Origin of the sequence: Waltera sp. (assembly GCF_046969025.1) — a bacterium.
GTDB lineage: Bacteria > Bacillota > Clostridia > Lachnospirales > Lachnospiraceae > Acetatifactor > Acetatifactor acetigignens.
The window spans coordinates 115,343-173,013 of sequence record NZ_JBKVQF010000004.1; the positions used below are offsets into that span (position 1 = coordinate 115,343).

At 48.3% G+C, this 57,671-nt stretch carries 44 protein-coding genes (2 of these 44 running past the window's edge); 41 read left to right on the forward strand and 3 right to left on the reverse strand.

Annotated elements, in window-relative coordinates:
- The 8 genes in view from ACLTOH_RS03225 to ACLTOH_RS03260 are tightly spaced (at most 38 nt apart) and all read left to right on the forward strand, a layout consistent with a single transcriptional unit that may run on beyond the window.
- On the forward strand, positions 1-1,414 hold the 3' portion of the coding sequence (locus ACLTOH_RS03225; protein WP_412223362.1) for a glucosyltransferase domain-containing protein. The gene continues 143 nt to the left of window position 1, outside the view; only the last 1,414 of its 1,557 coding nucleotides appear in the window; the start codon falls outside the window, past its left edge; the stop codon is at positions 1,412-1,414.
- Positions 1,415-1,417: 3 nt separating this feature from the next.
- Positions 1,418-2,386 carry a glycosyltransferase family 2 protein gene (locus ACLTOH_RS03230; protein ID WP_118502353.1) on the forward strand — a complete coding sequence of 323 codons (969 nt, stop codon included), beginning with the start codon at positions 1,418-1,420 and terminating at the stop codon, positions 2,384-2,386.
- Between the two features lie 25 nt (positions 2,387-2,411).
- Entirely contained in the window at positions 2,412-3,563 is a 1,152-nt protein-coding gene (rffA, locus tag ACLTOH_RS03235) for a dTDP-4-amino-4,6-dideoxygalactose transaminase (RefSeq protein ID WP_117466148.1), read from the forward strand.
- A gap of 1 nt (position 3,564) precedes the next feature.
- A complete protein-coding gene (locus ACLTOH_RS03240) occupies positions 3,565-5,034 on the forward strand; it encodes a hypothetical protein (RefSeq protein WP_227731950.1) in 1,470 nt (489 codons plus the stop codon).
- Positions 5,035-5,071: 37 nt separating this feature from the next.
- Positions 5,072-6,943, forward strand: coding sequence for a DUF6044 family protein (locus tag ACLTOH_RS03245; protein WP_412223364.1), 1,872 nt, complete (start codon positions 5,072-5,074; stop codon positions 6,941-6,943).
- Positions 6,944-6,965: 22 nt separating this feature from the next.
- Positions 6,966-8,738 (forward strand): hypothetical protein, encoded by a 1,773-nt coding sequence (locus tag ACLTOH_RS03250; protein ID WP_412223365.1) that lies wholly within the window; start codon positions 6,966-6,968, stop codon positions 8,736-8,738.
- A gap of 38 nt (positions 8,739-8,776) precedes the next feature.
- The gene (locus ACLTOH_RS03255) at positions 8,777-9,844 is read left to right on the forward strand and encodes a DUF6077 domain-containing protein (protein WP_412223366.1); all 1,068 of its coding nucleotides are present in this window, start codon (positions 8,777-8,779) and stop codon (positions 9,842-9,844) included.
- Between the two features lie 18 nt (positions 9,845-9,862).
- Positions 9,863-10,630, forward strand: a complete 768-nt coding sequence (locus tag ACLTOH_RS03260) for a hypothetical protein (RefSeq protein ID WP_022312211.1) — start codon at positions 9,863-9,865, stop codon at positions 10,628-10,630.
- 74 nt (positions 10,631-10,704) lie between these two features.
- On the opposite strand, the gene ACLTOH_RS03265 is transcribed toward ACLTOH_RS03260, so the two are convergent.
- The gene (locus ACLTOH_RS03265; protein ID WP_022312210.1) at positions 10,705-11,931 is read right to left on the reverse strand and encodes an SGNH/GDSL hydrolase family protein; all 1,227 of its coding nucleotides are present in this window, start codon (positions 11,929-11,931) and stop codon (positions 10,705-10,707) included.
- Between the two features lie 207 nt (positions 11,932-12,138).
- Between ACLTOH_RS03265 and ACLTOH_RS03270 the strand changes: the two genes are divergently transcribed.
- The 24 genes from ACLTOH_RS03270 to ACLTOH_RS03385 all read left to right on the forward strand — a co-directional run bounded on the left by ACLTOH_RS03270 (position 12,139) and on the right by ACLTOH_RS03385 (position 47,213).
- The gene (locus ACLTOH_RS03270; protein ID WP_412223368.1) at positions 12,139-14,901 is read left to right on the forward strand and encodes a GH25 family lysozyme; all 2,763 of its coding nucleotides are present in this window, start codon (positions 12,139-12,141) and stop codon (positions 14,899-14,901) included.
- Positions 14,902-15,294: 393 nt separating this feature from the next.
- The gene (gene rfbB / locus ACLTOH_RS03275) at positions 15,295-16,380 is read left to right on the forward strand and encodes a dTDP-glucose 4,6-dehydratase (RefSeq protein WP_412223370.1); all 1,086 of its coding nucleotides are present in this window, start codon (positions 15,295-15,297) and stop codon (positions 16,378-16,380) included.
- Positions 16,381-16,477: 97 nt separating this feature from the next.
- Positions 16,478-17,347 (forward strand): glucose-1-phosphate thymidylyltransferase RfbA, encoded by an 870-nt coding sequence (rfbA, locus tag ACLTOH_RS03280; protein WP_118502335.1) that lies wholly within the window; start codon positions 16,478-16,480, stop codon positions 17,345-17,347.
- Positions 17,337-18,629, forward strand: coding sequence for a glycoside hydrolase family 25 protein (locus ACLTOH_RS03285; RefSeq protein ID WP_412223371.1), 1,293 nt, complete (start codon positions 17,337-17,339; stop codon positions 18,627-18,629). Before rfbA ends, ACLTOH_RS03285 begins: the two co-directional genes overlap by 11 nt.
- 31 nt (positions 18,630-18,660) lie before the next feature.
- Positions 18,661-19,233 carry a dTDP-4-dehydrorhamnose 3,5-epimerase gene (gene rfbC, locus ACLTOH_RS03290; RefSeq protein WP_117467090.1) on the forward strand — a complete coding sequence of 191 codons (573 nt, stop codon included), beginning with the start codon at positions 18,661-18,663 and terminating at the stop codon, positions 19,231-19,233.
- Entirely contained in the window at positions 19,220-20,212 is a 993-nt protein-coding gene (locus ACLTOH_RS03295; protein ID WP_022313583.1) for an ABC transporter permease, read from the forward strand. Before rfbC ends, ACLTOH_RS03295 begins: the two co-directional genes overlap by 14 nt.
- Positions 20,213-20,364: 152 nt before the next feature.
- A complete protein-coding gene (locus tag ACLTOH_RS03300; protein WP_412223373.1) occupies positions 20,365-21,891 on the forward strand; it encodes a hypothetical protein in 1,527 nt (508 codons plus the stop codon).
- Between the two features lie 5 nt (positions 21,892-21,896).
- A complete protein-coding gene (locus ACLTOH_RS03305) occupies positions 21,897-23,237 on the forward strand; it encodes an ABC transporter ATP-binding protein (RefSeq protein ID WP_227063620.1) in 1,341 nt (446 codons plus the stop codon).
- A gap of 3 nt (positions 23,238-23,240) precedes the next feature.
- Positions 23,241-25,313, forward strand: coding sequence for a methyltransferase (locus ACLTOH_RS03310; RefSeq protein ID WP_412223375.1), 2,073 nt, complete (start codon positions 23,241-23,243; stop codon positions 25,311-25,313).
- 13 nt (positions 25,314-25,326) lie between these two features.
- Positions 25,327-27,360 (forward strand): glycosyltransferase family 2 protein, encoded by a 2,034-nt coding sequence (locus ACLTOH_RS03315; RefSeq protein WP_412223376.1) that lies wholly within the window; start codon positions 25,327-25,329, stop codon positions 27,358-27,360.
- 51 nt (positions 27,361-27,411) lie between these two features.
- On the forward strand, positions 27,412-29,478 hold the full coding sequence (locus tag ACLTOH_RS03320) for a glycosyltransferase family 2 protein (RefSeq protein ID WP_412223377.1): 2,067 nt from the start codon (positions 27,412-27,414) through the stop codon (positions 29,476-29,478).
- Between the two features lie 97 nt (positions 29,479-29,575).
- Positions 29,576-31,297 (forward strand): phospho-sugar mutase, encoded by a 1,722-nt coding sequence (locus tag ACLTOH_RS03325; RefSeq protein ID WP_118502324.1) that lies wholly within the window; start codon positions 29,576-29,578, stop codon positions 31,295-31,297.
- 149 nt (positions 31,298-31,446) lie between these two features.
- The gene (locus ACLTOH_RS03330; RefSeq protein WP_191835412.1) at positions 31,447-32,871 is read left to right on the forward strand and encodes a glycosyltransferase; all 1,425 of its coding nucleotides are present in this window, start codon (positions 31,447-31,449) and stop codon (positions 32,869-32,871) included.
- A complete protein-coding gene (locus ACLTOH_RS03335; protein WP_022313595.1) occupies positions 32,868-33,884 on the forward strand; it encodes a glycosyltransferase family 2 protein in 1,017 nt (338 codons plus the stop codon). The genes ACLTOH_RS03330 and ACLTOH_RS03335 overlap by 4 nt, the downstream gene beginning before the upstream one ends.
- A gap of 101 nt (positions 33,885-33,985) precedes the next feature.
- Complete coding sequence (locus ACLTOH_RS03340; RefSeq protein WP_022313596.1) at positions 33,986-35,392, forward strand: undecaprenyl-phosphate glucose phosphotransferase; 1,407 nt, start codon at positions 33,986-33,988, stop codon at positions 35,390-35,392.
- Between the two features lie 17 nt (positions 35,393-35,409).
- Complete coding sequence (locus ACLTOH_RS03345) at positions 35,410-36,642, forward strand: LCP family protein (RefSeq protein WP_412223378.1); 1,233 nt, start codon at positions 35,410-35,412, stop codon at positions 36,640-36,642.
- 178 nt (positions 36,643-36,820) lie between these two features.
- Positions 36,821-37,759, forward strand: a complete 939-nt coding sequence (locus ACLTOH_RS03350) for a glycosyltransferase family 2 protein (RefSeq protein WP_412223380.1) — start codon at positions 36,821-36,823, stop codon at positions 37,757-37,759.
- Between the two features lie 2 nt (positions 37,760-37,761).
- Positions 37,762-39,588: a glutamine--fructose-6-phosphate transaminase (isomerizing) gene (gene glmS / locus ACLTOH_RS03355; protein ID WP_022313599.1), complete on the forward strand. Its 1,827-nt coding sequence runs from the start codon at positions 37,762-37,764 to the stop codon at positions 39,586-39,588.
- A 207-nt stretch (positions 39,589-39,795) separates the two neighbouring features.
- Entirely contained in the window at positions 39,796-41,244 is a 1,449-nt protein-coding gene (locus tag ACLTOH_RS03360; RefSeq protein WP_412223382.1) for a S1C family serine protease, read from the forward strand.
- A gap of 319 nt (positions 41,245-41,563) precedes the next feature.
- Entirely contained in the window at positions 41,564-43,147 is a 1,584-nt protein-coding gene (clpX, locus tag ACLTOH_RS03365; protein ID WP_337418027.1) for an ATP-dependent Clp protease ATP-binding subunit ClpX, read from the forward strand.
- A gap of 656 nt (positions 43,148-43,803) precedes the next feature.
- The gene (locus ACLTOH_RS03370) at positions 43,804-44,022 is read left to right on the forward strand and encodes a cation transporter (RefSeq protein WP_412223383.1); all 219 of its coding nucleotides are present in this window, start codon (positions 43,804-43,806) and stop codon (positions 44,020-44,022) included.
- A gap of 24 nt (positions 44,023-44,046) precedes the next feature.
- Positions 44,047-45,918, forward strand: coding sequence for a heavy metal translocating P-type ATPase (locus tag ACLTOH_RS03375; RefSeq protein WP_412223384.1), 1,872 nt, complete (start codon positions 44,047-44,049; stop codon positions 45,916-45,918).
- A 63-nt stretch (positions 45,919-45,981) separates the two neighbouring features.
- Positions 45,982-46,701, forward strand: coding sequence for a hypothetical protein (locus ACLTOH_RS03380; RefSeq protein WP_337763538.1), 720 nt, complete (start codon positions 45,982-45,984; stop codon positions 46,699-46,701).
- 275 nt (positions 46,702-46,976) lie between these two features.
- On the forward strand, positions 46,977-47,213 hold the full coding sequence (locus ACLTOH_RS03385) for an Lrp/AsnC family transcriptional regulator (RefSeq protein WP_412223385.1): 237 nt from the start codon (positions 46,977-46,979) through the stop codon (positions 47,211-47,213).
- Here the strand turns inward: ACLTOH_RS03385 and ACLTOH_RS03390 are convergent, their stop codons facing one another.
- Positions 47,214-49,025 carry a S8 family peptidase gene (locus tag ACLTOH_RS03390; protein WP_412223386.1) on the reverse strand — a complete coding sequence of 604 codons (1,812 nt, stop codon included), beginning with the start codon at positions 49,023-49,025 and terminating at the stop codon, positions 47,214-47,216.
- A gap of 77 nt (positions 49,026-49,102) precedes the next feature.
- Between ACLTOH_RS03390 and ACLTOH_RS03395 the strand changes: the two genes are divergently transcribed.
- Both ACLTOH_RS03395 and guaA read left to right on the forward strand, forming a co-directional pair.
- On the forward strand, positions 49,103-50,014 hold the full coding sequence (locus ACLTOH_RS03395; protein WP_412123258.1) for a polysaccharide deacetylase family protein: 912 nt from the start codon (positions 49,103-49,105) through the stop codon (positions 50,012-50,014).
- Between the two features lie 63 nt (positions 50,015-50,077).
- Positions 50,078-51,622 carry a glutamine-hydrolyzing GMP synthase gene (gene guaA / locus ACLTOH_RS03400; RefSeq protein WP_412123259.1) on the forward strand — a complete coding sequence of 515 codons (1,545 nt, stop codon included), beginning with the start codon at positions 50,078-50,080 and terminating at the stop codon, positions 51,620-51,622.
- 225 nt (positions 51,623-51,847) lie between these two features.
- On the opposite strand, the gene ACLTOH_RS03405 is transcribed toward guaA, so the two are convergent.
- Positions 51,848-52,384 carry a helix-turn-helix domain-containing protein gene (locus tag ACLTOH_RS03405; protein ID WP_015540712.1) on the reverse strand — a complete coding sequence of 179 codons (537 nt, stop codon included), beginning with the start codon at positions 52,382-52,384 and terminating at the stop codon, positions 51,848-51,850.
- Positions 52,385-52,717: 333 nt separating this feature from the next.
- On the opposite strand from ACLTOH_RS03405, the gene ACLTOH_RS03410 reads away from it, so the two are divergent.
- From ACLTOH_RS03410 to ACLTOH_RS03440, 7 genes are all read left to right on the forward strand, one after another.
- Entirely contained in the window at positions 52,718-52,906 is a 189-nt protein-coding gene (locus ACLTOH_RS03410; protein WP_015540713.1) for a hypothetical protein, read from the forward strand.
- Positions 52,906-53,997, forward strand: a complete 1,092-nt coding sequence (locus ACLTOH_RS03415) for a site-specific integrase (RefSeq protein ID WP_118003593.1) — start codon at positions 52,906-52,908, stop codon at positions 53,995-53,997. Before ACLTOH_RS03410 ends, ACLTOH_RS03415 begins: the two co-directional genes overlap by 1 nt.
- A complete protein-coding gene (locus ACLTOH_RS03420) occupies positions 53,987-54,322 on the forward strand; it encodes a plasmid mobilization protein (protein WP_015540715.1) in 336 nt (111 codons plus the stop codon). The genes ACLTOH_RS03415 and ACLTOH_RS03420 overlap by 11 nt, the downstream gene beginning before the upstream one ends.
- Positions 54,312-55,454 carry a helicase RepA family protein gene (locus ACLTOH_RS03425; RefSeq protein ID WP_117845757.1) on the forward strand — a complete coding sequence of 381 codons (1,143 nt, stop codon included), beginning with the start codon at positions 54,312-54,314 and terminating at the stop codon, positions 55,452-55,454. Before ACLTOH_RS03420 ends, ACLTOH_RS03425 begins: the two co-directional genes overlap by 11 nt.
- Before the next feature lie 95 nt (positions 55,455-55,549).
- Complete coding sequence (locus tag ACLTOH_RS03430; RefSeq protein WP_015540717.1) at positions 55,550-55,783, forward strand: hypothetical protein; 234 nt, start codon at positions 55,550-55,552, stop codon at positions 55,781-55,783.
- Positions 55,784-55,866: 83 nt separating this feature from the next.
- The gene (locus tag ACLTOH_RS03435; RefSeq protein WP_015540718.1) at positions 55,867-56,094 is read left to right on the forward strand and encodes a DUF5348 domain-containing protein; all 228 of its coding nucleotides are present in this window, start codon (positions 55,867-55,869) and stop codon (positions 56,092-56,094) included.
- 303 nt (positions 56,095-56,397) lie between these two features.
- Positions 56,398-57,671, forward strand: the 5' portion of a protein-coding gene (locus tag ACLTOH_RS03440) for a MobA/MobL family protein (protein WP_118587866.1). 157 nt of this gene lie beyond the right edge of the window; only the first 1,274 of its 1,431 coding nucleotides appear in the window; the start codon lies at positions 56,398-56,400; its stop codon lies beyond the right edge, outside the window.

Genomic DNA, 57,671 nt, shown 5'->3' on the forward strand with positions numbered 1-57,671 from the left:
GAGCAGTATGTATTTTGATCAGAATATGATCACTTCCGGACGATGGTTTCTGTCTGTGGCATGCGGCTTTTCTTCGTATTTTACCATTCCATGGATCATTGGTCTGATCGGTCTGCTCTGGCTGGCGCTGGCGGCGGTGGCATTGACGGAACTGCTGGAACTTGCAGACCCGTTGGTAATCATGGCAGTGAGCGGATTGCTGGTTTCTTTTCCGGCACTGGCATCCACTTTTGCCTATGTGTTTACCATGGATGGTTATATGATGGCACTGTTTCTCGCAATTCTGGCAGTGCTTTTTACGAAAAAACAGAAAAAAGGCTGGCTGGCCGGGGCGGTATGTCTTGCGTTCAGTATGGGGATCTATCAGGCATATCTGCCCTTTGCCATTCTGCTGTGCGTATATGTGATCCTGCTCTTTTTTATGGAAGAGAAGGGCTGGAAGACGAAAGCGTTCTATGTACTTCGTTACCTGGGCATGGGAGTTGCCGGAGCCGCATTGTATTACGTAATCCTGCAGATTCTGTTGAAATTACAGGGAAAGGTGCTGGATACCTATCAGGGGATCAATTCCATGGAGCAGGGAGGTTCCGGTCTGGGGCTGTTTGCAACGATCCGGGGAATGTATGTTGATTTTCTGGCATTTACGGTGCATGGAAATGTGCTGGTGAACAATATTTTCTCTTTTACGGCCTGTGCGGCACTGGTGCTTCTGGTGGCTTATCTGCTGGTGAGAAGCATGCTGCAAAGAAAATGGTGGAAGAATCCGGCATTTTTCGTTATAATAATTCTGTTGGCGGCGGGACTTCCGCTTTTGACCAATGTGATTCTGGTGATTTCTCCGAATCTGACCTATCATTTGCTGATGCGGTATCAGTGGGTATTATATCTGATCCTGATGCTGGCATTTGTGGACAGATATGCGTCGGAGGACGGGAAAACAGATATCGGGATCCAGTGGGTGGCATTACTGGCGGCCGGAATCCTGGTATTCAATTATGGAGTATCGGATAATATCGGATATTCCAATCTGGAGAAAAAATACGAGAAGACCTATGCGTACTGTGTACGTCTGTTGGACAGGATCGAGCAGACGGAAGGGTACTATCAGGGAATTCCCATTGCATTGGTGGGTGTCATCGGGTATGATGAATTCCCCACTACGGATATTACCGGAAAAGTCACGGACGGTATGATCGGTCTCAGCGGAGACTATCTGATCTATAAGGGAGCGGATTATCAGGCATTTATGCAGAACTATCTGGGCGCAACCCTGAATTTTCTGGATCCGGATACTGTGGGTGAGATTTATATGACGCAGGAATACATTGACATGGATACTTTTCCGGGAGCGAATTCCACCAGGGTTGTGGATGGAATCCTGTATGTCAAGACCGAGAACTGCGGAAGGGATTAGAGGATGTCATTATTATCGATTGTTTTACCGGCATATAACGAAGAACAGAATATTGCCAATACCGCAAAAGTACTGGGGGAACTGCTGGAACAGCACGGGATCGATTATGAGCTGGTATTTATCAGTGATGGTTCGAAGGACGGAACCTTTGAACGTATTAAGGAAGAATCGGCCAGGAATCCGAGAGTACGGGGAGCGGAGTTTTCCCGGAATTTCGGAAAGGAAGCGGGAATTTTTGCAGGCCTGGAGCTGACTACGGGGGATGCGGTGATCGTTATGGACTGTGATCTGCAGCATCCGCCTGAGGTGATTCCACAGATGTGGGAAAAATGGCAGCAGGGTGCCGAGATCGTGGAAGGTATCAAGGCCGACCGCGGTAAGGAGAGTCTGGGATATAAGTTGTCTGCCGGACTTTTTTACAAGATCATGAGCAAACTGATCAAGATGGACATGAATGCTTCTTCCGATTTCAAGCTTTTAGACAGAAAAGTAGTACAGGTCCTGTTGGAACTGCCGGAACGCAATACCTTTTTCCGGGCGTTGACCTTCTGGGCAGGGTTCCGTACGGAGACTGTGGAATATGAAGTACAGGAGCGGAAATACGGACAGAGCAAGTGGTCCTTCTGGAGTCTGATGAAATATGCCATTACCAATGCCACTTCTTTCAGCACACTGCCATTGCAGCTGGTGACGATCATGGGCGGGGTATCCATCCTGTTCAGTGTGATCCTGGCGATTCAGACCCTGGTGCGCTATCTGATGGGAACGGCGGTGGAAGGTTTTACCACGGTGATCCTGCTGATCCTCATTATTGGCGGATTTATTATGTTAAGCCTTGGTGTGATTGGCCATTATATTGCCAGAATCTATGAAGAAGTCAAGGGAAGACCGAAATATATTATCAGTCATGTGACGGAAAATGTGCCTGGGACAGCCGTAGGAAGTTGGAAGCGGGAACATAGAGAAAGCTAAAAGACAGTAGAAAAGAGGATGTGTTATGAGAGAGATTGATATTAAGTTTAACGTACCGCCTTATGTGGATAAAGCAGCAGATTACATTCAGGAATGTGTAAAAAATCAGAAGATCTGCGGAGATGGAGAATATACGAAAAAATGTAATGCCTGGATCGAGGAGAGGACCGGAGCCGGAAAATGTCTGTTGACGACCTCCTGTACCCATGCGACAGAACTGGCAGCACTTTTGTGTAACATTCGGCCCGGGGACGAAGTGATCATGCCTGCTTACACCTTCGTATCCACCGCAGATGCCTTTGTACTGCGCGGTGCGGTTCCTGTGTTCGTGGATATCCGCCCGGATACCATGAACATTGACGAGACACTGATCGAGGATGCCATCACGGAGAAGACGAAAGCCATCGTTCCGGTGCATTATGCCGGTGTGGCCTGCGAGATGGACACCATTATGGACATCGCAAAAAGACATAACTTAAAGGTAGTAGAGGATGCCGCACAGGGTGTACTGGCATCTTACAAGGGAAAAGCACTGGGAACCATCGGTGACTTCGGTGCCTACAGCTTCCATGAGACCAAGAACTACAGCATGGGTGAGGGCGGAGCACTGCTGATCCGTGATAAGAAGGATGTGGAAGAAGCGGAGATCATTAGGGAGAAGGGAACCAACCGCAGCAAGTTCTTCCGGGGCCAGATCGATAAATATACCTGGGTAAATTACGGATCGTCCTATCTTCCCAGTGATATGAATGCGGCTTATCTCTATGCACAGCTGGAGATCGCTGATGAGATCAATGAGGCAAGACTTGCCTGTTGGAACCGCTATTATGAGCAGCTGCTTCCCTTAAAGAAAGCGGGGAAGATCGACCTGCCCACCGTACCGGAAGGCTGTGTGCATAATGCGCATATGTTCTACATCAAGGCAAGAGATCTGGAACAGAGAACAAGATTTATCAGCTATATGAAGGAGAACGGTGTGCTTACGGTATTCCATTATATCCCGTTGCATACTTCTCCCGCAGGACAGAAGTTCGGCCGGTTCCACGGCGAGGACCGTTATACTACCAGAGAGAGCGAGCGCCTGGTAAGACTTCCCATGTACTATGGGCTGACACTGGATCAGGTGGATTTCATCTGTGGACTGGTGAAAAACTTTTTTGAATTAGAGGAGCAGTAACATGCAAAAAATTGGCAGAGCGTCTGCACAGGTTGCAGGCAGATTTCTGTTCCTGGGTGTCTCCGTGCAGATTCTTCTGGGAATCTGCTGGGGCGTCAGATCCTTTGGAATTTTTCCGGAATTCGGCGATAGCTACACATGGCTGAAAGCGTCAGAGACACTTGTGTGTGATGACTACATGGGGATCGGCTACCCTCTTTTTCTGATGCTTGTAAAAGGGATAGAATCCATAAGTTCTATCCCTTATACTTTTTTTGTATATACGGTACAGATCCTGATTGCATTTTATGCCGGTGTAGTATTTTTACGGGCATGCGGAGTGACAGGGAAAAAGATATTTTTGTGCTGGGGAAGCCTGGCGCTTCTGACCTTTCCCTGTGCCATGCAAAGTCATCTGGCCGTATTGCCGAATTCCCCGGGATATTCCCTTTTACTGCTGGAACTGTCGGCGGTGATCCGGACCCTGCGGCAGGATGCTGTGGCGGAGGATGGTGAGACGACAGCGCCGGCCAGACCGTTACATGGTCTGTTCGAAGCCGGAATCTGGTGGGCGCTCAGTACACTGTGTGTGGTGGAGAATCTGTATCTGGGGCTGGTACCGCTTATTGTTCTGTGGCTGATACATCTGTGGCAGCTACGGAGCAGAAAGACGGAGAAAAAGAGAGTAGGCCGGGAACTTTTGCTCCTTCTGGCAATGGCGGGAATTTTATTCACGCTGGTGCCCATGTGGCAGACACCGGGCAGCTATGGGAAGGCGGAGAATACGGTGAGCGCCGCCATGATGCGCCGGTTCAGCTGGACGCATATGAGAGAGGAAGAAGAATACGATGAATGGCCGGAACAGCTACGTACCTGGATGACCTGGAAAGAGATGAGGAATGCCGGGTATTATGCGGGAACCATGGAGTCCGGCATACAAAAGACGCTGGAGGATCGTTTCGGCAAGGCGGAAGCACAGAAGATATTCAGAGAGTATGCCGAGTATCACCTGAAGACGTATACTTCAGACAATATCCATCAGATCGCCTGGGATTGCCTCGGATATGCCATGCCTACGGTACTGTTGCAGCTGCTGTTGGACGGCAGGGGATATGACTCCTTCTCTGGCAGAAATGTAGACATTATGATGACGGGAGATCCAAGGCTGACAGAGCTTTTGCTAAAATACAGCAGCTGGTGGTTCCTGTCGGGAATCGCTGTTGTGGTCGTGAGCTGCATGATATGCGGGATCATTGCCATGCGCCGACAGAAAAAAGAAAAAACAGTACCGGACAGAAGTCTGTTCTGGAAGATCTCAGGAGTCTGTGTGATCACTGCGGCAGGCATGATCCTGTGGTATACCATGCGGGATGCCGGATGCCTGGATTACAAGAACGGATTGCTGCCGGGTTCTCTGTGGCTTGTGGGAATGATCCTCTGGACCGATAGGACCATAAGCGCCGGAGATACAGAAGACAACCCGGAGAAATAATAGAATTGTGACAGCAGAAACGCGGGAAGGAGGAACCATGACGAAGATGACAACAAAAGTGAAAACGCAGAAATCAGAAAAAGCCTGGTTCTTTCTGGGAGCGTTGGCAGTATTTTTTATGGGAGTTCCGTATCTTGTATTAGGGAAGGACTCTGTGTTCGTGTATCACGATCAGCTGGACGGTGAGGTGATCGCCTATCTTCTGCAGGCAAGACATCTGTGGGATGGCAGCGGTGTATTGCCGGAATTCATGAACGGTGCAGCAAAAACAGCGCTTACCATGCCGGCCCCCGCCTGTGTGCTGTTATACCGGTGGCTGCCTGCGGAACTGGCACTGGCCTGTATGCAGGTGGCTGGCAGCTTTGCCGGATATCTGGGAATGTTCTGCCTGCTTGGATGGGCCGGAGAAACATCGGAAACACTGCGGAGAAGAAAAGGACTTGTCGGTTTCATAGCCATGCTGACCGGATGTATGTATGCGTATCTGCCGTTTTTGCCGGTGTACGGGCTGTCCCAGTATGGATTGCCGCTGTTAATGTATTGTGTACTGCGACTGGGGGAAAAGGACAGACCGAAGAATTTCCGGATTCTCTGTTATTTTTATGTACTGCTTTTCGGATGTAATTCTTCCCTGGTGTTATCCGGTTTTGCTGTGCTGGGAATCTGGGCGGTATGGGAGATCGTCACACTGGTGGACAAAAGGAAACAGTTCTCCGCCGGACAGGCTGCAGCCTGGGGGATTTTGCTGCTTACGTATATCGTTGAGAACGGTTCGTTATTGCTTCAGCTGTCCGGGGGACGGGGAGAAGAGATTTCTCACAAATCGGAATATCTGCTCAGCCCGGTGGACTTTTTCAGTCAGTTGAAAACAAACCTCCTGCAGGGAGGACAGCACAGTGTGGATTATCATGGACTGATCCTCGTGGTGCTGTTGATGACAACAGTTGTTTTATTTTTCCTAAATCGGGCAACGAAGAAGGACATAGCGGATAAAAAGAATGTACCTGAGGGCGGAGAAAAACGGTTATGGAAAGCCGTGGGCCTGTCACTGGCCGTTATTGCAGGCTTTGCGGCAGTGGCCGCACTGTGGGACAGCAGTATCGGAATCGCTATCCGTTCCAGTCTGGGTGCTCTGAAGGGCTTTCAGGCCAACAGAGTCCTGTGGCTGAGTCCCTGCCTGTGGTATTTTATTCTGGGGTGCAGCCTGTTATTGCTGACGGAACAGCTCCCGGAAAGAGACACAGGAGCGGAGAAAACAGGGAACGGACGCAGGAACGGTGTGATCCCGGGGATCATCGTAATGGCCGCAATGCTTCTTACCGTGGCAACAGCCGGGAAGATTTTGCTGGAGAGCAATCTGAAGCCCAATCTGCAAAAACTGGTGAACCGGAATTATGCAGCCATGAGCTTCCGGGATTATTATGCCGTGGATGTGCTGGATCAGGTACAGGAGTACCTGCGGGAGAATACCGGGGAAGAACCACAGGATTACCGGGTCGTAAGTCTGGGGATCGATCCCGCTGCGGCATTGTATCATGGATTTTACTGTCTGGACGGCTATTCAAATAACTACTCTCTGGAGTACAAGCACCGTTTCCGGGAGATCATTGCACCGGAGCTGGACAAGAGTGAATATCTGGAAGACAGCTTTGACCATTGGGGGAATCGTTGCTATTTGTTCAGCGCGGAATGCCCCGGCTATTATACGATCGAAAAAGGTGGCTTTTATTTTCAGGACTATACGATCGATGCGGAAAGTCTGAGGCAGCTGGGCGGAAGCTATCTGTTGTCGGCAGCCTATATCGATCACAGTGAGGATACCGGTCTGGAACTGATGAGGCCGGAGGCCTTTGAGACAGAGAACAGCTATTACCGCATTTATCTCTATCGGGTAATGGATAATGAATAATAACGGAGATGGGAAGATTCCTATGATTGGACAGGAAAAACGGGATAAATGGAAAAAAATCCTGCCGGAACTGCTGGCAGTTATATTGTGCCTGGTATTGATGGGCGCGGGAGTCAGCCGGAAGGAAGGCTATCACATGGACGAACTTCTGAGCTTTGAACTGGCAAATGCCAGGTATAATCCCTGGATCGTACCTACCCAGCCGGAAGGGCGTCTGGCCAAATTCGTGAACGAAGAGATCGAGGGGGACAGTGCGGGAGAGGCTCTGGAGAATCTGAAAAATACAGTAACAGATGTGCTTAGGAACCGGGGAAACAGCAAACTGTTGTCTTATAAAGCAGATGTCTATGAGGAACCGGTCTGGATCACGGACCGGCAGTTTCAGGATTATGTCACGGTGGATCAGAAAGATGCCTTTGATTACCTGTCGGTTTATTTTAATGTAAAAGATGACAATCATCCGCCGGTACATTTTATGCTGTTGCATACCATGAGTTCTGTCTTTCGGGGAACATTGTCACCGTGGCTTGGATGCAGCATCAATCTGGTCTGCCTGGGAATTACATTGTGGCTTTTACTGCGGCTTGGGAGACAGCTGGCAGATGTTTTTTCCCTGGAAGGAAAGGGAAGACAGCTGGGGATCCTGGCGGTGCTTCTCTATGGAATGAGTACCGGAGCACTGGGTACGGTGCTGCTGATCCGTATGTATGGGCTGCTTTCCTGTCTGTGTGTCGCCCTGTTTTCCGTCCATGTGGAAAAATGGAAGAATAACGGGTTTGACAAGAAAAACAAGGGTCTTATCGCTATTACGGTGCTGGGTTTCCTGACACAGTATTTTTTCCTGTTTTACTGCCTTCTGCTGGCGGCGGTTACCGCAGTGATCCTGCTGTACCGGCACAGGAACGAAGAATTATGGTGCTATATCCGGTCCATGGTGATCGCTGCAGTGATCGGACTGGTATTGTTCCCTTTTGCAATTTCGGATGTGTTCTCCAGCGGAAGAGGGACGGAAGCTCTCGGCAATCTGGCCTCCGGATTTGCCGGTTACGGACAGAGACTGGCTGCATTTGGCAGAATTCTGGCGGATCGGACAGTGGGAGCACCTCTTCTGATCGGCGGATGTGCCGCCGGCGCAATCCTGCTTCTGGGAAAGCTGTATCTGAGCTTCCGGGCCGGGAAACAGGAACAGAAAGGTGAAAATTCCGGAAGAGATGCGGCCTGGATGCTGATGGTGCCGGTGGCCGGATATTTTCTGCTGGCATCCCGCATGTCACCGTATCTGGTGGACCGCTATATTATGCCTTTGTTTCCGTTTGTGGCATTGCTGCTTGCTTTGCTATTGTGTCTCCTTGGAAAAAAACTGACAGAGATCTCCGGATGGAAAGAACAGATCGTGGGAGGCATGCTGGTGCTGTTGCTCGTGGTGGTACAGGGGCTGCGGCTTGCTGCCTATGATGGGGAATACCTCTATCAGGGATATGCCAGACAGGAAGCATTGGCGGAAGAATATGAGGAGTTCCCATGCATCTGCGTTTATGCGGGAGTGGGCTATTATGAGAACCTGCCGGAATTTATGCATTACACCAAAACTTTGCTGGTAACGGCAGAGGAACTGAAGGAACGTAAGGATACGGAATCCGTGGAGGCACTGGACCGGGTGATCGTATTGATCAAACCGGGTGTGGATAAAGAAGCAACAGTGTCTGTGCTCCGGGATAAGTATGGTTATACGTCGGAGGAACTTCTGCTTTCGGAAGGCGTGCACGGAGATATGATATATATGTTTTCCAGATAAGGAATGAAATGATAAGAAGACAGAAATGAGGTTGAAACATGATCGCAGTTCGTTTGCTGTGGCTTGCCGTTCTGCTGGTAGCGATACCGGCATGGGTGGGAAATTGTTTTTTAAATGTGGATAAACCCTGTAGAAATCCGGTATTTCTGTGGATTAGCGGTCAGATGCTGCTATGGGCGGGATTTCAGGTGATCTGTGTGCCGGTGATCCTGTTGGAAGGCCGTATGTGGATGGTGACCGTAGCTTATTGCGGCTTCATCCTGGTGCTGCTGGCAGCGGCAACGGTCCGGTATTTCCGGCAGTCCCGTACTCTGCGGGCAGTCCGGGAAGCAAAGCCGGAGAAAGCAGAGATTATTTTGTGGGTGCTGGCTGGTGTGCTTTTGCTGGTGCAGTTGGTATTGGCAGTGCTGATGGTCTACGGTGATGGTGACGATGCCTATTATGTGGCAATCTCCGCAGCGGCAGAGGAATCCGGCAGGATGTATCAGAAGATCCCTTATACGGGAATGCATACGGAACTGGATGTGAGACACGGGCTGGCACCTTTTCCCATCTGGATCGCATGGCTGGCCCAGATGACCGGCATCACTACGGTGATCGTGGCGAAGACTCTGGTGCCGGTCGCTCTGATCTCCATGACTTACGGAGTATTTTATCTTCTGGGAAGCAGGGTATTATTCGCAGGAGAGGGCGCATACCGGAAGAAATGGGCGTTGCCTGCATTTTTACTCTGTACGGAAGTGCTGGTGCTTTTCGGAGATTATTCTTATTATACTGTAGAGAATTTTATGATTGCCAGGAGCAGACAGGGGAAGGCTGCATTGGGAAGTATCCTGATCCCCATGATTTTTTTCCTGCTGCTGACACTGCTTCGAAAAATACAGGAAGAACAGAAGATCCCCGTCGGTTTCTGGGTGCTGTTGGGATCTGTGATGACGGCCTGCTGTCTGGCCAGTACCATGGGAGCATTGCTGGCATGCATGCTGGTGGGAACGGCCGGGCTCTGTGGTGCGGTCAGTTACAGAAAATGGAAACTCATACTGCCATTGATCGGCTGTTGTATTCCCTGCATTGTGTATGCCGGAATGTATTTGCTGTTGGGATGATAGGACCGGAGGAGAAGAATGGATGCTTTAAAGCTGTTTCAGGAGTATATGGGGACCGGACTGATCGTTCTGTGGTTCCTGGTGAGTCTGCTGTATCTGTGGCTCACAGAGAAAAGAAAATATATCCGGGTGATGTTTCTTTATGTGCCGTTAGTATTGCTGCTTGTCTTTTTTAATCCGCTGGTGGCGAAGATCGTCTCTCAGATGGCGGATGGGGAAATCTATTACCGGATCCTGTGGTTGTTGCCTGTGACACCGGTGATTGCTTTCGGTACGGTGCAGCTTTGTGGAAAACTCGCCGGTAGAAAAAGATATGTGGGGATAACGTTGGCTATTGTGCTGTTTACGATATCCGGCAGTCTGATCTACAGGAATCCCAATTTTCAGAAGGCGGAAAATGCGTATCATGTACCCCAGAGCGTTGTGGATATCTGTGATACCATTGAGGTTCCGGGCAGAGAAGTCATGGCGGCATTCCCGGGAGAACTGCTGCAGTATGTGAGACAGTATTCCAATGTGATTTGTATGCCCTACGGCAGGGACATTATGGTGAGCAAGTGGACGGTGCAGAATGATCTTTATGATGTTATGGAGCAGGAGGTCATTGATGCACAGGAGCTGGCAGAACTGGCCAGAGAAGAGGCCTGTGCCTATGTGATCCTGTCGGAAGATAAAAAACTGGTGGGGAAGATGCAGGATCAGGAATTTGAAGAATTCGGAAGAATGCACGGATATGTGATCTACAAAGATTCCACAGTGGATCTGTATTACTTTATGAAGGAATGAGATTTCAGGAAAAAACAAGTGGCTCCCGGAGCAGCAAAGTAACTGGCTGCTTCGGGAGCCTTTTTTGACCGGAATTATTTTTCCTGGGATGCATAATCCTTGGAATAGTAATTCAGGAAGTATTCAAAACGTTTGGCAATGAGCTTACGTCCTTTTACATTCAGGTGCAGATTGTCGACAAGATATTCATCGGCATTGTCTTCGGTAATGCTGCCGTACAGGTTATCCATGAAGGATACGCTGTGGATATTGGCGGAGTAACATTCCTTGATCACATAAGTGGATAAGACATCACGGCCGTTGTAAATATACATATCGGAGCTTACATAGTCGCCGTTCTCATCCACAGCATATGCATAGGTCGGAGACATAACGATAATGCGGATCTGGGGGTAATAGTTCTGCAATACTTCAATGCTGGCCTCCAGATTGCCGGTAAACTGCGTGGGATCCGTGGGATTCTCATCACTGTACATGGCATTGCCGGACAGATAATCGGTAGCATCATACATAATGGCAACGGTGTCGATCGTGTTGAAATCCAGAGTTTTCAGTGTGTTGATTACTTCCTCTGCTTCGGCCGGTGTCTTGTCGCCCAGAGCATTGGCTGCATCGGTGTAGTAGCCATCCAGAGGAACCCCAACGGCCAGGTTCACCAGCCAGTAGAGACAGTAAGCATCCATGGGGGCAACGGTGGGGTCGTAGTTTAACTGCTGTGCAGCAAGGTAACTTCCGCTGATGGAACAGTTATAAACGGTGGTATCGGTCTCTTTGGCGATCAGATTGGCCAGATTGTCGGAAGAGTCCCTGTCATCTGCGAAGGGAGCATTTCCGAAGACAACGATATTGGAAGCATCATTAATGATCATCTGACCGTTTTCGTCGGTCAGGGGAAGGATGGAATCCCAACTGTCGTCGTAGGAACCCTGTCCGTCCTTGAAGATGTCGGACTGGCTGATCCTCTGTCCCCAGTGTGTGACGCGGTATCCTACCACGCCGACAACAATAAGAAGCACGAGAGCAAACAGTACGTGAAAATTCAGAAAGCGCCGGATACCGGCAGGGGCCGCAGACTCTTCGCCCTCAGGGATTTCTTCATCGGCATCTACGTAAAGGTCTTCTATGTCGTCATCGGAATCGGTATGGAAATTGTGCACAGAACCGGAACGAGTATTCCCGGAATGGAAATTACCAGAATCTGTGTCTTGCATTGTGTCGTTTTCCAGATCTACAATCTCAATATCCGGCATGTCATTCACAGAAGATGCGTGGATATTATGGTTGTTATTGTTTCGTTTCATGTATTCTCTCCGTTTCAGGTAATTCAATAATGTAGTGGTAAAAAGAGTTATATTGATTTTACTATTATACGAAAAGAAAGTCCATAATATTAGAAAGATTTAAGAAATTCTGAAGAAATGGGTGAATGCCTTGATGTGGGGAAAATACAATGCTATAATGTTACGGAATTGTTACACCGAGAATTATGAGCAGAAGGGATAGATCAGATGAAAAAATTATTTAACCATACAAAACGTCCGGACCGTAACTGGGAAGAAGACGTACAGGATGGTTACGATTGGGATGAGGAAGAATATACCGGAGAAGACGACGGCGAGGAATACTATGCCGATGAGGAAGAGTACACCGGAGAAGAAGACGGCGAAGAGTACTATGCTGATGAGGAAGAGTACACCGGAGAAGAAGACGGCGAAGAGTACTATGCTGATGAGGAAGAGTACACCGGAGAAGAAGACGGTGAGGAGTACTACGCCGATGAGGAAGAGCACACCGGAGAAGAAGACGGTGAGGAGTACTATGCTGATGAGGAAGAGTACACCGGAGAAGAAGACGGTGAGGAGTACTACGCCGATGAGGAAGAGCACACCGGAGAAGAAGACGGTGAGGAGTACTATGCCGATGAGGAAGAGTACACCGGAGAAGAAGACGGTGAGGAGTACTATGCCGATGACGTGGAGTACATCGAAGAGAGTGACGATGAAGAGTATTATGCCGACGAGGATTACGAGGAAGAGCCGGCTCCCACGGGCAGGAGAAAGACCGGGGGCAAAAAGCAGGGCGGAATTGCTGTAATCTGGGCAAAATTCCTGAACCTGAGTACCATGGACCGGATCATGGCAGCTACCGGAGTGGCGGTACTGATTCTGGCTATCGTGACCGGAAGTGTCTATGCCAGTGCCCGGGCAGTGGATGGACAGGTATCGGAGTTCGTCAGCGTGGGAACACAGCTGGACGGCATCCAGATGATCGGTGAGCAGGGACTTCTGGCAGTGGCAGACGCACAGATGGCAAAGATCGCGGCAGCCAATGCGGTAGAAGAAGATCCGGAAGAACAGAAGGAATATGAAGAGGCAGAGTACACCAACGGCGGTACGGTAGAACTGGAGCTGGTCTCTGTACAGAAGGATCTGAAGATCAAATTCAACAATAAAAAGACCGGCAAGCTGATCTCCAACGTACCCTTCAGCGTAACCATCACAGATCCCAACGGCAAGACCGAGACCTGGACTGATGACGATATGGACGGTATTATCTATAAAAAGGGTATTACGCCGGGGAATTATTCCGTAGCGGTAAACGCACTGACGGATGATAAATACAAGGACTATGTTCTGCCGACAGCAGCACAGAAAGTAGAAGTAAAGAAAGATATCGCCTATAAAAAGGTCGATGTCTCCAATGAGATCAAGAAAGAATCTGAGATCAATGCTGCAAAAGAGGATACACAGATCAAGGATACTACTGTAGAGTCCACACTGCAGGATACTGTGCAGTGGGTGGCAAGTACCGCGACTGCCAATACTTATAAAGAAGTATCCAAGGATACCATTACCGATCCGGAGACCGTAACGGTGGCTTACAGCGGTAAGTTCCTGCGGATGGCAGAAGTGTCTCCTACAGCAGAACCAACAGCGGAACCTACAGCAGAACCTACAACAGAGCCCACAGCAGAACCTACAAAAGAACCGACAGTAACCCCGACTGCAGAGCCCACAGCGACTCCGACAGTAACCCCGACGGCAACAGCAACCCCGACGGCAACAGCAACCCCGGCGGCAACAGCAACCCCGACAGCGGCCCCTACGGCAACTCCTACAGCGACTCCTACGGCAACCCCTACAGCGACTCCGGCGGCGACAATTACTCTGGATAAAACGGCAGTGACGACTTATCAGAAGGCAACGGATACAGTTACCGCAAATGTCAGCGGAAGTGGAACCGTAAGTGCGGCTTCCAGCGATACCGGTATAGCAACTGTGGCTGTAAGCGGCAAGACCATTACTATCACCGGTGTGAAAGCGGGAAGTGCTACGGTAACGGTAACGTATACAGAAGGCAGCAACAAGGTGGAAGCCAAGTGCACAGTAACAGTAAAGGCTTCCAATGCGAGAGAAGATAAAACTACCAGGCTGAAAGACAAGAGCGGTGTACAGCTGTATGTACAGGATGGTGACAGCTATCGTGAAGCAGTCAATGCGGATTACTTTACTGCCTCTAAGTTCTTTATCAAAGGTGATGTGAAATACACCGGATGGCAGACACTGGACGGAAAGCTTTATTTCTTTACAGCGGATGGCAACAAGGTTACCGGAGAACAGGTCATTCAGGGCGCAAAATACAATTTTGCCAGTGACGGATCTCTGGTAGTTGGTTCCGGCACCATGGGAATCGATGTGTCCAAGTGGAATGGAAAAATTGACTGGAACGCCGTGAAGAATTCCGGTGTCAGCTACGTGATCATCCGTGTGGGTTATCGCGGTTCCTCTCAGGGAGCACTGATCGATGACCCTACCTTCAAGACCAACATCAAGGGAGCTACGGCAGCAGGGCTGAAAGTGGGTGTATACTTCTTTACCCAGGCAGTGGATGAGGTCGAGGCAGTACAGGAAGCCTCCATGGTACTGGACCGTATCAGCGGTTACAAGATTTCCTATCCGGTATTCCTGGATGTGGAAGGAAGCGGCGGAAGAGGTGATAAGATCGATTCCGCTACCAGAACGGCAGTATGTAAGGCATTCTGCAATACCATTCAGAATGCAGGATACACCGCAGGTGTGTATGCCAACAAGACCTGGCTCAGCCAGAAGATGGATGCAAGTGCACTGAGTGGTTACAAGATCTGGCTGGCCCAGTATGCAGCAGCACCCACCTACACCGGACGCTATGATCTGTGGCAATACAAATCCACAGGAAAAGTCAGCGGCATCAGCGGCAATGTGGATCTGAACCTCAGCTACCTGGGATATTAAGATTTGCAATAAAGCCCAGACCGACTGCTTGCAGGCGAGGCTGGGACTTTATTAGCAAATCAAACACACATGAGCATGTAGGACGATAGTCCGGAATGCGAATGGGTGTCACGGGTCCGAGAGCACGAAGTGCGGAGGAGCCGTGTTAATACCCGGCGCTAAGAATGACGATAGTCCGGAATGCGAATGTGTGTCACGGGTCCGAGAGCACGAAGTGGGGAGGAGCCGTGTTAATACCCAGCGCTAAGAATGCCGATAGTCCGGAATGCGAATGTGTGTCACGGATCCGAGAGCACGAAGTGCGGAGGAGCCGTGTTGATATCCTGCTTGTTTTATGGTAAAATATCCCTATCTATAACAAAAAATGTGCGCTGAACGCAGAACGGAGAAAAAATGAGAACTTATCTGGTAACAGGAGGGGCCGGTTTTATCGGTTCCAACTATATTCATTACATGTTTAAAAAATACGATAATAAAATCCGTATCATCAACGTGGATGCACTGACCTATGCAGGCAATCTTGAGAATCTCAAGGACGTGGAGAAGCGTGAGAACTACACCTTTGTAAAGGCTAATATCTGTGACAAGGATGCCATCAGCAAAATTTTCACAGAGAATGATATCGACCGTGTGGTACATTTTGCGGCAGAAAGCCATGTAGACAGAAGTATCCGCAACCCGGAGATCTTCGTACAGACCAATGTCCTGGGTACTGCAGTGATGCTGAACTGTGCCAAGGCAGCCTGGGAGCTTCCCGATGGCAGCTTCAAAGAAGGCAAGAAGTTCCTGCATGTATCTACAGATGAGGTCTACGGATCTCTTCCCGATGATGACAATGCATTCTTCTATGAGACCACTCCGTATGATCCCCACAGCCCTTACTCCGCAAGTAAGGCAAGCTCGGACATGTTGGTGAAGGCATATATGGATACCTATCATTTCCCTGCCAACATTACCAACTGCTCCAACAATTACGGCCCTTTCCAGTTCCCTGAGAAGCTGATCCCTCTGATCATCAATAATGCATTGCATGGCAAAAAGCTTCCGGTCTACGGTGACGGTAAGAACGTCCGTGACTGGCTGTATGTGGAAGACCATGCTAAGGCTATCGATATGGTACAGGAACAGGGAAGACTGTTCGAAACCTACAATGTGGGCGGACATAATGAGAAGCAGAATATCGAGATCATCCACATTATCATTGAGACTCTGCAGGAGATGCTTCCGGATTCCGATCCCCGCAAGGCACATATTAACAACGACCTGATCACTTACGTGGAGGATCGTAAGGGACATGACAGAAGATATGCCATTGCACCGGACAAGATCAAGGCAGAGATCGGCTGGTATCCCGAGACCATGTTCAAGGAAGGCATCCGCAAGACCATCGCCTGGTACTTCGAGCATGAAGACTGGATGAATAATGTGACCAGCGGTGATTACCAGAAGTACTACAATGAGATGTACGAAGAAAAGTAAAGAATACCTGTTAAATGGGAACGATGAACGTCGTTCCCATTCGGTGTGTTAAAAAACAAGTAAAAAGAAGCCCGAAAAGGGCGGATCGGAGGACGAAATGAAAGGAATTATACTGGCGGGAGGTTCCGGAACCAGACTGTATCCCCTGACAAAAGCGATTTCCAAGCAGATCATGCCGGTGTACGATAAACCCATGATCTATTATCCCCTGTCAACACTGATGCTGGCAGATATCAGAGAGGTATTGATCATCTCCACCCCAAGAGACCTTCCGGTATTTCAGGAATTGCTGGGAGACGGCAGCCAGCTGGGCATGCGCCTGGAATATGCGGTGCAGGATCAGCCCCGCGGGCTGGCAGATGCCTTTATCATCGGTGCGGATTTCATCGGTAATGACAGAGTGGCACTGGTACTGGGAGATAATATTTTCTACGGACAGAGCTTTTCCGCAGTATTGCGCAGAGTAGCTGCCAGAGAAAAGGGCGCAACTATTTTCGGCTATTATGTGCGTGATCCCAGAGAATACGGTGTGGTGGAATTTGATGAGAACGGCAAGGCACTTTCCATCGAGGAGAAGCCGGAGCATCCCAAGAGCAATTATGCGGTTCCCGGACTGTATTTCTATGACAATGCTGTAGTGGAGATCGCAAAGAATGTAAAACCCTCTGCAAGAGGAGAGATAGAGATCACCAGCATCAACAACGAGTACCTGAACAGAGGCAGTTTACAGGTAGAGACACTGGGAAGAGGCTTTGCATGGCTGGATACCGGCAATCATGATGCCCTTCTGGATGCGGCAGATTTTGTGGCGGCTTTCCAGAAGAGACAGGGTCTGTACATTTCCTGTATTGAAGAGATCGCTTTCAAGCGAGGATTCATTGACAAAGAGCAGCTGCTTGCTCTGGCAGAGCCGCTGCTTAAGACGAACTACGGAAAATATCTGGTAGAGGTAGCAAATGGACTCTAAGCTGCGGAAAATGGCGATTCTGGCCTCCATGGCGGTGATCCTGCTGGTGGCACTACTGGTCATGTATGTCAACAGGGAGCAGTTTACGGCAGCTTCCGGACCGCCGGCATCCGGCACTCAGAATGCCGGAGCGGGTGACAGTGCATCTCTGGCGGAAAATGGCGATCAGGCAGAAGAGACGGTCTCACCGGATGGTCAGATCGGCAATGATCTGAAGGCATTTTTAAAAGATAATACGTTTTTTGATCAGGAAGTAAATCCAATTCTGGAAGCTGCAAAGGATAACAGCAACCGTCTGTCTCTGGTAGCCACCTCCATAGAAAAGGATCTGCGGATCCAGATCGTGGACAACGAAGGAAGTCCGGTGACCGGGGAGAGCTTCTACGTACGGCTGGATGGCCTGGGTGATTACAAGGATCTGGATCAGGACGGTATCATTTACATTGGAGATCTGGATTCCGGAGACTATTATATTGAGCTCCTTCCCATTGAGGGATATAAGGTTCCGGTCAGTGAGACAAGAGTTCACGTCAAGGATAAAGTGGAGTATCTGGCCATTGACGATATTTCCCTGTTGATCAAGACGGAGGATGAAGTGGATGCAGAAGCCGAGGACAGCGCCGTGGCAGATGCTCTGGCAGATGCGGACAAGACAGAGATCCAGAAGCTGCAGACCACGTCCGGTAATGCAAAGGTCGGTATCGATGTCTCCAAATGGAACCAGGAGATCGACTGGGATAAGGTGGAAAATGCAGGAGTGCAGTTTGCCATTATCCGTGCCGGATACCGCGGTTCGGTAACCGGAAGCCTGGTGGAAGATCCCATGTTCGTGACGAACATGAAGGGTGCACAGGCCGCAGGAATTCCGGTGGGCGTATACTTTTTCACCCAGGCTGTGGATGAGAAGGAAGCTGTGGAAGAGGCTTCCGCGGTGATCGAACTGATCCGGGATTACCGGCTGAACTATCCGGTATTTATCGATACCGAAGGTGCGGGCGGTAACGGCCGTGCGGACAGTCTGGATGCGGAGACCAGAACACTGGTATGTGAAGCGTTCTGCAGGACCATAGAAAATGCCGGATACACGGCGGGTGTCTATGCCAGCCGTAACTGGTACAACAATAATCTGCAGACAGCAAGACTGGAAAACTATCATATCTGGCTGGCAGAGTATCGCAGTGTTCCGTTATATCAGGGATATTATAAGACCTGGCAGTATACCTCCAAGGGAAAAGTGGACGGCATCGAAGGTCGTGTGGACATGAATATCACCTACGAATAGTCAATAAAAATAAAGAGTGAGGACGAAATAAATGGGTAAAATAACAGTAGAAACCTGTGAAATTGAAGGATTAAAGATCATTACTCCTACGGTATTCGGAGATGCCAGAGGATATTTTATGGAGACTTACAATTATAACGATTTCAAGGCTGCGGGAATTCCTGAGGTGTTCGTACAGGACAATCAGTCCGCTTCCAAGAAGGGTGTATTGCGTGGACTGCATTTCCAGAAACATTTTCCTCAGGACAAGCTGGTGCGCGTGATCCGCGGAGAAGTCTATGACGTGGCAGTGGATCTGCGGGAAGGTTCCAGGACTTTCGGCCAGTGGTACGGAGTGCTTTTGTCTGAAGAGAACAAGAAGCAGTTCTTTATCCCGAAGAATTTTGCACATGGTTTTCTGGTACTGTCGGATTATGCGGAATTCTGCTATAAATGTACGGATTTCTATCATCCCGATGATGAGGGCGGTATCGCTTACAACACACCGGATATCGGTGTGAAATGGCCGATTCCAGAAGGCATGGAACTGACGCTTTCCGAGAAGGATACCAAGTGGGGCACATTGGAACAGTACGTGAAGGAAAAAGAGAATGAAGGTAAGTAAAAAAGCGGGCATTGCCCTGTTTGTGACAACGGCAGTGATCATGGCAGTACTTATTGTATTCCATAAGAATCCGGGACCTGCGGCGGATCCGGGACAGGAACTGGCCAAGAAGATCATTTCCTGCGTAGTGATCGCGGCGGCATGCGTTGCTTTTATTCACTGGTATGATAAATTCACCGGACTGCCGGTGGAACTGTTCCAGAACCGTCATCTGATCTGGAAACTGGCCAAAAATGATTTCAAAAAAAGATATGCGGGATCTTATCTGGGTGCGGTATGGGCTATGGCACAGCCGGTGGTCACGGTGGCTATGTATTACATTGTTTTTGATAAGATCATGGGTAATACGAGTACTCCCCTGCGGGAGGGTGTGGAAGTACCCTTTGTATTGTTCCTGACGGCTGGGCTTGTACCCTGGTTCTATTTTAGTGAGGCATTAAACAATGGAACCAATGCGCTGCTGGAATATAACTATCTGGTGAAAAAAGTAGTATTTAAGATCAGTATCCTGCCTATCATCAAGATTATTGCAGCCACCTTTATTCATGTATTTTTTGTGTGTCTGCTGTTGATTGTGGCAGCAATTTACGGGTATTATCCTACCATATATACGATACAGATCGTATACTATAGCTTCTGCCTGTTCATTTTTGTACTGGCACTCAGCTATACGACTTGTGCAGTAGTAGTATTTTTCCGGGATCTGTCTCAGATCATCAGTATCGGATTGCAGATCGGCATGTGGGCCACTCCTATTTTGTGGAATCTGGATTCCCTGTCCGGCAATTGGATCACGATTCTGAAGCTGAATCCGCTGGTGTATATTGTAAACGGTTATCGAAGTGCTATTTATGAGAAGGAATGGTTTTTCCAGGATTTCTTTTCCACCATGTATTTCTGGATCGTAACGGTAGTACTGTTCGGGTTGGGAGCCGTTATTTTCAAACGATTGAAGGTACATTTCGCAGACGTGCTATAATACGAATGATTGTTACGATTTCGAGAGTTCGAAGAACGGAGAAATCGTATTATAAAAAACAGAGCATAGCAAAACTTTTATAGATGAAGAACCTTGTGGGGAGGAGCTGCATTACAAAACTGTTGTGGGGAAAACAGAAAGGGTGAAAGTAATTGAAGGGTGCTCGTGAAAAATTTAGAAAATTTTGGTTATGGAAGCCGGGAAAGATCCTGCTGGCCGTGGGATGCTGCGGACTGCTGCTGTTGACGCTGATTCCATTGTTTCGTCTGACAGTCTATGCGGTTCCGTATTATGATGATTACAATTTCGGAAGATTTGCCAGAGCTGCCATGGAGCAGGAACAGTCAAAATGGGCTGCCATCTCCGGTGCACTGGATTGCTCCAGAACGCAGTGGTATGCGTGGCAGGGAACCTATTCTTCTATTTTCTTTATGGCATTGATGCCGGCAATCTGGGGAGAACAGTATTATTTCCTCGGTCCAGTGTTCATCCTGCTGCTATTGCTGGCGGGTACCATGATATTTACCCATGTGATCCTGCGGAAAGTACTGGGCATGGAAAAGTGGACCGGCCTGGCAGCACAGGCAGTGATTACAGTGGCAGTCTTTATGTTTATTTATTCCGCACAGAGTGGCTTCTACTGGTATAACGGCGGAGTTCATTACGTGGGAATGCACGGCTTTGGATTGTTGATGTTGTCTGTGGCAATCTGCCTGGAGAGAGCAGAAGGAAGAACTGCTGCCGGGCTGCTATTTACGGCCTCGGTGCTGCTTTCCATGATCACGGCCGGAAGCAATTTTGTCACGGCATTGCAGGGACTTTTATCGCTGTTGACGATTCTGTTTATAAGTGTGGTAGTGGAACACCGGAAAAAGGGACTGTGGCTGTTGCCTGCTACGCTGGTATACATTATAGGATTTGGGCTGAATGTAGCGGCACCGGGCAATTCCGTGCGGGCCCGCAGCTATGTCGGCTGGGGATACAGTCCCCTGGAGTCCATCGGCAGATCTTTTCTGGAAGGAGTAAAACATCTTCCAGAGTTTACGGGATCTATTGTTCTGATGGTAATGGTGATGCTGTTACCCCTGATCTGGCAGGCACTTAAGGAGACGGAGTATCGTTTCCGGTATCCGGGAGTCGTACTTCTGTGGTCCTTCTGCCTGTATGCCACCGGTTACACCCCAAGCCTGTATTCCCTCGGACATGCCGGATTATCCAGAACTCTGAATGCGGTGAAGATCACATATTTATTGCTGTTGTTCCTGAACGAAATATACTGGTGTGGCTGGCTGCAGCAAAGACTGCAGAAGAAGGCATCAGGCAGCGCGGCAAGATGGCTGGCGAACTGGAACGGAGCCGCAGTGTGGTGGTTTTATGCGATTATGGGTCTGGAATTTATCATGATCTTTCAGGTGTCACCCAATCAGGCAGGACATTATTCGGCTTATGGGGCCTATTACTATGTGCATACCGGAGAAGCGTATAATTTCCATCAGGAATATCTGGAACGGGTGGAGAAGCTATTGGGAGATGAGGATGATGTACAGCTGCAACCTTATCACTACAAGCCCTGGTTTTTGTGCATGGGAGACCTCTCGGAGGATGAAAATAACGAGGCCAACCGTTCTCTGGCCATATGGTATGACAAAGACAGTGTAACGCTGATAAGCGAGGATTAAAATTGATGCAGGAAAAGAAAAAGCTGGCCATTGAAGTCGATAATGTCCAGAAGATCTATAAACTATATGATAAGCCCTCAGATCGGATGAAGGAGGCTTTCGGCTTCGGAAAAAAGACGAAGCATAAGCTTCACTATGCCCTGAAGGGTGTGGACATGAAGATCTATCAGGGAGAAACGGTGGGTATTATCGGTACCAACGGTTCCGGTAAATCCACGATCCTGAAGATCATCACCGGTGTATTGAATCCCACTTCGGGAAGAGTGCTGGTAAATGGCCGTATTTCCGCTCTGCTGGAGCTGGGTGCCGGATTCAATATGGAATATAACGGCATTGAAAATGTGTATCTGAACGGGACGATGATGGGATTTTCCGAGAAGGAGATCGAGGCAAAGCTTCCGGAGATCTTAAGTTTTGCGGATATCGGAGATTACGTCTATCAGCCGGTGAAGACTTATTCCAGCGGTATGTTCGTCCGGCTGGCCTTTGCGGTGGCCATCAATATCGAGCCGGAGATCCTGATCGTGGATGAGGCTCTGAGTGTCGGTGACGTATTTTTCCAGGCAAAATGTTATCATAAATTCGAAGAATTCAAGAAGATGGGCAAGACCATTGTGTTCGTCAGTCATGATTTGAGCAGTATCAGCAAATATTGTGACCGTGTATATCTGCTGAATCAGGGAAATATCCTGGGCGAAGGCAGTCCCAAGGCTATGATCGACACCTACAAGAGGGTATTGGTGGGACAGTATGACGGCCAGGAGAGTGTGGGAGAAGAGACTGCCAGTCTGCTGGATGATGAAGACCTGCAGAGAGCAGCTGCCCAAAAAGCAGATGAGAAGGGGACCGATGCTTCCCAGGCTTCCATGGAGGCCAAGGGGCAGAATCCCAATGCCCTGGAATACGGTACGAAGCAGGCACAGATTGAGGAATTTTACATTACGGATGACAGAGGGGTTCCCACCAATGCGATCCTGAAGGGCAGTATGTTTACCATCCATATGCGGGTTCGTTTTATGGATCATATTCCGGCCCCCATTTTTGCATTTTCTGTAAAAAACGTCATCGGTGTGGAGATCACCGGTACAAATACCATGATTGAAAAGGCTTTTCTGGACAGCGTGGAGCCGGGAGAGGTGAAAAATGTGACTTTTACCCAGAAGATGAACTTACAGGGTGGTGAGTATCTGCTGTCTCTGGGAGTGACCGGCTACAATCAGGATACCTTCGAGGTATATCACAGACTGTATGATGCCTTGAATATTACGGTGGTATCGGACAAGAATACCGTAGGATATTATGATATGGATTCCGAAACAAAAGTATGGGATGCGGAGGAGAAGTAAGGAATGACAGAGACCATCGGGAAGATCACACTGAATCTGGATAAATATCCCGGCGAGGATTATTATTGCGACGGCAGTGTGGAGGACGAGATCTTAGACATTGTAAAAAAATACAGTACGGTGGAATATGACAGGATCATTGCGGAGCGAAAGAGCTGGCCGATCCTGTATCATTTGTCTGCTCTCCGGGAAAATATCGTGGATTTCCTTCCCATACAGAAAACAGAGAAAGTGCTGGAAGTGGGCAGTGGATGCGGAGCCATCACGGGTGCACTGGCAAGAAAAGCCGGGGAAGTGACCTGTGTGGATCTCTCGAAGAAGCGCAGCCTGATCAACGCCTGCCGCCACAGCGAATGTGAAAATGTGACGATCCATGTGGGCAATTTCACGGATGTGGAACCGGAACTTCCCGCAGACTATGACTATATCTGTCTGATCGGTGTTTTTGAGTACGGACAGGCTTACATAGGCGGCAAGACGCCTTACGAGGATTTCCTTAAGATCCTACAGAAGCATCTGGCACCGGACGGCAGGATCGTGATTGCCATTGAGAACAAATACGGATTGAAATATTTTGCCGGATGCAAGGAAGATCATCTGGGCAGCTGGTTTTCCGGCATTGAAAATTATCCGGAGGGCGGTGTGGTACGCACGTTTTCCCGGAAAAAGATGGAGCGCATTTTCGATGCCTGCGGTGTGAGAGAACGCAGTTTTTATTATCCGTATCCCGATTATAAATTTATGACCACAGTCTATTCCGATGCTTATCTTCCAGGACGTGGAGAGCTGTCCAACAATCTGCGGAATTTTGACCGGGACAGAATGCTGTTGTTCGATGAGAAGAGTGCTTTTGACGGAATTGTGGAGGAAGGATTGTTTTCCGTTTTTTCCAATTCCTATATGGCGGTGATCGGAGCACCTCTGGATCTGAAATATGCCAGATATTCCAATGACCGTGCGGAAAGCTTCCGGATCCGCACCGAGATCCTGCGGGACAAGGAAGGCTGTAAGACGGTCCGAAAATATCCGCTGACAAAAGAAGCGGAAGCCCATGTGCGTCATATGCCGGAGGCTTATGAAAAATTGAAGGAACGGTATGCGGGAAGCAGTCTGGATGTCAATGTCTGCCATCTGGGAGAAGAGAACGGCATACCTTATGCGGAATTTGAGTTCGTGCCGGGCAGACCGCTGTCGGAACTGATGGACGAATGCCTGGACAGACAGGATGTGGAGGGATTTCACAACCTGTTTGCAGAATATCTGGAGAGAGTGGGCTACGGGGAGGATGTGCCGGTGGCAGACTTTGATCTGATCTTTGCCAATATTCTGGTGGATGGTGACCACTGGACACTGATTGATTATGAATGGACTTTTGACCGTCCCATAGAGACCAGAGCTCTGGCCTTCCGGGCTGTATACTGTTATGTACTGGAAGATGAAAGACGTAATGCACTGGAACTGGATCGTATTCTGGATCGTCTGGGCATCACGGAAAACGAAGCCAGCCAGTACAGAGAGCAGGAGATGGAATTTCAGAAATATGTGACCGGACAGAAATTGTCCATGGGTGAGATCCGCAATCTCTTAGGCGGCGAAATTTATAAGCCCACGGAATGGATCGGACGGTTCCGTCAGACGGAGGGAGAACTCAGGGTACAGATCTATGAGGACAGGGGACAGGGATTTTCCGAAGAAAATTCTTATTTCCCGGAGAACGTCTATGCAGAGGAAAAACAGGCGGAATTTACGGTGAATTTCGATGGAAATGTCCATTATTTACGGCTGGATCCGGCCATGTGCGCCTGCGTGTGTAAAATCCGGGAGCTTACCATGAACGGACAGCCGGTTCCTGTGCAGGACAAAAAGATCGTTACCACCAATGGAAAAATCTTAAAGTCCGCAGACGGTGCGGAGCATCCCAGCGTGGTATTTCCCACGGAGGATCCGAATCTGACGATCCGGGTGGATGCATTGGACAGAAAGGCAGAGAACATCCTGACTGTGAAAATGGAGATCGTGCAGATTCCCCTTGCTGTGGCAAGTGACATGGCGGGAGCGGTGAAAAAATTTTTCTAAGGAGACAGGAAACTTGAGCATTCGGACGTCAGTAAAGCAGATGCTTGTCAGACAACAGGATAAAAAGTATGAAGCAGAACTGGCAAAGCTGCGGGTGACCTACGCGCAATGGGCTGCGGAGCAGGAAAAAAAGATTGCGGAAACAGTGGTCACAGAGATCGGGGAAAGAGCCGGTCTTGCGGAATTCGTGATCTACAGGCAGCAGAACGGACAGCTGGCGGAAAATGCTGTGGAGCGGATCAATGCGTATTTTGTGAAGCATCCGGAGGCAGAGATCGTCTATGGAGATGAAGATCTGCTGTCAGAGAACGGAGAGCGTGTGATCCCCTGGTTCAAGCCTTGCTGGGCTCCGGATACCTACCGGGCTTTCTTCTATGTGGGAAGCGTCGTGGCAGTGCGGAGCAGACTGCTGCAGAAACTGGGGGAGCCCGGGGTTGTGACAGAAGGAGAGAGCACCGGCAGGGAAATAGTATTTTCGAAAGCGGAAGAGATCCGTCCCCTGATGGACCGGCTGTTTCTGGCGGCCGGTGGATTTGAGAGAGGCTGTCATACCATTGGACATCTGGAAGAAGTGCTGTTTCACGGCACTTTTGGTACTGCGGGAATCGGACTGCAGGGACCGGCAGAAACCAGCCGGGAGAAAGCGGAAGATGAGCAGAACCCCTGGGAAGAGTACCGGACGGCAGCGGAATCCGCAAAACTGTCCGTGGAACTGGCGGCCAAAGCGGCAGAGGAAGCCAGAGAACTGTTCGCCAGAGAGCTTAGGGTCTCTGTGATCATTCCTTCCAAAGATAATCCTTCCGTACTGGGAAAATGTCTGCGGTCGCTGACGCAACGCCCGGAGGGCAGTGTTCCGGTGGAAATCCTGCTGATAGATAATGGAAGTAACGAGGAAAACAGGAAAAAAACAGAACAGCTGGTGGAAGAAATCCGGACAGCCGGAACACCGATCCGGTATGTATATGAGCCTGCGGAGTTCAATTTTTCCACCATGTGTAATCGTGGCGCAGAACTGGCAGATGGCAAGCTGTTGCTGTTCTTAAATGATGATATTGAATTATGTGAGAATGACTGGCTGGATAAAATGGTGTCCAGAGCCTTGCAGCCTTATGTGGGCAGTGTGGGACTGAAACTTTATTATCCGGATTCCGTGAAGATCCAGCATGACGGCATTGTCAATCTGCCGGTGGGACCGGTGCATAAGCTACAATTTATGGAGGATGACAGAAGCTACTATTTTGGACGGAACCGTTTTACACAGGATTGTGTGGCCGTGACGGGAGCCTGTCTCCTGATCCGGACAGAGGTGTTCCGGGAGGCCGGAGGATTCCGGGAAGTGTTGCGGGTAGCCTATAATGATGTGGAACTGGGCTTCCGGCTTCTGGAAATGGGATACTACAATGTGGTGTGGAACGACCGCTTTGCATATCACCATGAATCTCTCAGCCGGGGAAGCGATGAAAGTCCTGAGAAAATGCAGCGTCTGGTACAGGAGAGAGAACTGCTCTACCAGATGCATCCACAGTTCCGGGGAGAGGATCCTTTTTACCCGAAGGGGCTGAACCGGGAGGGACTGGACAGCCGTGTGGTTCCGGCATATCTGACAGATCGGAATGTTTTACAGGAGCCTTTCTGGAAAAGGGGACTTCCTGGCGGAGAGGAATTACAGAAGATCCGCAGGGATAACTGTCTGATGGCCAGAGTAGAGACAGCGGGACCGGAACGGATCCAGGGATATAGTGTGATTCTGGGGGACGACAATGCCTGCTATGAGAAATATCTGTTACTGCTTCCGGACGGGGAAGCAGAAGAGAAGAGTATCCGGTCCATGAAATTACTGCCTGCCTACCGGCAGGAACTGGAGGAAAATCTTCCGGATCAGAAAAATGTGGCATTGGGCGGCTTTTGTGTCCTCAGAGAAGGAGAACAACTGCCGGCGGGAAACTATACGATCGCTGTTCTTGTGGTGAATCGTGTCAGCAAGCTGAAACTTTGGAATACTACGGGAAAATATCTGACCGTAGAGCTTCCGGCAGCAAAAGAATAAAACAGATGCATGATCCGCTAAAATGCGGTGAAAGCATCACGGAGGAGACATATGTCAGAGAGCAACACCGAGATCAATTATAAGGAAGCCTACGAGAGAGAGCATGAAAAATGTGCGGATCTGGCGGACAAGATCGTAGTACTGGAATCGGAGAAGGAAGATCTGCAGTTCAAACTGGACCGGATCAAGAAAAATAAATTCTGGAAGGCTACAGGACCTGCCAGAAGTGTGATCCATTTTGCCCAGAGACAGAAGGAACGGCTGTCTCATTGCGGCGGTCCCAAAGATATTCTGCGGAAGATCCGTAACAAGAGTCACCAGAAGAGCCTGATGGAATCCTACGGTACCGGAAGCTTTCCCGATGCGGAGCAGAGGAAGAAAGAGGAAGAAACGGTATTCCCCTATATGCCGAAGATCAGTATTCTCGTGCCGTTGTGGAATAACAAGAGAGAGTTCCAGATACAGATGCTGGACTGCGTCATGAACCAGACCTATCAGAACTGGGAACTGTGTCTGGCGGACGGTTCCGATGCGGAACATGCTTACATCGAAGAACTCTGCAAGGAGTACGCGGCGAAATCAGATGGCCGTATTGTATATAAGCACCTGGACCATAACGGAGGTATTTCCTACAACACCAATGAGTGTTACAAGCTGGCCACCGGAGACTATATCGGACTGTTCGATCAGGATGACATTCTGCATCCTTCCGTATTGTATGCCTATGTCAAGGAAATCAATGAACAGGGTGCGGATTATCTGTACTGTGATGAGACCACCTTCCAGGAGGACAATATTAATAAAATGCTGACCATGCATTTTAAGCCGGATTATGCACCGGATAATCTGCGGGCCAACAATTATATCTGTCATTTCAGCGTCTTTTCCAGAAAACTTCTGGAAGGCGAGGAACTGTTCCGTACGGCTTTTGACGGTGCGCAGGACCACGATATGATCCTGCGTCTGACGGACAGAGCACAAAAGATCGTACATGTGCCCAGACTGATGTATTACTGGAGAAGCCATGCGGGCAGTACCGCCGCCAGTATTGACGCAAAGCCCTATGCCATCGAGGCGGCAAAGGGTGCCGTGGCGGATCATCTGAAAAAGCATGGATTCAAACATTTTCAGATCACCAGTACCAGAGCCTGTGCCACAATTTTCCGGATCCGCTATCAGATTCTGGGAGATCCGAAGATCTCCATCGTGATCGCCAACAAGGATCACGTGGAAGATCTGAAGAGATGTATTACTTCTATTCAGAAGAACAGCACCTGGAGCAACTACGAGATCATCGTGGTGGAGAACAACAGCACCACACCGGAAATCCGGGATTACTATTCCCAGCTGCTGGGATTGTCCGGCAATGATTCCTACGCAGAGAGATGCAAGCTGCATACCGTCTGCGGTCATGACGGCGGGATTCTGCACAGCGAGGACGGCCGGATCTCTGTGGTGACCCATCATGGTGACTTTAATTATTCTGCTGTAAATAATCTGGGAGTATCCTATGCCACCGGAGATTATATCCTTTTGCTGAACAATGATACGGAAGTGATCACTGCCAACTGGATGGAAGAGATGCTGATGTATGCACAGCGGGAAGATGTGGGTGCCGTAGGTGCAAAGCTGTATTATGCGGACAAGACGATCCAGCATGCCGGTGTAGTCATCGGACTGGGGGCACATCGCACCGCAGGACATACCCATTATCGTATTCCGGTACAGAACCTCGGCTACATGGGACGCCTGTGTTATACCCAGAATGCCACGGCAGTGACCGGAGCATGTCTGTTGGTGAAAAAGAGTCTGTATGAGCAGGTGGGAGGACTGGACGAGAGCTTTGTGATCTCTCTGAATGACGTGGATTTCTGCCTGAAACTGCGCAAACTGGGACTGCTGAATGTATGGACCCCTTTTGCGGAACTGTATCATTATGAATCTATTTCCAGAGGTCTGGATGATCAGGGAGAGAAGGCGGAGCGTTACAACAAAGAATCCGAGCATTTCCGTGAAAAATGGAAGGCAGAGCTGGAAGCAGGAGACCCCTATTACAACCCGAATTTCTCTCTGGATCGCAGTGACTATGCGCTGAGAGATCCGGTTAGCGGACGTTAAATTGCTCTTTTCAGTAAAGGTAATCTATGGTAGAATAATGGCGGAGAGCGTTTACTGAAGAAGGATAAAGATAGCGATAAAACAGGAGGATAGGAAAATGAGTTATATGGACGAACTGAATTTCTGGTTGAATGATGATTATTTTGACCAGAAGACCAAAGATGAACTTCTGGCAATCCGCAACAACGAGGCAGAAGTGGAAGATCGTTTTTACAAGGAACTGGAATTCGGTACCGGCGGTTTACGTGGCGTGATCGGTGCAGGAACCAACCGCATGAACGTATATACCGTTCGTAAGGCAACTCAGGGTCTTGCTAATTATATCATTAAGCGCGGCACCCAGAGCAAGGGTGTGGCTATCGCATTTGACTCCCGCCGCATGTCTCCCGAGTTTTCCGATGAGGCAGCAAGATGTCTGGCAGCCAATGGCATCAAGGCATACATTTTTGAATCTTTAAGACCTACCCCGGAACTGTCCTTTGCCCTTCGTACGCTGGGATGTACCGCAGGTATCGTAGTGACTGCAAGCCACAACCCTCCTGAGTACAACGGCTACAAAGTATACTGGGAGGACGGCGCACAGGTAACCGCTCCTATTGATAAGGACATCATCACCGAAGTACAGGCCATCAAGGATTATCATACCGTGAAGACCATGAGCAGAGAAGATGCGGAAAAAGCAGGCCTCTATCAGGTGATCGGTAAAGAGATCGATGACAAGTACATGGCTGAGCTGAAGAAGCAGATCATTCATCCCGATGTTATTCAGGAAATGGCTGATGACATCAAGATCGTATATACTCCGTTATGCGGTACCGGTAACAAGCCGGTAAGACGTATCCTGTCCGAGCTGGGATTTAAGCACGTCTATGTAGTTCCCGAACAGGAGAATCCGGATCCAAACTTCACCACACTGGATTACCCGAACCCTGAGGATCCCAAGGCATTTACATACGCACTGCGTCTGGCCAAGGAGAAGGATGCGGACATCGTTCTGGCAACCGATCCCGATGCAGACCGTCTGGGTGTGTATGCCAAGGATACCAAGACCGGCGAGTATGTGGCATTTACCGGTAACATGTCCGGTATGCTGATCGCAGAATATATCCTGAGAGAGAAGACTGCTACCGGCACTATGCCCGAGAATCCCGCACTGGTAACCACCATCGTTACCACCAATATGACCAAGCCCATCACCGAAGCTTATGGTGTAAAGCTGATCGAAGTACTGACCGGCTTCAAGTTCATCGGTGAGCAGATCAAGTTCTTCGAGCAGACCGGCAGCAACAATTATGTATTCGGTCTGGAAGAGAGCTACGGCTGTCTGGCAGGTACTCATGCAAGAGATAAGGATGCAGTTGTAGCAGTTATGTGTCTGTGTGAAGTGGCGGCTTACTGCAAGAAGCACAACATGACTCTGTGGGATATGATGGTATCCATGTATGAGAAATACGGTTACTTCAAGGAGACCCAGTACACCATTACCATGAAGGGTATCGACGGTGCAAGACAGATCGCCGAGATCATGGATAAGCTTCGTAAGAATCCGCCCAAGGCATTCGGTGACCTGAAAGTGGAGAAATTCCGTGACTATCTGAACGATGTAGTCATCGACATGGAGAGCGGCGAGAAGAGCACTACCGGACTTCCCAAGTCTAATGTCCTGTATTTTGAGCTTCCCGACAATGCATGGTGCTGCGCCCGTCCTTCCGGAACCGAGCCCAAGATCAAGTTCTACATGGGTGTTAAAGGTAACAGCATAGAGGATGCACAGGCCAAGGTAGAGAAGCTGACCGAGGATGTAAAGGCTGTACTGTAACCACCATGAGCAAATAGCATGCAAGTATGTTATTCAGGAAAGCTCTGGAAGAGCGATTTTGCGAATGGGGTTCTGAATAGTTAATGTTATTTTTAAGAGCGAATCGCCCGGGAAGGGCGATTTGCTCTTTTATAAAAGTGGAGGTATCCGTGGCAAAGCTGAACATAGCAAACCTTAAGAAAACTCTATATTATTTGCAACGCAACGGCCTGAGGGAAACCTGGATCTCTGTAAGGGAACGCCTGACAGAGACAGACCGCTATTTTTATGTGCCCTGTCCGGAAGAGGAACTGGAAAGGCAAAGTTGCAGAAAATGGGATAATCCGGTTACACTCAGCATTGTGGTGCCGTTGTACCGTACCCCGGAAATCTATCTGAACAGAATGATAACAAGCGTTATGCAACAGAGCTATCCTCACTGGGAACTGATTCTGGCGGATGCCACAGAGGATCACAGTGTGGAGGAGACGTTGACAAATCAGGGATTCCTGACAGAACGGCTCCTGGAAAATGCGGAAACTATTGCAGCGGATGCAAGGATCCACTATATACACCTTACGGAAAATGCCGGAATTGCGGCGAATACCAATCAGGCATTACCCTATGCAAGGGGAGAATATATCGGCCTGCTGGATCATGATGATGTATTGACACCGGATGCTCTGTATGAGATGGCAGATGCTATTACCAAAGCAAATGACAGAGGTGTCAGAGTCGCATTCGCTTATTCGGATGAAGACAAATGCAACGGGGATGAGACAAAATATTACGATCCCAACCATAAAGAAGACTTTAATTACGATTTAATCCTGAGTAATAACTATATCTGCCATTTTCTGGTGATGGATGCAGATCTGATGAAGAAACTGGCATTCCGGCCAGAATGCGACGGTGCCCAGGACTATGATCTGGTGCTGCGGGCAGTGTCAGAGGTGCTGGCTGCAGATGGCCGCTCCGGGGAGGAGAGAATTCTTCATATTCCCAGAGTGCTGTATCACTGGAGATGCCATGAAGCATCTACAGCAGCCAATCCCCACAGCAAGAAATATGCTTACGAAGCGGGGCTGCGTGCACTGCAGGATTATGCGGCAGAACGTGGGATCCCGGCAAAGGCAGAGGAGACCAGACATGTAGGATTTTATCGGTTACAATATACAGAGGTATTACAGGAGAGACCGGATGTGGCTGCCGTAGGTGGCAGAGTGCTGTCTGGGAAAAACCGCGGCAGGATCGCCGGCGGCAGAATGACTGCGGACGGAAAGGTGTTCTACGAGGGACTGCCGAAGGACTTTGGCGGTTATCTTCATCGGGCGGAGCTGTCCCAGGATGCAGAAGCGTTAGACCTTCGCTGCATCAGGATCCGGTCAGCTGACAGGGAATTGTTTGAAAAAATCGTGGGAGTGCCTTATACGGAAGTAGTAAGAGGTCCGAAACAACAGCCGGTATTTGACAGCTCCACACTGCCTGCCGGGGCAGATATCCGGCTTTTAAGTCTGCAATTATCGGAAGCATTACGAAAACGGGGAAGACTGCTGTATCTGCCGGAGTATCCGGAGAAATGGGAGAGACTATGAAGGAAGTAACCGTCGTTATACCCAATTACAACGGAATGAAATATTTACCGGAATGCATGGCCTCCCTGTGTCAGGGACAGGAAAATGCACCGGAATATGAAGTGCTGATCATAGACAATGGTTCTGCTGACGGGAGCGTGGAATATCTGGACAGCGAATGGTGTCGCAAAAAAGAGGCACCGGCAGAAGAGGGGGGGAAACCGCAGGTGCGTCTGATCGCCCTGCCGGAGAACACCGGCTTCTGTCATGCGGTGAATCTGGGAATCCGGGAGGCACGAAGCCCCTATGTGATCCTGTTGAACAACGATACCAGAGTAGAAGCTGGATTTGTGAAAGGACTGTATGATGCCATTCGGAAGGATGAAAAGATCTTTTCCGTCAGCGCCAAAATGCTTATGTGGGATAAGCCAGAGCTGCTGGATGATGCGGGAGACCGCTACTGCGTTCTGGGATGGGCATATTCCCGGGGAAAAGGCCGGCCTGCTGTGGATTATGACAAGAATGTCAGCATATTCTCAGCCTGTGGCGGAGCGGCAATTTACAGACGTCAGGTATTTGAGGAGATCGGCTATTTTGACGAAGCGCATTTTGCGTATCTGGAAGATCTGGATATCGGTTACCGTGCCCGGATCTACGGCTATGAGAACCGGTACGAGCCGACGGCATCCGTTCTGCATTACGGCAGTGCTTCTACGGGATCCCGCTACAATTCCCGAAAAACGGAACTTTCTTCTTCCAATAATATCTATGTCATCGGCAAAAATATGCCGCTACTACAGTGGATTCTGAATCTGCCGTTCTTTTTGCTTGGATTTGGCATAAAATTTCTGTTTTTTTGTAAGAAGAGAATGGGAAAACTATATTTAAAGGGATTGGCCGAAGGGTGGAAACGTACCGTGGGTCCTGTGGGAAAGCAGGCAAAGGTGCACTTTCAATGGAGCCATCTATGGAATTATGTGAAGATTCAGTGGCAATTATACCTGAATGTTTTTCGAATTCTTATGAAATCTTAAGAAATTGCTTCATAAATTCTTAAGTTGAGAAAAAACCACCGTTATTGTAGAATGAAATCGTTGAAAAGAAGCTTTTCGGACTTAAAGATTGGGTGACCCGTATGATAAAAGACAACCAGAAAGTCTTTAACAGGCTTCTTGTGATAATAGATGCGCTGATCACGGCAGTATCTTTTGTCCTTGCCTATTATATCAAATTTTATATCTTAAATGACGGTCCGGGGATCGGTGTCCTGCCGGTGCAGGATTATTATATGCTGCTTCCCTTTATTGTACCCGGTTATATGTTCCTGTATTACCGGTGCAGTGTGTATTCCCCGAAGCGTACGGTTCGCCGTAGACATGAGATATACAGTATCCTGCAGGCGAATACCATTGGCCTGGCGGCTTTGATCATTATTTTGTATATGATCATCCGTGAGATCAATTTTTCACGATCCGTCATGGCAATTTTTTATGTCCTGAATGTTTTTCTGACTTCCGTATTCCGTATCATCATGCGCAAGGCATTGCGTTCCATACGGAAAAAAGGATACAATCTGAAGCATATTTTGCTGGTAGGTTATTCCCGGGCGGCGGAGGAATATATCGACAGAATCCTCAGCAATCCCCAATGGGGATATGTAGTGTGTGGTATTCTGGATGAGCACATCCCGGGCGGCACGACCTATAAGGGAGTGAAAGTACTGGGAACGCTTGGTAATCTGGAATACATCCTTCCGGAGAACAAGCTGGATGAAATCGCAATCACACTTTCCCTGAAGGATTATGATTATCTGGAAGGTGTGGTGGATATCTGTGAGAAATCCGGGGTGCACACCAAATTCATTCCGGATTACAGCAGTCTGATCCCCAGCAGACCCTATACGGAGGATCTGATGGGATTACCGGTGATCAATATCCGGTATGTACCGCTGACGAACACAGGCAATATGGTGATCAAGCGGGCAATGGATATCGTTGGTTCCATTTTCGGTATCATTATTACCTCACCGATCATGCTCATATCAGCAATTCTGGTAAAGCTGTCCAGCCCGGGACCGGTGATCTTTAAGCAGGAACGGGTAGGACTTCATAATAAGCCGTTTTATATGTACAAATTCCGCAGCATGGCAATGCAGACGGCGGCGGAAGAGAAAAAGGGATGGACGGTACGCAATGACCCCAGAGTCACCGGTATCGGTAAGGTTCTCAGACGTACCAGTATCGATGAACTTCCCCAGCTGTTCAATATCTTAAAAGGAGATATGAGTCTGGTCGGTCCCAGACCGGAAAGACCGCAGTTTGTGGAAAAGTTCAAGGAAGAGATTCCCCGTTACATGGTAAAACATCAGGTACGGCCGGGACTGACCGGATGGGCACAGGTGAATGGCTTGCGCGGTGATTCCTCCATCAAGAAGAGAATCGAATATGATATTTACTATATTGAGAACTGGACCATTGGATTTGATATCAAGATCATTCTTATGACGTTCTTTACAGGATTTATCAATAAAAATGCTTATTAGTACAAGGAGAAGACAAGATGGCAACAAATTCTAACAACAATGGCGGCAATGGTCAGAGACCTGCCGGAAGCAGAAGAAAACCTTCCGGAAGCGCACAGAGACCTACAGGACAGAGACCCGCCGGAAGCGGTCAGAGACCTGCCGGCAGTGGACAGAGAACCGGAGCTGCGAACGGACAGAAGAGAATGTCTGCCAAACAGCGTGCAGCCAAGAAGAGAAAAAAGGTTATCATCTTTGGCATAGAGATCGTAGTGATCCTGTTCATGGTAGCATTATTGTATCTGGTAATGACTCATACCAGCAATGAGGGCCCCAAGGTAACCGTTCTGGAGACAGAAGAACTTCAGATTCCCGAAGAGGTGCAGCAGGATGAAACTATGAAGGGCTATATGAACATTGCCCTGTTCGGTGTGGATGCCACCAAGGAAAGCCTGTTGTACAAGGGCAGCCGAAGCGATAGTATCATGATCGCCAGCATCAACATGGATACTGGTGATATCAAACTGGTCAGCGTATATCGTGATACGTACCTGAATACCGGTACGGATTCCTACCAGAAATGCAATGCCGCTTATTCCTATGGCGGAGCAGAGCAGGCGGTTAAGATGCTGAACATGAATCTGGATATGGATATTACGAACTTTGTGACCGTAGGCTATAAAGGACTGAGCGAAGTGATCGACGGTCTGGGCGGTATCTATATTGATGTGGACTCTGAGGAGATCAAGCATATCAACAACTATCAGATCGGTATTGCAGAAGTTTTGAAATGCGATTATACACCGGTAACTGAGACCGGTATGCAGCTGTTGAATGGTCTGCAGGCTACTGCTTACTGCCGTATCCGTTATACCGCTGGTAACGACTTTAAGCGTGCTGCCCGTCAGCGTGAAGTCATTCAGGCAATCGAAGATCAGGCAAAGAAAGCAGATTATGCAACATTGTCCAAGGTATTCAACAGTGCCATCGACGACATTTACACCAGTCTGGATTCCAAGGACATCCTGGATCTGCTGGGCAATATTTCAAATTATCGCATAGTGGACGAAGGAGGTTTCCCCGAAGAGACCATGCGTGACACCGGCAATATCGGTGCAAAGGGAAGCTGTGTTATTCCGGTAAATCTCGAAAGCAATGTAGTATGGCTGCATCAGTTCCTGTTTGATGATGCCAACTATTCCGTAACCAGCAACGTGAAGGAATACAGCAATAAGATTGAATCTGACACATCACCTTATATGAATAAGTAAGAAACAGTGTATAGAGTAAAGCAACAGGAATACAAGGGAGTCTTCCGGAATCTGCCGGGGCTCCCTTGTGCATTACCCAGAAGGTTATAAGCCTTTTGGACAGTAGGAAAAGGCTTGTGCCGCAATAAGAGTTAAAGTATAATGAACCAGAGATTGGAAAAGTGAGGAGCGCTCTGACATGGAGATAGATGTGATCATTCCCCTGTATAAGCCGGGAAAAGAATTATTTACATTATTAGATAAACTGGGCAGTCAGAGCGTACCGGTACATCAGGTGATTCTTCTGAATACGGAAGAAAAATATTTTGAACAGCTGATCTACGGAATCAGATTTCTGGAAACCTATCAGAATATCAAGGTATACCATGTATCCAAAAAAGAGTTCGATCATGGCGGTACGAGACGGATGGGAGTAAAAAAGTCTTCCGCGGATGTCTTCGTGATGATGACACAGGATGCCATGCCGAAAGATGACAGGCTGATCGAAAAACTGGTGGAACCCCTGCAGGGGGAAGTGGCGGTGGCCTATGCGAGACAGCTGCCCAGAGAGGATTCGACACCGGTGGAGAGCTATACCAGAGAATTTAACTATCCGGCAAAGTCCCGGATCAAATCGGCAGCAGACCTGGACAGCCTGGGGATCAAGACCTTTTTCTGCTCCAATGTTTGTGCGGCCTATCGCCGGGAGATCTATGAGGAACTGGGCGGGTTCGTCAGACATACGATATTTAATGAAGATATGATCTATGCGGCAAAGGCGGTGGAAGCAGGATACTCTGTGGCTTATGCGGCGGATGCGCAGGTGGTGCATTCTCATAATTATACCAACGGGCAGCAGTTCCACAGAAACTTTGACCTGGGAGTATCGCAGGCAGAGCATCCCGAGATTTTTGCAGCATATCCTTCGGAGTCCGAGGGAAAACGAATGGTGAAAGATGTGACGGTATATTTGCGCAACAACCATATGTCTGCCGGATTGCCCCATTTTTATATGCAATGCGCCTGTAAATATGCAGGTTATTTACTGGGAAAGAACTATCGCAGGCTCCCGAAAAAATGGGTACTTGCTTTTACTTCCAACAAGGAATACTGGAAACAGAACAGAAAGGATGTATGACTATGTGTGGTATTGTAGGTTATATTGGAACAGAACAGGCAGCACCGATCATTCTGGACGGTCTGTCCAAGCTGGAATACCGTGGATATGATTCCGCAGGTATGGCGATTTTTGACGGTGAGAAGATCAACACCAGAAAAGCAGTGGGAAGACTTAAGGTTCTGGAGAACCTGACCCATGGCGGAGAGAATATGAAAGGAACCTCCGGTATCGGACATACCCGTTGGGCAACTCACGGAGCTCCCAGCGATATCAATTCCCATCCGCATATGAACAATGCCGGAACCATTGCCGTGGTACACAACGGCATTATCGAGAACTATATTCCCCTGAAGAAAAAGATGCAGGATAAGGGGTATCAGTTCGTATCCGAGACTGATACCGAGGTATTGGCACATCTGTTAGACTATTATTACAAGGGAAATCCTCTGGAAGCCATCACGAAGGTGCTTCATCGTGTGGAAGGCTCTTATGCGCTGGGAATCATGTTTGCAGATCAGCCGGATAAGATTTTTGCAGCCCGCAAGGACAGCCCGCTGATCGTAGGAAAGAGCGACAACGGCAGCTTTATCGCTTCCGATGTTCCTGCGATATTGAAATATACCAGAACCGTATATTACGTAGACAATCAGGAAGTTGTGGAATTACAGCAGGGTAGTCTGCGTTTCTTCTCCGTGGATGAGGAAGAGATCGAGAAGCAGCCGGTGACCATTGACTGGGATGCCAATGCGGCAGAAAAGGCTGGATATGAGCACTTCATGCTGAAAGAGATCTATGAGCAGCCGAAGACCATCAACGATACCATCTCTCCGAGAATCAAGGATAATGATATTGTGATCGAAGAGCTGAACATGAGTGATGAAGAGATCAAAGAGATCACGAAGATCCATATTGTGGCCTGCGGCTCCGCATATCATACCGGAGTTACCGCAAAATATGTGATCGAGGGTCTGGCAAGAATCCCGGTAGAAGTGGATGTGGCCAGTGAATTCCGTTATCGTGATCCGATTCTTCAGAAGGGTAATATGGTCATTGTCATCAGCCAGTCCGGTGAGACGGCAGATACTCTGGCAGCACTGAGAGAGTCCAGGGAAAGGGGCTTCAAGGTACTGGGCATTGTCAATGTGGTGGGAAGCTCCATTGCCAGAGAGGCAGACAGTGTTATGTATACCTGGGCAGGTCCCGAGATCGCAGTGGCTACCACCAAGGCTTACAGTGCACAGCTGACGGCACTTTACATGTTGGCTATGAAATTCGCCAGGGTACGTGGTACTATTGATCAGGAGAAGTTCGCCGGTATGCTGACAGATTTAAGATGCCTGCCGGATCAGATCGAACTGCTTCTGGGACAGAAGGAGAAGATCCAGCATTTTGCCAACCGTTACGTGGGAGCAAGAGATATCTTCTTCATCGGACGCGGTATTGATTATGCGATTTCACTGGAAGGATCCTTGAAACTGAAGGAGATCTCCTATATTCATTCCGAGGCTTATGCAGCTGGAGAACTGAAGCATGGTACGATTTCTCTGATCGAAGATGGTACGCTGGTAGTGGCTTTGGCAACCCAGCCGGATCTGTTCCAGAAGACCATCAGTAATATGGTAGAAGTAAAAGCAAGAGGAGCCTTTGTTATGGCAGTCACCATTGAAGGCAACAAGGCCATTGAGAAAGCGTCGGATTATGTAATATACATCCCCGAGACCAATCCGTACTTTACCAATTCTCTGGCAATCATTCCTTTGCAGTTGTTCTCCTACTATGTGGCAGTGGGACGCGGCTGTGACGTGGATAAACCCAGAAACCTGGCAAAATCCGTTACTGTTGAGTAGAGTGTAATAACTTACCCATAGAGAGACTGAGGACTGCTTGCAGGCAGAACAGACTCTCTGTTTTTTCAGGATTCATAATTGCTTCAGAAAGTTATCACAATTCGGACACAATTGACGGATATACTGTGTTCATAAGGTGAGAGGAAGAAATGAAACAGGTAATGGTAAAAAGAGTTTCTCACTTGCAACAGGATAGGAGGAAGCAATATGTACGAGAATAATAATTTTTCCGGTTACGGAACCGGCAATGAAAATACAACCGGTACATTCAGTGGAGCAGATCTGAATGAGACAAGAACAGAAAACAGTTATGGCTATGAAAATCATAGTACTACCCAGAGTGCAGCAGGAAGCACCAATGGTTACACCACTTATCAGATGGGCGGAACCACAGGCAGCAACAATACGGAGCCTAAGAAAACCCAAAAACATGGCGGTTACTTCCGGAAGGCAATGGTAAGTGTCAGCCTGGGATTGTTCTTCGGACTGTTCGCAGGAATCGGTTTCTATGCAGTACAGCAGGGAACCGGGATGTTTACGACCAGCACAGATACCGCAGTGGTAGATGAGATCGCTTCTGAGGCAACGACAGAAAGTACCCAGAGTGCACAGCTGGCTACCAATGTTACTTATGTAGAGTCCGATGTATCCAATGTGGTAGAAAAAGTAATGCCTGCCATGGTATCCATCGTAAATAACTTTACCGAGACAGCCAATGTCTTCGGACAGCAGTATACACAGGAAGAAGCAGCCAGCGGTTCCGGTATCATTGTAGGTAAGACCGATGATGAACTGCTGATCGTATCCAATAATCATGTAGTAGAGAGTGCAGATACTCTGACCGTTACTTTTATCGATGGCAGTGAAGCACAGGCACAGGTCAAAGGACTGGATTCCGATATGGATCTGGCAGTGATCGCAGTATCTTTAAATGATCTGAGTGATGATACCAAGAATGCCATTACAGTAGCAACACTTGGCAGCAGTGATGATCTGAAGCTTGGTGAGCCGGTCATCGCTATCGGTAATGCCCTTGGCTATGGTCAGTCTGTTACCAACGGTATTGTAAGTGCCCTGAATCGTGAGATCACTCTGGAGAACGGCTCTACCGGTCTGGAGAACGGCTCTACCGGTACTTTCATCCAGACCAACGCAGCCATCAACCCCGGTAACTCCGGCGGTGCACTGCTGAACATGAATGGTGAGGTTATCGGTATCAACTCCAACAAGATCGGTGGTACTGCCGTAGAAGGTATGGGATATGCTATCCCGATTACTTCGGCAAGTCCTATCATTGCAGATCTGATGGAGCGTCAGACCAGAACCAAGGTAGCTGAGGATGAAGTCGGTTACATCGGCATCTTCCCGCAGGAAGTAACTTCCCAGATCTCCCAGATGTACAACATGCCGGAAGGTATCTATGTAGTATCTGTAGAGGAAGGCAGCGCAGCAGCCAATGCCGGTATCATGAAAGGTGATATCATTACCAAATTTGACGGCAGCAGTATCTCTTCCTACTCTGATCTGCAGAAAACGTTACAGTATTATGCGGCCGGTGATTCCGTAACCGTAACGGTACAGAGACCTCAGAACGGTGAATATGTATCCATCGAGCTGAATCTGACACTGGGCAGCAGACCTGCAAGCCAGAAATAAAGAAATAACAGGTAAATAAAAGGAAATGGAAAGAGACCCGGGCGAGACATATGGTTTTGCCCGGGTCTTGTAATATTTACCAAAATATGAATAGTTATAAATGGTTTAGAAAAACTTAACTTGTGCCCCGCTACTTCATTGAGTATAATAAGCGTAGGCAATGAGAAGTGTCAGACACGGGTATTATGCAATATGACTGCTTGCAGGCATTATTGCGTAATGGCCGGGGATGATAGGGCGAAGCCCGGATATCGAGGGAACACGAAGTGTTACCGAGATACACTGCGGAATAGTGGTAGGAAACAAAGAGGAGAATAACATGACAGATAATTATAATGATGATTATAGAGAAGTGATCCCTAAGGAGGAAAAAACAGAGACCGATGTGAGTGAAACTCAGGATAACGAAAAAAATAACGGAAACACACAGGTGGCGGATACTGCAAAAGAAAATTCCACCGAAAAAAAGTCAGAGGACAAAAAGGACAGCAGCGAATACGAAGATGTCTGCTTTATCTGCCGCAGACCGGAGAGCAAAGCCGGCAGAATGTTCAAGCTGCCCAACCATATCTGCATCTGCGATGATTGCATGCACAAGACCATGGAGACTGTGAGCCAGTTCGATTATCAGGGAATGTTGAACAATCCCAATGATTTCAACCAGTTTAACGGACAGAACGGATTCCCCAATATCAGTTTTGTGAATCTGGCGGATCTTCAGGGAGACGGCGGTATTCCCAACAAGCAGAAACTCAAGAAGAAAAAGAAGGCGGAAGGTCCCAAACCGGTATTCAATATCAAGGACATTCCGGCACCTCATAAGATCAAGGCCAGTCTGGATGAATACGTGGTAGGACAGGAAAAAGCCAAGAAGGTCATCTCCGTAGCAGTATACAACCATTACAAGAGAGTGGCCACTGACACTATGGATGAGATTGAGATCGAAAAGTCCAACATCCTCATGATCGGCCCCACCGGTTCCGGTAAGACCTATCTGGTAAAGACACTGGCAAAACTTCTGGATGTGCCTCTGGCTATTGCTGATGCCACCTCTCTGACTGAGGCCGGTTATATCGGTGATGATATCGAGAGCGTGGTATCCAAATTGCTGGCAGCGGCGGGCAATGACGTAGAAAAGGCGGAAAAAGGTATCATCTTCATCGATGAGATCGACAAGATCGCCAAGAAGAAAAACACCAACTCCCGGGATGTCAGCGGAGAGAGTGTACAGCAGGGTATGTTGAAGCTTCTGGAAGGTGCGGAAGTGGAGGTGCCGGTAGGTGCCAACAGCAAAAATGCCATGGTACCTCTGGCAACGGTGAACACCCGCAATATCCTGTTTATCTGCGGTGGTGCGTTCCCGGATCTGGACGAGATCATCAAGGAGCGCCTGACCAAGACCGCATCCATCGGTTTCAACTCAGAACTGAAGGATAAATACGATAAAGATACCGATATTTTATCCAAGGTGACTGTGGAGGATATCCGCAAGTTTGGTATGATTCCGGAATTTATCGGTCGTCTGCCGATCATTTGTACTTTACAGGGATTGTCAAAGGATATGCTGGTGAAGATCCTGAAAGAGCCGAAGAATGCGATTCTTAAGCAGTACCAGAAGCTGTTGGAGCTGGATGAGGTAAAACTGGAGTTCACAGACGATGCCCTGGATGCCATTGCCGAGAAGGCAATGAAGCGCGATACCGGTGCCAGAGCTCTGCGCTCCATCATCGAGGACTTCATGCTGGATATCATGTATGAGATCCCGAAGGATGATAACATCGGAAGGGTTACCATTACCAGAGAGTACATTGAAGGAACCGGCGGTCCCATCATCGACATCCGCAGTAATGAGATCCTGGAACCCGTGGAGAATCTGAAGCAGATTCCGGTGGAAGAGAAATAAATTGAGAGTTAGTGAAATACATTGGCAAAATCCACGAACTCCCGGAGCATGCGATACACATGTCTCGATGTAAGGTCTCCGGATGTGAATTTTCTACGAAAAGTGATGAGTAGTTCTCGTCATGACGGGGCCGCCTACAGTCGACATCCATGTCGACAATCGGCTGACGCGGACATCGTGTCCGCTTTCCCCCTGCCTTTCAGCACTTTTCTAGAAAATATCAACATCCTCCGACAAACATCTTCGACATGGCACCGCATACGCCGGGAGTTCTGCGTTTTGGAAAGCTTTCAAAAAAACCAGTAGCCCCGGCTGGGTATAAGAATAAGCAGTGCCGTAAGCAGACGTCGGTACCATAGCGTCCCAAGGGACGCATTGCGGTCGTATTGTGACCGCTTATGTACCGCTACGCTCTGCGACAGGAGCGCATCGTACTAAAGTACGAGCGTGCCGCGTTTCTTATACCCTGCCAAGGGCTACGGGATTATTTCACTAACTCTCAATTTACAAAACATTTAAAAACAGTATTGACTTTTTCCAGGCATATGGTAATATAAACATATGAACAGTGGTTCATATGAATGAATATTAAAACTAAATGCAAATCATTAGCAACTAAACAAAAAATGCGAATGGAGAAAGAGGAGGATATTACCATGAAGAAAACTTACAAGATAGAAGTAGACTGTGCAGCTTGTGCTCTGAAGATGGAGGATGCAGCGAAGAAGGTAGAGGGTGTTACCGATGCAACCGTCAGCTTCATGACCCAGAAGATGAAGGTGGAATTTGCCGATGACAGCGATGAGAAGGCCGTTATGGAGAACGTGGTAAAAGCCTGCAAGAGAGTAGAGGATGACTGCGAGATCTATTTATAGGATGCTCTCGGAAAAGAGGAAGCTATGACTAAGAAACAGAAAAAAGTACTGGTCCGCATCATTGTGGCGGCAGTACTGTTAATTATTTTGCATTTTGTACCTCTGGAAGGGATGTGGCTGGGACTGCTGTACCTGATTCCCTATGCGGTGATCGGCTATGATATTCTCAGAAAAGCCGTTCTGGGCATTATGCACGGTGAAGTGTTTGATGAGAATTTCCTGATGGCGGTAGCTACCGTAGGTGCCATGGGACTGGGAGAGTATTCCGAAGGCGTGGCCGTTATGCTGTTCTACCAGATCGGTGAACTGTTCCAGGCGGTCGCTGTGGGCAAGAGCCGTCAGAACATCAGCGCCCTGATGGATATCCGCCCGGATTATGCCAACATTGAGGCAGAGGACGGCAGCTTAGAGCAGGTAGATCCCGATGATGTAGAGATCGGAACCGTGATTGTGGTACGTCCCGGTGAAAAGGTTCCTATCGATGGTGTGGTAGTGGAAGGTACATCCACACTGAATACCAGTGCCCTGACCGGTGAAAGCGTCCCCAGAGAGATCACAGTGGATCAGGATGTGATCAGCGGCTGTGTGAACCTGACCGGATTACTTAAGATCCGTACCACCAAGGAATTTGGAGAATCCACCGTATCCAAGATTCTGGATCTGGTAGAGAATTCCAGTATGAAGAAGTCCAAGTCTGAGAACTTTATTACGAAGTTCGCAAGATATTATACCCCGGCAGTCTGCTACAGTGCTCTGGCACTGGCCATCCTGCCTCCTGTGATCAACCTGATCATGGGCAATCCGGCAGCCTGGAGCACGTGGATCATTCGTGCTCTGACTTTCCTGGTAATCAGCTGCCCTTGTGCACTGGTCATTTCCATTCCCCTTTCTTTCTTCGGAGGAATCGGAGCAGCAAGTGCCTGTGGTATTCTGGTGAAGGGGTCCAATTATCTGGAAGCGCTGTCTGAGACCAAATATGTGGTATTTGACAAGACCGGTACCCTGACCAAGGGTGTATTCGATGTGACGGGTATTTACCCCGGCAGGGATTTCACAGAGGATGAACTGCTTGAGTATGCTGCATATGCGGAGAGCTATTCCAGCCATCCCATCAGCAAGAGCCTGAAGATTTCTTACGGCAAGGAGCTGGAGGCGTCCAACGTCAGTGATGTGGAAGAAATCAGCGGACACGGCGTTACTGCCAAAGTAAATGGCAAGCAGGTAGCGGCCGGTAATGCGAAACTGATGAAGAGCCTGAATCTGTCCTATACGGAAAATACCGGTGTCGGTACAGTGGTACATGTAGCGGTAGACGGAAAATATGCCGGATACATCCTGATCTCTGATGTGATCAAGGATGGTGCGAAGGAAGCCATTGCATCTCTGAAGAATTCCGGTGTGAAGAAATGCGTTATGCTGACCGGTGACAGCAAAACAGTTGCAGAACATGTGGCCGGTGAGTTAAAATTGGATGAGGTACACAGTGAACTGCTTCCCGCAGACAAGGTAAGCTGCGTGGAGAAGCTGTTGCAGGAGAAGGGTGCAAAGGAAAAACTGGCATTCGTGGGCGATGGTATCAACGATGCACCGGTATTGTCCCGTGCTGACATCGGTATCGCCATGGGAGCCCTTGGCTCAGATGCGGCCATTGAGGCAGCGGATGTGGTTCTGATGGATGACAATCCTGCCAAGATCGCTTTGGCTATGCGGATTTCCCGGAAATGTCTGCGCATCGTTTACGAGAACATCGTATTTGCGCTGGCAGTTAAGGCCATCTGCCTGATCCTGGGTGCGCTGGGTATCGCCAACATGTGGGTTGCTATCTTCGCAGACGTAGGAGTTATGGTACTGGCTGTGCTCAATGCCATCAGATGCCTGCGCATTAAAAACAATTAACCGGATGCAGGCAAAATATGCCTGCGTCATGAGATCACCGGTATTCCGGGAGAACAGGTGGACATGCAGACTTTTTTTTCAGAAATTACAGCACTGTGCAGGAACGAACAATTTCTGCACAGTGTGATGGAAAAATATCATTATGATCCGGAAGAATACCCCAATCTGAAGAGGCTGGCAGGTGAGATGATCCCCTGCCTGGAGACAGAAGCGGGATGGCAGGACAGAGAAATCCAAGAGACTTTTCCCGGGAGGGATCAGTCTTTTTTGGCTGTAGGCATTACTCTGGGAAAAGGGATCGATGAACTGCAGGAAAAGTATTTGCAGAACGGATTTCTGACAGAGAGTTATATGATCGAAGTACTGTCCAGTGAATTATTATTAGAAAGCTACCGGGCTTATACAGAGTGGGTGGTTGTGCATCGGAATCTGCATGTTGCCAGACTGCATTTTTTAGGTGGGGAGATTTCTGAGACTTCAGAACAAAAAATAAGCAGTCTGCTGCGGCTGGCGAACCTTCCCATGCTTCTGCAGGAGCTTGCATTGCCGGTTACCTGTAATGCAGCGTATTGTATGATCCCGAAAAAAAGTGTGGTATTTTATGCGGAGTTGACGAAGGATCCTTTTACCAAATGTGCCGGAATCTGTCTGGGGTGCGGCAGGAGAGAATGCCCGAACCGCATGGAGGAAAAGGAGAATTTCCCTCTGCGGTTTGCGGACATGACGGACCGTCCGCTGTCCTATGGGTATGCCAGAATTTTTTCCAAAGCGGATGTAAAATAGGCTTATAGCGTACAAATCGGCAGAAAGTATTGCCCGAAATATTAAAATTCTGATAAGATTTATCAGACGACTTGTAAGTATAGAAAGAATATGGTATGATGCAATCACTTTCGAAGAGGAAAGATATCGTGTGTACGGTGTCTTTCCTCTTTTTATGTATACAATGAGTCAAACACGGATTTGTGCCTGCACAGGAGGCTGTATTTGACGAAGATACATCATCAAGCGTTTTTTATTCGGTGATCAAGTAAAAGATTTGAGAAGAGAGGTGGCTTATGGAAGTATTTTTAGAGGTAACGGTACAGCATAAAAAATATCATGCGGGATTTATGGAAAGAATGCGACAGCAACCGGAAGTCACATCCTGCTATCAGGTAGAGGGGGAATATGATTTCCTCGTAAAAGCGGATGTGACATCGGAAAAGGAATTGGAAAAACTGGAACGCAGCGTGCGTAAGATTAACGGTGTCTGCGGCATACAGCCGGTTTATACCTTACAGGAGATCATATAGTCAGACCCGCAACAGGGCATTGAAGGTCTCTTCTAAATTCAGCCTGCCGTAGCCCCATTCCCGGTTGGGGTAGTTCAGACCCTGTGTACGCACGGCACCGCGTATGAAATAACTGCGGATCTCCCGGCTTTCCGCCAGGCGGTTATTGCCTTCAATGACTGACCATTGGAAAAACTGAGCCACGGCTCCGGCAGTGATAGCGGCAGCCATGCTGCTTCCCGTACGGCATCCGTCAATGGTGGAGATATTGACTCCGGGAGCGGATAAGTCCGGACGGATCTGCCCGGTGCGTCCGAAGCCTCTGCCGGATTCTGCGTAAAAACTGTTGTTTTCCGCGTTGTAAGTAGAAACGCTCAGAACCTCCGGAGCCATCGAGGGCTCCGTCAGAGTCATGTCGGGATCCGGATTGAGAAAATATACTGGAGTAGACAGAAATTCTGTGATAGGCAGCCACATGTGAAAATTACCGTTATATAAACTACCGGAAGCAGAGACATGAAAGGTCCAGATACCGGGGGTAGGATCCTGGATGCGTACAAGGATCAGTTCCTCGCCGGAATTTTCTTCCACAAGAGCAGAGTCGATAGTGACTCTGCTTTTTTCATAAATAAAGGAATAGGTTACACTTTGCTGCAATCCCAGGCGCAGTTCGGGAATATTTTCCCCACCGGGAGTGCGGATGCTCAGATTAAAAGCATCCGGCAGAGCACCCCAAAGCTCCAGCCAGAATCCGATACAGCCTTCGCTGACCCGGATCTCCACATTCCGGGAATCCTCCCCAGGTGTCTGAGCGCTTAGTCTTCCATGGTAATGGTGTGAGGCGTTCCCTTCATTTCCCCCGCAGACGATGGCGGCACGGCTTCTGCGGACAGCAAGAGAAGAGAGATACCGTGACAGGGAGGAATTGCCCGCATGATCTCCCTGGTTGGTTCCCAGACCCAGACAGATGACTACCGGACGTTCGAAGAGCCGCACGAAGGATTCCGCATATTTGATGCCTAGCATAATATCATTTTCCTGATAGGCGGGAACACCCTCGGGCACCAGATAAAAGCTGCGCAGATATTGCTTACATTCCTTGAGCTTCACCACGACGATGTCGGCACCCGGTGCAGCACCGATATAAGGATTGCCTTGTCTGACGACACTGCCGGCTGCGACTCCGGCGAGGATACTGCCGTGTCCGTTTTCGTCCCTGGAGGGAACGATGGAATAAGGATCCTCGGAACGCAACGCCAGGTTAATATCCTCTCTGCGGTATTCAGAACCATATTTTAACCCATCAGGGGGCGCTCCGGTCTGAACCGTCTGATCCCAGATCGCCAGGACACGGCTGTTGCCGTTCTCGTCCAGAAACACAGGATTTTGGTAATCAATCCCGGTATCGATAAAACACAGGATCACACCCTGCCCCGTGAGACTTAGGGGCGGACGCTGTACCTGGGTGATCCCACTGGCGATCAGGTCTGCCGGATCAAAGGGAGCGGCACCGGGTGGCGTCTCACCGGAGGGAGATAGCTGCATGAGCCCATAAAGCTTCGGCATATTGTGATAGGGGAAAAAATCAATTTTCGGATTGCGGATTCCCAGATTGCCCAGATACAAAATCAAAAAATCTTCTCCGATGCGTTCATAACAATCATTGTCATCTCCCAGAAATTCCGATGCGGAAAAGTCTGTGATAATGTCATAAGTGTCCTCTGACAGGATCATTTCCTTGCAGTCCATGGGCGGTGCTCCGAAGAATTCATTTTTATAATATATACAACAGGTGATCTCTCCGTGCATTTCCGCAGAACTGATCCGTGGCATAAGGGAAAAGCTGTATCACATAGAATATTGTGAATATCAGGAAAAAGAAGGTAGAAATACCGGCAGGGGATCGTACGATGTGGGAACAGTCTATTTTCACAAAAGTATGGGAATTCGGAAAAGATGGAGCGGCAATGGTGAAGAAGCATTATAAGAACGGGTTGATGCTGGGTGTTTTTTTGCTGGCAATGTTTTTCCTCGGGAGAAGCATTGGGGCCATTGCTTTCGGACTGCATCTTCAGCGGGAGATGAGCATCCGGGAGACGGCGGGGAGTGCATTGGAGAATACTCAGGCACTGCTCTCCGCGGAGAACTGGGGACTGGGATTCGGCTCGGAAGGAACGCAGCCCAGCGGTACGGCTTCCTCGGACAAATTAAAGGAATATAATGCCTATTATGTAGGAGATGCCGGGGAGAAAAAGATATATCTCACGTTTGATTGCGGATATGAAAATGGTAATACAAGCCAAATATTGGATGCATTGAAAAAACATGACGCACCGGCTACTTTTTTCGTGGTGGGACATTTTCTGGAGTCAGCACCGGAGATGGTGAAACGCATGGTGGAGGAGGGGCATACTGTAGGAAATCATACCTACCATCATTATGATATGTCAAAGATTTCAGATCCGGCAGTTTTTCAGAAAGAGATGGATGACGTGAGAACTCTTTTTCAGGAGACCACCGGCACGGAGATGGCAATGTACTACCGGCCGCCCCAGGGAAAATACAGTGAGACGAATCTGCAGATGGCAAAGGATCTGGGGTATGCCACTTTTTTCTGGAGCCTGGCTTATGTGGACTGGAACGTGGATGCCCAGCCCAGCCACGAGGAAGCTTTTTCCAAGCTGACAGGCAGGATCCACCCCGGAGCGGTGGTGCTGTTACATAATACCTCGAAGACCAATGGGGAGATTCTGGATGAACTTCTCACAAAATGGGAAGAAATGGGTTATACCTTCGGAAAATTGGAAGAACTGGTGCAGTAGGGTTTGACTTCCCCTGCACCATACCCTATAATAGAGGACAGAAAAATATACTGGAGGACAACCATGGAAAAAGAACTGGTAGTTGTCATTGATTTTGGCGGACAGTACAATCAGCTGGTCGCCAGAAGAGTCAGAGAATGCAATGTCTATTGCGAGATCTACTCTTACAAGACAGACTTGAATAAGATAAAAGCGATGAATCCCAAGGGAATCATCCTGACCGGCGGCCCTGCAAGCTGCTATGAACCCGGTGCAGCTACCTGCTCCGAGGATCTGTTTAAATTAGGAATCCCTGTATTGGGACTCTGCTACGGCGCACAGCTGATGACCCATGTGCTGGGTGGTAAGGTAGAGCGTGCAGCCGTTCGGGAATACGGTAAGACTGAGGTGAAGGTAGACCGCAGTTCCAAGCTGTTTTCCGATGTATCCGAGAATACGATCTGTTGGATGAGCCATTTCGACTATATCTCCAAGCTGGCTCCCGGCTTCCGTGCCGTGGCCACCACCGCCAACTGCCCCGTGGCAGCAGCAGAGTGTGTAGAGCGCGGACTGTATGCAATCCAGTTTCATCCGGAAGTACTCCACACGGTGGAAGGCTCCAAGATGCTGTATAATTTCGTACGCAACATCTGTGGATGCTGCGGTGACTGGAAGATGGATTCCTTCGTGGAAGAGTCCATCAAGGCGATACGCGAGAAAGTCGGCAATGGTAAAGTCCTGTGCGCATTGTCCGGTGGTGTGGATTCCTCCGTGGCAGCAGTACTGTTATCCAAGGCAGTCGGCGAGCAGTTGACCTGTGTCTTTGTAGATCACGGCCTGCTCCGTAAGAACGAGGGCGACGAGGTAGAAGCAGTCTTCGGTCCCAACGGTAATTATGACCTGCACTTTATCCGTGTGAATGCGCAGGAGCGTTTCTATAGCAAGCTGGCCGGAGTATCCGAGCCGGAGCATAAGAGAAAGATCATCGGCGAAGAGTTCATCCGCGTTTTCGAGGAAGAGGCGAAGAAGATCGGTGCCGTGGATTTCCTGGTACAGGGAACCATTTATCCCGACGTGGTAGAGAGTGGACTGGGCGGCGAATCCGCAGTGATCAAGTCCCACCACAACGTAGGCGGTCTGCCCGACTATGTAGATTTCAAGGAGATCATCGAGCCTCTGCGCAATCTGTTCAAGGATGAGGTTCGCAAGGTAGGACTGGAGCTTGGCATTCCGGAGCATCTGGTATTCCGTCAGCCGTTCCCCGGTCCCGGACTGGGTATCCGTATCATCGGCGAAGTGACCGCTGAGAAAGTCAAGATCGTACAGGATGCAGATGCCATCTACCGCGAGGAAATCGCTAACGCAGGTCTGGACCGCGAGATCAACCAGTACTTCGCAGCCCTGACCAATATGAGATCCGTAGGCGTTATGGGTGATGAGAGAACCTATGATTACGCCATCGCACTGAGAGCCGTGAAGACGATCGACTTCATGACCGCAGAGAGTGCACAGATCCCTTATGAAGTATTACAGAAGGTGACCAGCAGGATCATCAATGAGGTGAGCCATGTGAATCGGGTAATGTATGATATTACCAGTAAGCCGCCCGGAACTATTGAGTTTGAATAAACAAAAATGCTTAGTAAAACCGGCGTTTATGCGGGTTTGCAGCACTTTTAAAAGTCTTTTGATAACAAATTGATAACAGTTGCATGAGAGCCATTATTCTTATAATCCGGTGGTTTTAAGGTTAGAGAATGATTGACAGGTGGTTGTGCAACTAATAAATCCATATTATTTAGAAAGCCCTTAGCTGTGGGTAAAAACTCATGGCTAAGGGCTTTTTTGTCGTATTTATTTATCTGGTTTGAGTTTGTCTTGGAACATTTCGACCAGAGTGTCGCTAAGTGCCTGTGATGGGACTTTTGCCCATGTTTGAGTGGTATCAAACTCCGGGTAGTGGTAACGCCACTCATCGTATTTGTCTTTACTGATTTCTTCAGAAGATAGCTTGTCAGCCTGTTCTTTCCAGGCATACAGCAATTTCCGGAGTTCGTGAGCGTCTTTGCCTTTGGAAGTATCGACTTTCAGACAGATTTCTCCGTCTTCTGATTCACTGACAGTCAGACCGTACAAATCTTCAAGGGTAAACAAAGTGTGCATCAGTCCGATATAGCTGTCAATGTCCGGCACATCAAGGGCATGAGGGGAAACATCCAGAGCCTGTGCCAGTGCAGCAGTAAGTTCCGCTTTCGGTTTTCTTGTTCCTGTTTCATATTGTGCTAAACGTACATCGGCACTTCGCTCAGGAAAGCCGACAATCGTACCAAGATATTTCTGTGTCATCCCACGCAGAATGCGAAAAAAATGTATTCTTTCTCCAATCGCCATAACGTGTCCACTCCTTGTATGTATTTTACAATGAGTATAGCAGATATGTTTAGGAGAAGTCAAGATAATACAAAACAAAAAAGTTTAATATTTTCAGAAAAGCCACTTGACACAAGCAAATATGCTTAGTATAATAAGTTCAAATTAAGCAAATAAGTTTAATAAAAACAAAATGACCGTCCGAACAGTATAAACCGCCAAGAACTTGCCAGAAAGCAAGCAAGCGCCTGATCTACTACAGTATATCGGGACAGCACAGTGTCGAACAGGGAATACCTGCTGGAACTTCATTCGGATAGAACGGCAATAAAAACGAAAGAAAGGGTTGATTATATGAAAAACAGATTTATTTGTGCCGAAGAAGTGGCACAGGAACTAAGCGTATCAAAGCCGTATGCTTACAAGCTAATCCGTCAGTTGAATGAGGAACTGAAAGAAAAAGGCTTTATTACTATTTCAGGACGGGTAAACCGCCAGTATTTCTATGAAAGGCTCTACGGAGCAGGAAAGGAGGATGAATAATGCCGGTATTCAAAAACGAGAGCAATGGAACATGGTATGTGATGGCGAGATATGTCAACTGGAAAGGCGAGCGTAAGCAGAAATGCAAGCGTGGATTTTCTACCAAGAAAGAAGCACAGGAATGGGAGCGAATGTTTCAGTTGCAGAACTCCTCTGATATGGATATGAGTTTTGAAGCTTTTACCGAACTGTATATCCGGGATATGAAAAGCCGTCTGAAGGAGAATACATGGCTGACAAAGGAGCATATCATCCGCACAAAGATTTTACCTTATTTCGGCAAGTTGAAAATCAGCGAGATTTCTACAAAAGAGGTTATCGCATGGCAGAATGAGATGCTTGCCTATCGGGACGAAAAGAAAAAGCCATACTCACAGACCTATCTGAAAACGCTGCACAATCAGTTGTCCGCTATCTTCAATCATGCGGTGCGGTATTATGAGCTGCGTTCCAATCCAGCCGCTAAAGCGGGAAATATGGGAAGTGAGGAACACAAGGAAATGCTGTTCTGGACGAAAGAAGAATACAAGAAATTCTCATTTGAGATGATGGACAAGCCTGTTTCCTTTTACGCTTTTGAAATGCTCTACTGGTGCGGCATCCGTGAAGGAGAACTGCTGGCACTGACCGCCGCTGATTTCGATTTTGAGAAAGAAACGGTCAGAATCAATAAGTCCTATCAGCGATTACACGGCGAAGATGTGATTACCACACCGAAAACAAAGAAAAGTAATCGTATGATCAAAATGCCGAAGTTCCTCTGTGAAGAAATGCAGGAATATTTGCAGATGCTTTACGGATTGAAGAAGAAAGACCGAATCTTTACAGTCACAAAAAGTTATCTTCATCACGAGATGGACAGAGGTGCGAAAGCCGCAGGCGTAAAACGAATCCGTATCCATGATTTACGGCACAGCCACATCAGCCTGTTGATTGATATGGGATTTTCAGCGGTGGCGATTGCAGACCGTGTAGGGCATGAAAGCATTGACATCACTTACCAGTACGCTCATCTGTTCCCGTCAAAGCAAACGGAAATGGCAGATAGATTAGACGATTTAGGGAAAGGAGAGATTGAAAATGTCAGCTAAGAACAGAGATAACAAAAACCGTTGGAGAAACATCACAGTAGGGTTTCGGGTATCGCCCGAAGAAAATGAACTCATTAACAAGGCAGTTGCCTTATCGGGACTGCCAAAGCAGGAATACTGTTACCGCCGCTGTCTGAATCAGGATGTAGTGGTACAGGGCAATCCCAGAATATTCAAGGCACTTAAAACGGAACTTGCCACTGTGCTCACAGAATTAAAGCGGATTGAAGCAGGAAACGGTGTGGATGAAGAACTGCTGAATGTCATTGAACTGATCGCTGTTATTATGGGCGGTCTGAAAGGAGAGGACGAGGATGGAAAATAAAAAAGAAAAGACTGCCCCGGATGTATCTGTTGGCGCAGATACGGAGCAGCCAATTCGTAAAAACACTACAAGTAGTATATCCGAGAATGGTGGAAATATCAAGAGTTTTGAGGAATTGCAGAGAGAAATGCAGTTGCGATCAGACCCGTCCTATCTCCAGACAATCTCCATGAATGAACTGTTTGACACACAGTATCGGAGTAAGCAGCCGTTGATTGACGGTCTGCTCTACCCCGGCACTTATATCTTTGCAGGTTCGCCCAAACTGGGGAAGAGCTTTCTGATGGCACAGCTTGCCTACCATGTCAGCACAGGTACACCGCTTTGGAATTATACCACCCGAAAAGGAACGGTGCTGTATCTGGCACTTGAGGACGATTACCGCCGCTTGCAGGAGCGTCTGTACCGGATGTTCGGGACAGAAAGTACCGATAATCTTTACTTCTCTGTTTCTGCCAGCCAGCTTGGAAATGGACTGGATGAACAGCTTGCAAGATTTGTGGCAGAGCATAAGGACACGAAGCTGATTATCATTGATACGCTTCAGAAAGTGCGTGAGGTTGGCGGCGATAATTACAGTTATGCAAATGATTATCAGATTATGGCAAGACTGAAAAGTTTTGCGGATGCTCACGGACTTTGCTTACTGCTCGTACACCACACGAGAAAGCAGAATGCGGATGATAAGTTTGACATGATTTCCGGGACAAGCGGACTGCTTGGGGCGGCAGACGGAGCGTTTCTTCTTCAGAAAGAAAAACGGACAGGCAATGCCGCAACACTGGAAGTATCGGGCAGAGATCAGCAAGACCAGAAGCTGTATCTTATCCGCAATACAGAAACATTGTTGTGGGATTTGCAAAAGGCAGAAACGGAATTATGGAAAGAACCGCCAGAGCCGTTACTGGATGAGATTGCGGAGCTTGTTATGAAAGACAATCCTTATTGGGAGGGTTCTCCAACGGCACTTGTTGCACTGATAAATGTGGACATTCAACCTCATGTTATTACAAGAAAGCTGAATGTTCTTGCAGGAAGGTTGTATGCAGAGCATGGGATTCTCTTTCGGAGTGAGCGTGTCCATGAGGGACGGAAACTAAGGCTCTGGAAAGACAATACAGAGAATGCGTGACAGTACGTGACGGTTGTGACGGTATTTTTGACAGCGGGGCGGTATCAAAATAACCGTCACGACTGTCACATACCGTCACGGAAAGGATGGATAAGATGGGAAATGTGCAAATATCACAGGAATTATTTATGCAGTTGCTCCGCTTTCACTTGGTTGAAGATGGGAGCTGTGAGAAAGAAATCAAGCAGGGATTGGAGAAAAAACTGGACAGAATGGTCATGCGTGACCTGTATGGAAAATTTAAAACTGCTCCGACAGAGGAAGAACGGGAACGGGCGAGAAAAGAGTATCTGGACAGACGTGGAGTGCCGGAGAGTTTCCGATGGTAATTCTTCCTTGGTGATAAGAACAGGAGCGTGGCACGCCCCTGTTAAGCATAGACAAGGAGAAATCTGGAAAGGAGAATCATGCAATGAGAGAAGGAAGATTAGGTTATAACTGTGAAAATGGAAGATATGGATTGCTGTCAATGGACTTATGGATTGATACGGGATTTCACTGCGGAGAGTGTATGGAAGTTCTGGTAGATGATCAGTGGGTAAAGACCAGGATGGAAATGAATCTGGCGAGGGAATGGTATCTGGTGGGAACGCCCTATTGCGGTGATCTGGAGTATGTACGGGCAAGGATACCGGAATAAATCAGACAGAAAAGTAAAGAATCGGTTTGGTGTCAGAGATAAAAAATAAGCCCGGATACGGGCAAATAAAAAGGGCGGATACGCCCAAAATAAAAAGTCCAAGCCGGAACATGACAGAGGAAGATAGCACCTTATAAAGCCCTCGGCGTTTGAGAGCGAAATACACTCATCGCACAAATCAGAGATTTGTACTCAGGGTATTTCGCCCTGCCGGGAGCTATTTGTGCCGGAAACGGCAGTTAGTTCGTAAACAGGTGCCTATGCACCTACTCACAGCAAAGCAGGCGAGAGCCGGAAAGGAGAATGCTTATAGGCAGACATTCATTTATCAGACAAAACAAGCTGTCTGATGTGGCAGGAAGAATTGATTATATTTCCAATCCGAAAAGACAGGAACATCTTTATGCGACCTATCAGACAGAGGGAGCAACACCAGAGTTCTGGAAGAATCTTGCCAGAGAGAATCAGTTGGATTTTAAAGCAAGCGGAACAACAGGGAAATGTATTGAAGGGCGGGAGTTTATTATTGCACTTCCTGAAAGTTTTGTTGAGTACAAGGCAGATGATGTGGTAAGGCTTTTTACAGACAGCTTTCATAAAGGGTATGGTGTGGAATGCAGTGCAGCACTTCATCATAACAAAAAAATGACCAATTACCATATTCATCTCGTATTCAGCGAACGGAAAATGTTAGAACATCCCGAAGTGAAAATTGCTACCAGAAATATGTTTTATGATGAGCAGGGCAAGCACAGACGCACGAAGAAAGAGATTTTAGATGAGCAGGGAAATCTTCGGGCAGGATGCAGCATTATTCCCAAAGGGGAGGTTTATGAAAGCCATATTTTTACAAAGAAAGATGAGTGGTTTAAGAGCGATGCGTTTACCAGAGAAGTTAAGGAGATGTTTACGGAAATCATTAACAGCCATGTGAAAGAAGAATCCGAAAAACTGTCTGTATTTCAGCAGGGCGGCGTGTATCTGGCAACAAAGAAAATTGGGAAGAACAACCCGAAAGAAGCAGAGATACGGGCGGACAATGTGGCAAGGCAGGAATGGAATCGGACGGTAGATGTAGCATTGGTTGAGGGTGTTCCCGAAGAAGATATTTTGACAATTAAGCGTGAGAAAATCACAGACAAAACATTGCAATCTATACGGACACATGGTTGGTTGCCAGATATGTTTCAGCAGATTATCCGTGGTGCAAAAGACTTCTTACAGGAAATGATTTTCAAGTTTAAGCTGCCGCCGAAGCCAGTACCGAAGATTGATTTACAGGAATGGAATGATATGCGGAAGCTGATGGAGAAACTTCAGAAGCAGTCACAGGCAATGAAATCCACACAGCAGGAGATTTCCTCATTGAAGAAACAGCTTTCCGAGACAACTGGATTTTTTAAAGGGAAAGCACGGAAATCTTTAGAGGGCAAAATTGAACAGTCAGAGAAACAGGAAAAACGTATCCACACGGATATGGAGCAGACTGTAAAACAGGCAGGATATCCAGATGTTCAGTCCTTTGCAAAGACATATCAGAAATCGGAAAAACTGGTCAGGGAATATAATGAGGAGCT

Excerpts from the sequence above, each read along its gene's own strand:
- ACLTOH_RS03285 (WP_412223371.1), top strand. The coding sequence starts at position 17,337 with ATGGACTCTAAGCTGCGGAAAATGGCGATTCTGGCCTCCATGGCGGTG.
- rfbA (WP_118502335.1), top strand. The coding sequence starts at position 16,478 with ATGAAAGGAATTATACTGGCGGGAGGTTCCGGAACCAGACTGTATCCC.
- ACLTOH_RS03380 (WP_337763538.1), top strand. The coding sequence starts at position 45,982 with ATGCAGACTTTTTTTTCAGAAATTACAGCACTGTGCAGGAACGAACAA.
- ACLTOH_RS03325 (WP_118502324.1), top strand. The coding sequence starts at position 29,576 with ATGAGTTATATGGACGAACTGAATTTCTGGTTGAATGATGATTATTTT.
- ACLTOH_RS03435 (WP_015540718.1), top strand. The coding sequence starts at position 55,867 with ATGAGAGAAGGAAGATTAGGTTATAACTGTGAAAATGGAAGATATGGA.
- ACLTOH_RS03270 (WP_412223368.1), top strand. The coding sequence starts at position 12,139 with ATGAAAAAATTATTTAACCATACAAAACGTCCGGACCGTAACTGGGAA.
- ACLTOH_RS03310 (WP_412223375.1), top strand. The coding sequence starts at position 23,241 with ATGACAGAGACCATCGGGAAGATCACACTGAATCTGGATAAATATCCC.
- ACLTOH_RS03320 (WP_412223377.1), top strand. The coding sequence starts at position 27,412 with ATGTCAGAGAGCAACACCGAGATCAATTATAAGGAAGCCTACGAGAGA.
- ACLTOH_RS03405 (WP_015540712.1), bottom strand. The coding sequence starts at position 52,384 with ATGGCGATTGGAGAAAGAATACATTTTTTTCGCATTCTGCGTGGGATG.
- ACLTOH_RS03350 (WP_412223380.1), top strand. The coding sequence starts at position 36,821 with ATGGAGATAGATGTGATCATTCCCCTGTATAAGCCGGGAAAAGAATTA.
- ACLTOH_RS03265 (WP_022312210.1), bottom strand. The coding sequence starts at position 11,931 with ATGAAACGAAACAATAACAACCATAATATCCACGCATCTTCTGTGAAT.
- ACLTOH_RS03295 (WP_022313583.1), top strand. The coding sequence starts at position 19,220 with ATGAAGGTAAGTAAAAAAGCGGGCATTGCCCTGTTTGTGACAACGGCA.
- ACLTOH_RS03430 (WP_015540717.1), top strand. The coding sequence starts at position 55,550 with ATGGGAAATGTGCAAATATCACAGGAATTATTTATGCAGTTGCTCCGC.
- ACLTOH_RS03345 (WP_412223378.1), top strand. The coding sequence starts at position 35,410 with ATGGCAACAAATTCTAACAACAATGGCGGCAATGGTCAGAGACCTGCC.
- ACLTOH_RS03335 (WP_022313595.1), top strand. The coding sequence starts at position 32,868 with ATGAAGGAAGTAACCGTCGTTATACCCAATTACAACGGAATGAAATAT.
- ACLTOH_RS03260 (WP_022312211.1), top strand. The coding sequence starts at position 9,863 with ATGGATGCTTTAAAGCTGTTTCAGGAGTATATGGGGACCGGACTGATC.
- rfbC (WP_117467090.1), top strand. The coding sequence starts at position 18,661 with ATGGGTAAAATAACAGTAGAAACCTGTGAAATTGAAGGATTAAAGATC.
- ACLTOH_RS03305 (WP_227063620.1), top strand. The coding sequence starts at position 21,897 with ATGCAGGAAAAGAAAAAGCTGGCCATTGAAGTCGATAATGTCCAGAAG.
- glmS (WP_022313599.1), top strand. The coding sequence starts at position 37,762 with ATGTGTGGTATTGTAGGTTATATTGGAACAGAACAGGCAGCACCGATC.
- ACLTOH_RS03230 (WP_118502353.1), top strand. The coding sequence starts at position 1,418 with ATGTCATTATTATCGATTGTTTTACCGGCATATAACGAAGAACAGAAT.
- ACLTOH_RS03240 (WP_227731950.1), top strand. The coding sequence starts at position 3,565 with ATGCAAAAAATTGGCAGAGCGTCTGCACAGGTTGCAGGCAGATTTCTG.
- ACLTOH_RS03410 (WP_015540713.1), top strand. The coding sequence starts at position 52,718 with ATGAAAAACAGATTTATTTGTGCCGAAGAAGTGGCACAGGAACTAAGC.
- clpX (WP_337418027.1), top strand. The coding sequence starts at position 41,564 with ATGACAGATAATTATAATGATGATTATAGAGAAGTGATCCCTAAGGAG.
- ACLTOH_RS03250 (WP_412223365.1), top strand. The coding sequence starts at position 6,966 with ATGATTGGACAGGAAAAACGGGATAAATGGAAAAAAATCCTGCCGGAA.
- ACLTOH_RS03340 (WP_022313596.1), top strand. The coding sequence starts at position 33,986 with ATGATAAAAGACAACCAGAAAGTCTTTAACAGGCTTCTTGTGATAATA.
- rffA (WP_117466148.1), top strand. The coding sequence starts at position 2,412 with ATGAGAGAGATTGATATTAAGTTTAACGTACCGCCTTATGTGGATAAA.
- ACLTOH_RS03425 (WP_117845757.1), top strand. The coding sequence starts at position 54,312 with ATGGAAAATAAAAAAGAAAAGACTGCCCCGGATGTATCTGTTGGCGCA.
- ACLTOH_RS03255 (WP_412223366.1), top strand. The coding sequence starts at position 8,777 with ATGATCGCAGTTCGTTTGCTGTGGCTTGCCGTTCTGCTGGTAGCGATA.
- ACLTOH_RS03370 (WP_412223383.1), top strand. The coding sequence starts at position 43,804 with ATGAAGAAAACTTACAAGATAGAAGTAGACTGTGCAGCTTGTGCTCTG.
- ACLTOH_RS03395 (WP_412123258.1), top strand. The coding sequence starts at position 49,103 with ATGTGGGAACAGTCTATTTTCACAAAAGTATGGGAATTCGGAAAAGAT.
- guaA (WP_412123259.1), top strand. The coding sequence starts at position 50,078 with ATGGAAAAAGAACTGGTAGTTGTCATTGATTTTGGCGGACAGTACAAT.
- ACLTOH_RS03375 (WP_412223384.1), top strand. The coding sequence starts at position 44,047 with ATGACTAAGAAACAGAAAAAAGTACTGGTCCGCATCATTGTGGCGGCA.
- ACLTOH_RS03360 (WP_412223382.1), top strand. The coding sequence starts at position 39,796 with ATGTACGAGAATAATAATTTTTCCGGTTACGGAACCGGCAATGAAAAT.
- rfbB (WP_412223370.1), top strand. The coding sequence starts at position 15,295 with ATGAGAACTTATCTGGTAACAGGAGGGGCCGGTTTTATCGGTTCCAAC.
- ACLTOH_RS03385 (WP_412223385.1), top strand. The coding sequence starts at position 46,977 with ATGGAAGTATTTTTAGAGGTAACGGTACAGCATAAAAAATATCATGCG.
- ACLTOH_RS03390 (WP_412223386.1), bottom strand. The coding sequence starts at position 49,025 with ATGCCACGGATCAGTTCTGCGGAAATGCACGGAGAGATCACCTGTTGT.
- ACLTOH_RS03245 (WP_412223364.1), top strand. The coding sequence starts at position 5,072 with ATGACGAAGATGACAACAAAAGTGAAAACGCAGAAATCAGAAAAAGCC.
- ACLTOH_RS03415 (WP_118003593.1), top strand. The coding sequence starts at position 52,906 with ATGCCGGTATTCAAAAACGAGAGCAATGGAACATGGTATGTGATGGCG.
- ACLTOH_RS03420 (WP_015540715.1), top strand. The coding sequence starts at position 53,987 with ATGTCAGCTAAGAACAGAGATAACAAAAACCGTTGGAGAAACATCACA.